Below are 47,638 nucleotides of genomic sequence, written 5' to 3'. Positions count from 1 at the left end.
ACGTGTAACACGTCGTTCGTAGGACTATCCGGTCGTTATAACGACCGGATAGTCCTACGAACAACGTGTTACATGCGGCGATGTTGCGCGCGCCGTGATCCGCTCAGCGGACCGGTGCCCCTGGCCCGAGCGGGATCCCGAGGCCCCACCAGAGGAAGAAGAGCGCGGTCCAGGCCAGGCTCATCGTGATCGCGAGCGGCAGCGTGTACGAGGCGAGGGTGCCGATGCCGGCGTCCTTGCGGTAGCGCTGCAGGAAGCCGAGGGCCATCACGAAGTAGGGGCTCATCGGGGTGATCGCGGTCGAGCCGGAGTCCGCGATCCGGAAGAGTGCCTGGGTGGTCTCGGGCGGGACCGAGAGCAGCATCAGCATGGGCACCAGGACCGGTGCGGCGATCGACCACATCGCAGAACCGCTGGTCACCATGATGTTGACGATGCTGAGCAGCGCCAGCACGAGCAGGAAGATCACCCAGACCGGGATGCTGCTGGTCTGCAGCGCCTCGGCGGAGTTGACCGCGATGACGTCGCCGAGATGGGTCCAGTCGAAGTACGCCAGGAACTGGGCGATCGCGAAGAAGAGCACCAGCACCGGAGCCATCTGCTTGATCCCCTGGCCCATCAGCGTCGGCACGTCACCGGCCTTGGTGATCGCACCCGACAGCGTGCCGTACACGGTGCCGGCGATGCCGAAGAGGATGGCGACGATCGCGGCGATGCCGGTGAGGAACGGCGACTCGGTCAGCGACCCGTCCTCGCCGCGCAGGGGAGAGGACGGCGGGATCACCACGGCGGCGATGACCACGATCGCGGCCAGCAGGGTGAGCAGCGCCCAGCGCAGCGCCCGGCGCTCGCGACCGTCGAGCTCGAGGGTGCCGAAGTCGCCGTCGTCGGCGTCCTCGTCGGGCTCGAGGTCGGGCCGCTTGGAGAGGACGAGCTTGGTCATCAGGGTGATCACCGCGGCCAGCAGCACGGAGGAGGCGATGTTGAAGAACCAGTTGCTGACGGGGGAGACGTACGCGCTCTCGTCGACGATCTGGGCCGCGGCGGTGGTGATGCCGGCGAAGATCGCGTCGTTGGGGGTCGGGACCGGGCTGGCGTCGTACCCGCTCGCGATCGCGGTGTAGGCGACCACGATCCCGAGGATCGGGGACTTCCCCACGGCCCGGAAGGCGAGACCACCGAGCGGGACCAGGATGATGTACGCCGCGGCCGAGGCCACGTGGGCGACGGTGCCGGTGAAAGCCACGGCGAAGACCACCCAACCCACCGGCACCCGCGAGATGCCGACCTTCATCGCGGCGGTGAGGAAGCCGGTGCGCTCGGCGACGGCGACACCCATGATGACCACGACGATGGTCGCCATCGGCGGGAACTCGGCGAAGTTGGAGACCATCGTGGAGACGGCCATCGCCAGGCCGTCGCCGCTGATCAGGTTCTGGACGACGACCTCCTCGCCGTCGCTGGGGGAGATCACCGAGACCCCGGCGGCCGCGCAGATCGCGCTGATCACGGCGAGGATGGCGGCGAGGATCCAGAAGAGCCAGAACGGGTGCGGCAGGGCGTTGCCGACGCGCTCGATCACGCCCATGGCGCGGATGATCCACGGCAGTCTGTCGCTGCCCGTGGGAGTTGCGGTGCTGGTCATCGGGATCACCCTTCGCTGGTGAGTCGGTGGCGGGAGAAGAAGTCCCAGATCACCGTCGCGGACTCGATGGTGCGGGTGACGTGACCGCCACCGGAGTAGATGTCGGCGCCCGGCCAGACGTGGCCGCCGCCGTCGACGGCGACGTGCTGGACGTCGGCGCCCTGGTCGCACCCGGCCCAGCGGGTGGTGGCGACGTCGCGGTTGGTGCGGGTCCTGCTGGTGGTGCAGCCGTTGTGGTCGGCCCAGCCCTGCACCCACTCGGGGATCGAGGGCAGGTCACGGTCGGCGTCGCCGGCGTAGGGGATGGTGGCGTCGGCGACCCCGTGGGTCTCCAGGATCGGCGTCGGGGGTGCGTCGGCGCATCCGGCCCGGGTGCCCGGGTAGAGCGCGGGCGCGACCGGTGCGACGGCGGCGAACGTACCCGGCATCCGGCACGCGAGCAGGGCGGCCAGCCCGCCGCCGTTGGACTTCCCGGTGGCGTAGACGCGGGTCGTGTCGATGCAGTGGTCGGCCTCGATGGCGGCGAGCAGGTCGGCGGTGAAGGCGACGTCATCGACGCCGGGGGCCTCGTACGGTGCGCCCTGCCAGGCCTTGCGGTATCCGGACCCGGTGCCGATCGCGCCGTCGGGATAGGCGACCACGGCGGGCAGGTCGGAGAGCTCGGAGTAGCCCTCGACCTCCACGCCGGTGCTGCCGCGACCGTGGAAGGCGACGATCAACGGCCAGTCGTCGCGGCGGTCGTAGCCCTCGGGAAGGCGGAGCACGTAGCTGCGCTCGAGGTCGCCGCTGGTCAGCTTGTGCTTCTGGCTGCTGTCGGGCTCCTGGTCCGTGGGCTTGGCACACAGTGTCCTGCTCGCGGCGGTCTCGGCTCCGGCTTTGGATGAGGCGGGAGCCAGGGCAGTGACGGCGCTGGGGGCCAAGGACGCTGCGGCAACGGCTGTCACGGCGATGACCGGTGCCAGGAAGCGGAGGTGTCGTGGGGACATGTCGTGCTCCTTTCGGGGCAGCTGATTCGATTTCGGGTGTGCTGGATCGCCCGGCGACGCGGTGTGCGTCCCGGTCGGGTCCCGAGCGTGTGGGTGGTGGGCCGGTGGCCTAGGTGTCGAGCCACTCCTCGATGAAGTCGACGACGCGGTCGGTGGCCTCGGCGAAGATCGCCCGGCCGTCCTCCGCGGTGGCGCGACGAGGATCGCCGAGCACGCCGCTGGGGGAGAGCCGGTCGTAGGGGAGGGCCACGGCGGGATGGCTCACCGAGCGGGCCAGCCGGGCGAACGGGTCGAGCTCGTCGGGCGTGGTGGTGCCCGGGGCGAGCAGATCGCGGCGTACGAGGTGGGGGGCGACGTGCAGCATCTGGGAGGTCTCGGCCTCGCCGCTGTGGCCGCTGACCGGGGTCAGCTCCATGGCGGCCACGGTGTCCTTGGCCAGCACGGTCACCGGCGCCCAGGCGAGCTCGAGGTCGGGCCGGTCGCGCAGCAGGTCCTGGGCCAGGGTGCCGAGGGTGGCGTTGTTGCCGCCGTGCCCGGTGATGACGAGGAATCGGTGCCAGCCGTGGGCGGCCAGCGACTCCACGTACTCACGTACGACGGCGGCGAACAGCGCGGGACGCAGGCTCACCGTGCCGGCGAAGGCCTGATGGTGCGGTGAGACCCCGACCGGTACGCCGGGGCCGATCACCACCTTCCCGGGTAGTGCCTCCGCGATGGCGTCGGCGAGCGCCTCGGCGCGGATCTGGTCGGTGGCCAAGGGCAGGCCGGCACCGTGCTGCTCGAACGCGCCGACGGGGATCACCACGACGGTGCCGCTCTCGGCCGCCTGCGCGGCCTCGAGGGTGGTCATCTCGGCGAGCTTCGCGGTCATCGAGACTGCTCCGTGCCGAGGGTGGCGGCGAGCGCCTCACGGATCGCGAGCAGGTGCTCGCGGGTGAGCGCGGCCGCCGCGTCGGCATCTCCGTCGCGGACGGCCTCGACGATGCGGAGGTGGTCGGCATGGTCTCGGTCGCGGTCGGTGTAGCGGTGCCGGATCTCGATCTGGTCGCGGGCCCTGACCTGCAGCAGCGCCTCGACGGTCTCGCGCAGCAGCAGGTTGCCGGAGGCGCCGGCGAGCGCGACGTGGAAGTGCAGCTCGGGGCGCTCGTCGGCGTACTGCGGCTTGAGCGCGTTGTCGGCCGAGGAGGTCAGCGCGGCCAGGTCGTGGTCGGTACGCTGCGCGGCCGCGGCGGCCGCGACCGGCGGCTCGAGCACGATCCTGGCGTCGAGGAGCTCCAGGACGGACTCGCTGCGCGACTCCGAGACGTGCGGGTTGACCAGCAGCCGCCGGTTCACCCCGCCGCTCACGTAGGTGCCGGAGCCGTGGCGGAAGCGGATCACGTCGGTCGCCTCGAGGCGGCGCAGCGCCTCCCGGATCGTCGGCGTGGTCACCTCGAACCGCTTGGCGAGGTCGCGGGAGGACGCCAGGGCGTCACCAGGCTCGAGGCCGGCGGCCTCGATCATGGCGACGATCCCGTCAGCGATGCGTTCAGAGAGCGAGGGTGTGTTGCTGGTCACAGTAAGTGACTAAATCACTTATTGATCTACTCGTCAAGGGGCGGCTGAGCGGACAGCGCGCGACGGAGGCGGGCGATCGGACCGGGGCTGTCGATGCCGACGGCGCCGACGGCGCTGCCGTCGCGCCGGTAGAGGACGAACCCGTCGCCGTGGTCCTCCTCGTCGGTCGCGGTGGTCTCGCCGACGACCTGGATCCGGTGGCCGTGCCAGGTCGACCACGCGAACGGGACGGAGGCGAAGGCCTCGGCGGCTCCGGCGGCGTTGGCGCCGGCGACCCGGCCCTGCTCGCCGGCGGCGGTCCAGTGCTCGCTGCGTACGCCGTCGACGCAGGCGATGTCGCCCGCGGACCAGACGTCGGGAGCGCTCGTGGCGAGGCGGCTGTCGCAGAGCACGCCGCCGGTGCGCGGGTCCAGGGCGACACCGCTGTCGCGGAGCCAACCGGTGGCCGGGCGCGCGCCGATGCCGAGCACCACGGCATCGGCGGCCAGGGTCTCGCCTGAGCTCAGCTCGACCTTGTCGAGGCCGACGTCGGTCGAGCGGATGCCGGAGACGGTCGTCGAGGTGAGCAGCCGGACGCCGGCGTCGGTGTGGAGCTGCATCAGCCGCGCGGCGGCGCCGGCCCCGATCGCCCGCTCCAGCGGGCGGGCGCCCGCCTCCACGAGGGTGACGTCGATGCCGCGGGCACGGGCGGCCGAGGCGATCTCCGAGCCGATGAACCCGGCGCCGACGATCACCACCTCTCGCGAGCGGGTCAACGCCTCCCGCACGGCGAGCGCGTCGTCGTAGCTGCGTAGCGCGTGCACCCCGCGGACCCCGGACAGGTCGGGCAAGGTCGTCGCGGCGCTGCCGGTGGCGATGATCAGGGCGTCGTAGCCGAGCTCACCGGCGGTGGTGGTCACCGTCCGGTGCTCCGTGTCGAGGGCCTCTGCGCGCACTCCCGACAGGTGGCGTACCTGCAGCGTCTCGAGCACCTCGCCGGACCGCAGTGTCGGCACGGCCGGGGGCTCCTCGGCGGAGAGCACGGCCTTCGACAGCGGCGGCCGGTCGTACGGAGCGTGCGGCTCGTCGCCGACGACCGTGACCGGCCCCGTCCAGCCGGCCGCACGCGCCCCTTCGACGGCTCGGATCCCAGCCAGGCCGGCGCCGACGACGAGGAGATGACGGTGGTGGGGAGATGTCATGGTTCGGTTCCGTCTCGTCGGGCCGGGCTCAGCCGAGGAGGCGGAGCGCGGAGACCGGGCAGGAGTCGATGGCAGCCTTGACGTACCCGTGGTCGGGCTCGGGCACCTCGCCGGTGAGGACCTCGACGAGGCCGTCGTCGCCGACCTGAAAGTAGTCGTCGGCCTGCGCCTCGCACATGCCGATGCCCTCGCACACGGTCTTGTCAGCCTGAATGGCACTCACAGCGTCGACTCCTTGAGCGGGATGAAGTCGACCTTCTCGCGTACGCCGCAGTCCGGGCAGCACCAGTCGTCGGGAATGTCTCGCCAGGCGGTGCCTGCCGCGAAGCCCTCGAGCTCGTTGCCGGCCGCGACCTCGTAGACGTAGCCGCAGCCGGGGCAGCGCCCCGCGGCGATCTCGTCGTCGAAGGTCTGCCGGGTCACGTCGTCGATCTCCTCGAGCGCCGGCTCGGCGGCGGGCGGCGGGAACTTGGCCAGCAGCTTGTCGAGCCGGCCGGGGCGTACGTTGGCCAGCCGGACGTCGCCGTCGAAGTGATCGACCACGCGCTTGTCCATCACCCGGCGCCACAGCGGCGGGACCAGGGCCAGCACGATCATCCCGGCGTACCCGGTCGGGAGGGCGGGGGACTCCCGGTAGTCACGCAGGGTCTGGTAGCGCCGGGTCGGGTTGGCGTGGTGGTCGCTGTGTCGCTGCAGGTGGTAGAGCAGCACGTTGGTGGCGATGTTGTTGGAGTTCCACGAGTGCATCGGCAGCACCCGCTCGTATCGCCCGGAGGTGGTCTTCTGGCGCAGCATCCCGTAGTGCTCGAGGTAGTTGACGACCTCCAGCAGGGAGAAGCCGATGACCGCCTGGAGGACGAGGTAGGGCAGGATCCCGACGCCCAGCCACAGCGTCATGCCGGCCCACAGGACAGCGCTCATCAGCCAGGCGTTGAGGACGTCGTTGCCGAGGTGGAACGGGTGGGTCCCCTTGCGCCGGTAGCGCTTGGCCTCCAGGCCCCAGGCGCTCTTGAGGGAGCCGGACACGGTGCGGAACCAGAACGTGTAGAGGTTCTCGCCCACCCGGGAGGAGGCCGGGTCCTCGGGCGTCGCGACGCGTACGTGGTGACCGCGGTTGTGCTCGATGTAGAAGTGGCCGTAGAAGCTCTGCGCGAGCGCGATCTTGGACAGCCAGCGCTCGTGGCTCTCCTTCTTGTGGCCGAGCTCGTGGGCGGTGTTGATGCCGATGCCGCCGATGAACCCGATGGTGAGGGCGAGGCCGATCTTGTGCGCCAGCGGCCAGTCCTGCGTCGCGATCAGGTACATCGCGAAGACGAACCCGGCGTACTGGATCGGGAGGAACGCGAAGGTGATGTAGCGGTAGTACCTGTCCTCCTCGAGCTCCTCGATGAGGTCGTCGGGCGGGTTCGAGCGGTCCAGACCTGCCACCAGGTCGATGGCCGGGACCAGGCCGAGGACGACGATCGGGCCGACCCACAGGAAGACGCCCCAGCCGGTCAGGGCGTAGCCGCCGACCGCGATGAAGGCGAAGGACGGCACGATGAGGCCGAGGAGCCACAGATAGCGTTTCCGGTCCCGCCATCTCCCGGTGGAGCTCTGGTCGACGGCGCCGCTGGCGTCGAGTGTCATCTGCTGCCTCCTGTGAGGTCGGTTACGTCTCCTGTCAGAATGGACGTACGCAGCAGCGAAGTCTCTGGCCGATCAAGCCGAATCGGTCACGGAAAACTGTGAGGTTTCACAGTCGGCGCGGTGAGGAATGCGTCGTGGTAGTCGAGCGCCAGCAGCAGGTCTCCCGCGCGCTCGCGCAGCGGGCGGCCCAACAGGCCCTCGGCCTGGGTGAGGCGGTAGCGGATGGTGTTCTTGTGGATGCCCAGCCGTTCGGCGATCCTGTCGGCCGTCTCGGCCGAGGTGAGCACCTCGCGGACGGTCTCGCGGAGCCGGCCATGGGGCGGGTCGGCCAGACCCCGCAGCGTCGCCCGGGTGAACCGCTCGGCGGCAGCAGGGTCGTGCCCGATGAGGACCAGTGCGGCCACATCGTCGTAGGCGGTGAGCGGCTCCCGCCGTCCCGGTGCCAGCGCGACCCGCTGGGCGGACTGCGCGTCGAGGTGCGCGGCGACGAAGCCGTCCAGACCGCTCCCGCCGACGCCCAGGGTCACCCGGACGGCGGTGGGGTCGATCCCGGTGTCGGTCACGGTGTCCGGGTGCTCGCCCAGCGCGAGCCAGGCCCACATCTCCCGGCCGCCGGGGCGCACCAGGACCGACCGAGCGGGACCGATCCTGCGGGTGACCGCGGAGAGGGCCGGCTCGAGCTGTTCGATGGAGTCGGCGGTGAGCGCGTGCGCCACCAGGGCGATGTGGCCCGCGATGTTGATCGGGTGGCCGTCGAGGGCGGCGGACAGCTCGGAGGGAGCGACGCTGCGGTCGCGTAGCGCCTCCGAGACGACCTCGAAGCGGCGGGCGTCGCCGCGCTGCCGGATCCGGTTCGACTCCGTCTGGTAGATCAGCACCGACTGCTCGACCGAGGAACCGAACCAGGTGGTGGCCTTCGTCCAGAACCAGACCAGCAGGGCCTCGTGGTCGAGATCGCTGGGCGCCTGCCGGACGACCTGCACGGCGAAGCCCCAGCTCTCCTCCTGGGCCCGCTGGTAGACCTTGAGCAGCAGCGGGAGGCCGAGATGGCGGCGGGCGGCCTCGAGCGCAATGGCCCGTGCGGACGGGACCAACTCGAACTCCGTGTCCGGCAGCGTGATCCGGTCGAGAAAGGCGTACCAGTGCTCTTCGACGGCCCTCAGGAGCATGGGTCTGAGATCGGCCAGATCGATCTCGCCGTCGACCAGGATCGCGTCAGCGGTCGAGGCAGCCCACCGGGCGACCTCGTCCGGCCGGCGCTGCTCGTCGGCAAAAGCCGTCAACCAGGCAGCGAGGTCGGTCATGACGCTCAACCTCTCCATCGTCGGGCGGTGCGTCCCGGCAGTTTAAGACCGCCGGTCCGGCGACCGTCGGATCTGTGGCCCGTCGAGCACTCCAGTCTTGCCGCGAAGGCTGGCGTCGACCTCCGTGCGACGGCATGCTGGCTGCCCAAGCAACGACCAAGCCGTACGGCGCTCGAGAGGCTGATACCGAATGACCCCCGCCGCGCAGAGAGCCACGATCGCAGCCGTTCAGGTCCTCGGGCTCGCCGTGTGGTTCTCGGTCTCGGCGGTGGTCCCGAGCATCCAGGCGGAGTGGGGGACCAGCAGCACCCAGGCGGTGTGGCTCACCGGCACCGTGCAGCTGGGATTCGTCACGGGTGCGCTGACCTCGACCGTCCTGAACCTCGCCGATCGGTGGTCCGCACAGGTCCTCATGGGCGCCAGCTCGTTGCTCGCGGCGGTCTGTACGGCTCTGCTCGCGTGGTTCGCCGACGGTCTCGCCGTCGCGCTGGTCCTGCGGTTCGCCACCGGCTTCTTCCTCGCCGGCGTCTACCCGGTCGGCATCAAGCTGATGGCGTCCTGGGCTCCCCGTACGAACCGCGGCCTGGCGATGGGGCTGCTCATCGGTGCGCTCACCATCGGGTCGACGCTTCCGCATCTCATCGGCGGCCTGGTGACGCTTCCGTGGCGTGACGTGCTGCTGGTGACGTCGGTCGTCGGCGTGCTGGGCGCCGTGCTCGCCATCGCGGTCGTCCGGCCTGGTCCGCACCTGGCTCGCGGGCCGGTCACGCTGCATCCGCGGTATGTGCTCACGATGTTCGCCGAACGTGGGCCGAGACTGGTCAATCTCGGCTACTTCGGCCACATGTGGGAGCTGTATGCGCTGTGGACCTGGATCCCGGCGTACCTGCTGCACTCGCGTGCCTCCGAGCAGCTGGGTGATGTTCGCTCGCTGCTCGTCTTCGTCAGCATGGGACTGTTCGGCCTCGCGGGCTGTCTCCTGGGCGGGTGGGCGGCCGACCGGTACAGCCGGCGCGCCGCTGCCGTCACCGCGCTGTCGGTCAGCGGCGCCTGCTGCGTACTGTCGCCGCTGGCCTTCCTCGCGCCGGCACCTGTGGTCGCGATCTTCTGCGCCGTGTGGGGAGCATCCGTCATCGCCGACTCCGGCGTCTTCTCCACCGCTCTGTCCGAGGTCGTCGACAGCCGCTTCGTCGGCACCGCGCTCAGCGCCCAGACCGCCATCGGCTTCGCCCTCACCGTCGTGAGCATCCAGCTGGTCCCGCTCGTGGCTGCCGCCTCCAGCTGGCAGTACGCCTTCCTGCTCCTGGTGCCTGGTCCTGTCCTCGGGGCGCTTGCCATGTCGAGGCACGGTCGCTGACTGCGTCGTCGCCGGCTCCAGCGGCCCCCGACCGTCTCGGCGCTGTCTTCAGGCGGACGGGAACGGCAGTTTCATCTCATGCTCCCGAGCTACGGTCCGCTAGGCGGAAAGTTCGACGGGATTCCTCGGGAAGCGCGAACTCGCTCACGAGAACGTCAATACGCTTTGAGACGTAGTCACATTCTCGGGAGGCCGCTGTTATGGGTAAGAAGACGTCCAAGCTCGTACGCCGCTATTGGGGCTACCTGCTCCTTGCCGTTGCGGTGCTTCTGCTGTTTGGGTTCGACGTCGGACCGCTCGTGTTGTCCTCGGTGTTCTTGTTGTGCTTCGTATGGTTGCTTTTCAGAGCGCCGACCTCGTGCGGGGCCGCCAACCGGGATGGAACGACCTGTCGTAACAACTCCTACGGCCTCCTTGGTGGCTGCAGTTTCCGGCAACACAAGTGGCAGCGCTTTCGGGCTCTCACCCGACTCGACACCGCTCGTAACGCCTTTCGTGGGTGGTTCAGCGGGCCCCAGCAGCAGGTTGCAACCCTAGGTCTCTTCGTGGCGACGTTCGGCACGATCGCGAGCGCACTCAAATGACTTCCCCTTCGCGCGGCCGTTGAGCGAAGATTGAGCGCAACTACTCCACGACGGGAGCGGCGATTCCGAGGGGAAGCCGCTGGACTCGAACTGGACGGTCGGGCGCGATGGAGAAGATGGCGTCGCCGACCATCTCAATCGCTTCCTCGATCTGTGGAAGGTGCCGGACCAAGGCGTCGGCCAGCACCACTTTGTGAGGTACGAATCCCCGGAGGACCACCACGCTCGGGGAGGATGCCCTTGAGGACGCGAGGAATTTCGTGAGTTTCTTGTCCGCCGTGACCAACACGCGGTCGGTCTCAATACAGTAGCTGAAGATCTCGGGGTCGGTAACCCGCTGAAGGTTGACGTCCTCGGTGTGGATGACGTCCCAGTCGTCGGCGATCGCCTTGGTGATGGAGTACGGCAGATTCTGGTCTAGGAGCAGTCTCACGCAGATTCCTGCAGCGGAAGGTAGAAGTCACGCTGCGCGAGCGCGGCGGCGTAGGCGAAGACCTGCTGGGCGTCCTCGGGCTCGAGGAACGGGAAGTCCTCGCGGATCTCCTCGAAGGTCATCCCTGCTGCGAAGAGCTCGAGGAGCTGGTCGACACCGAACCGGTAGCCGCGAATGCACGGCTGGCCACCGAGCTTGTCGGGCTCTACGGTCAGCCGGTCGAATCCCGGAACTGTCTGCGTCATGCGCCGAAGTCTACGCCTCTGCGCATCTTGACTAATTGCATCGCGCGCGGGCGCTCTGCCCGCTATCGTTGTCTGCGATGGGAACTCTGAAGTAATCGATCGGGACGCTGCGTCGAGGTTTCTCCGCAGCGGGTCCTGAGCGACCGCGTCGTCTGCTCGGCGCGCTCGAGGTCCGTTCCGGTCCCGCATCTGCTGATGCGTATCGCCGCGGCGGTCGACCGTCGCGCAGAGGAGTCCTCTTGTTCCCGTCTGCTTCCATCACCTCCACCGTCCGCAGCCACCGCGTCTGCGAGCTGCGCTCGGCCACGGTCCGCTTCGTCGAGCGGGTCGTGCTCGACCGTGTCGATCTCGTGGTCGGCGCGACCGACCGGCTCGCCGTCGTCGGCGACAACGGCGCTGGCAAGTCCACCCTGCTCGACCTCCTCGCGGGCGTCGTGGCGCCGGTCGCGGGGAGACCCGTGTCGTACTCCCCGGCGGCATCGCACATGCCTCGCAGGCACTCCGGTTCCCGGCCGGGGCGACGGTGCACGATGCCGTCGACCTCCTGCTCGCGGACCTGCGAGCGCTCGAGTCGCGCATCCAGCACTGCTCCGAGCGTCTGTCGGCCGCCGAGGCGTACGAGCAGCGTGCGCTCCTCGAGGAGCTCGGCGAACTGATCGACAGGTTCGAGGCCCGCGACGGCTATGGCGTGGACCGGCGCGTCGATGCCGCACTGGATCAGCTCGGCCTGGGTGGCCTCGACCGGCATCGCCCGGTCGCCGGGCTCTCCGGGGGCGAGCGTGCACGGCTCGCCCTCGCCGTCGCGCTCTCGTCCAACGCCGAGCTGCTGCTGCTCGACGAGCCGACCAACGACCTCGACGACTCGGCGCTCGGCTGGGTCGAGGAGCGGCTGGCCGCGCATCGCGGAGCACTGGTGGTGGTCACCCACGACCGCGCCTTCCTCGAGCGCTTCGCCGATGACATCGTGCAGGTACGCGACGGTGGACTGCGCCGCTACGGCAACGGTTACGCCGGTTTCCTGGTGGCGCGGGCGACGGAGCGACGCCGCCAGGCCGAGCGGCACGAGCAGTGGAAGGCCGAACTGGCCCGCAACGAGGCTCTCGTCGAGTCGAACGCGTTCCGCCTGGAGGCGATCCCGCGCAAGCTCGAGCTCGATGGCTTCGGTCACGGTGCCTTCCGCGCGCGCAGCGGCGACCACGGGGCGATGGGCCGGATCCGGATGGCGAAGGAGCGGGTCGCCCGGCTGCGGGCCGAACCCGTCGCACCGCCGCCTGAGCCGCTCCGGTTCTCCGCCGGGCTCCGATCCGAGGAGCAGCCGCCCGAGGGGCACTACCTCGCCCTTCACGACGTACGCCGCGACGAGGGCGCCCGGCTGCGGATCGCCGGGTGGACGTTGAGCCCAGGGGACCGTTGGCTGGTGACCGGACCGAACGGCGCCGGCAAGACCACGCTCCTGCGTCTGCTGGCCGGCGAGATCGCTCCTGATGCCGGCGTCGTCGAGCGCTCTCCGGGGATGCGGGTCTCGTGGCTGCGGCAGGATGTCGCGGTGCCGCCCACAGGGTCGGTCGTGGCCGTGTTCGCACGCGCCGTCGGGATCCACCGCGACGACGCAGTCGAGCGGCTGCGCCGGTTCGGGCTGCTGCGCGAGGAGGACCTGAGGCGCCAGGTGCGGGCGCTCTCGGTCGGGCAGCGTCGCCGCCTCGACCTCGCGATCGCGCTGGCGGACCCGGGCGACGTACTGCTGCTCGACGAGCCGACCAACCATCTCGACCCCGAGCTCGTCGACCAGCTCGAGGATGCCCTCGACGATCACCCGGGAGCCGTCGTCACGGTCACGCACGACCGCCACTGGATCCGGCGCGCGGGCGCGGCGCGGCGGGTGCACGTGAGTGCCGGTTGGGCAGAGCCGGCTTAGTCGGTTGCGCCCGGGGTGAGCGCGGCCTGGATGGTGCCGTCGATCAGCCCGGCGGCGTCGGCCGCGTCGATCTCGCCGCGGTAGACGGCGCCGGAGGCGGCGTGGAGGACGCTCTGGACCAGGGTGAGCTGCCACGGGAGCGGCTGGTCGTCGCGGAAGCTGCCCTCGCTGCGGCCGCGCTCCATCAGCGGCCTCCAGCGGTCGATCAGCCCGACGTGGATCGCCTGGAACTGCTCGTGGGGCATGCTCTGCTCGGCCGCGACGATCAGCGCTCCGTACTGCTGGGTCAACTGCCACGACGCCTCGAGCAGCCTGCGCAGGGCGGCCCGGGGGTCGCCGTCGAGGTCGACGGCGCCGAGCGCCTCGTCGGACTGCTGGATGGCCCGCTCGACGACCTGGGTGACCAGCGTCGCGCGGGACTCGAAGTGGCCGTAGAGGGTGACCCGGCCGACGCCCGCGGCCTTGGCGATGTCAGCGACGCTGACGTCGGGGTCGCGGGCGAGGCAGGCGGTCGCCGCGTCCATGATCGACTCGATGTTCTTGAGCGCGTCGGCACGTTTCACGGTCGTCATCGACGAGTCCTCCCCTGAGATAGTGAACGTCAACGTACAGGTTAAGGGTCTCCGGGTCCGGTCACCGCCGTCCGGCCGGCCACGCGCACATCACCTTCGCGCGGACGGTGGCGCCGAGGCGACGATAGAACCGGATGGCGGCGTCGTTGTCGGGTTGTACGCCCCAGGTGATCGTGAGGTCACCGGAGCGTTTCGCCAGCTCGGTCATGAGCAGTCGGCCGACGCCGGCGTCGCGGTGCCCGGGGCGGACATAGAGGTCGTCGAGGGCGACGATGTCGCTGCCCGACCACAGGTGCAGGCGGCGTACGGCGGAGACGTAGCCGACCGGCTCGCCGTCGGCCTCGGCGAGCAGCACCGTGATCTCCGGGCGCTCGAGGTAGCCGGCCCACTGCTCGGCGGTCACGGTGACCGAGGCGGACTGGGCCTGGTGGGCCGCGATCTCGCTGATGAGCGCGTGGACGGTCTTGGCGTCGTCGGGGGTGGCGTCGCGTAAGACGATCTCCAATCGTGCCTGCTCGGTCATGCCGGTTCCTGCTCGGTGGCGGTGGCGGTGGCGGTGTGGGTGTTGGCGTGGGCGAGGTGCGCGTGGCTGACGGCGTACTCCTCGGGACGGGCGATCATCGCGACGAGCATGAAGAGCAGCATGAGTACGTGGCCGAGCAGCATCAGGCCGTCCGCGTCGATGACCCCGAGCCAGAGGAACGGGAAGAGGAGCGCGAAGCCTGCGTACATCGCGGCTGACATCTCGACGACCGCCCTCGATCCGTGGCCGCGGAAGCGCATCCACGCTGCCATCGGGACCACCATCGTGGTGGCCATGACCAGCGAGTCGACGTCGGCGCGATGCACCCACGCGCTCGCCGGCTGGTCGCCGACGGCGAGGTGCCAGAGCGGGTAGAGGACCATCATCCCGACGGCCATCGCGATGAGCATCTGGACGTAGTGGACCGCGAACGATCGGACGCGGGATCTCGGGCGTCGTGTCTTCGTCATGACTCCGTCTCCTTGTCGGTTCACTGGTGGATCTCAGGGGATGCCGGGCGACCGGGGATGAGAACGCCGGCGACGACGGCGGCGAGCGCGGCGATCACGGCTGCGACCAGGTAGGCCCGCTCGAAGCCGGCGGTGGTGCCGTCGACGAGGCTGGCCGCGGCGACGCCGGACATCACCGCCGCACCGAGCGAGGCGCCGAGCTCGTGGAAGGTGCTGAGGATGCCGGAGGCGACGCCCGCGAGATGCGGCTCGACCTGGCTCAGGGCGGTCGCGGCGGCGACGACGAACAGGGTGCCGAGACCGGCGGAGCCGACGCTGACCGCGACGACGGTCGTCAGTGTGCTCATGCCGAAGGCGGGTACGACGAGCCCGGCGGCGGCGATCAGCAGCCCGATGACGCCGAGGGTGCGGGCGCCGAGGCGCCCGATGAACCTGCCGCCCATCTGCGCGCCCACCATGGTCGCGGCGGCGACCGGCAGGAACAGCAGCCCGGTCGTGAGCGGCCCGTGTCCGGCGGCGCTCTGCAGATAGAACGTCCCCAGGAAGAAGACCGCCACCATCAGCCCGGTCGCGACGAACAGCACGAAGGTGCCGGACAGGACCGGTCGCCGCGAGAGCAGCGCCGGGTCGATGAGCGGGTGTCGCGTACGCCGCAGCCAACCGCCCAGGACGGCGTACCCGACGATGCCACCGACGAGGAGGAGGGCCGTGCGGCTCGAGGTCCAGCCCTCGTCGCCGGCCTCGATGAAGCCCAGGATCAGCAGCCCGGTGGCGGCGGTGACGACGAGCGCGCCGGCGAGATCGAGACGTGCGTTGCCTCCCCATGCCGGCAGCGCCGGAAGCTGTCGGGCGAGCATGAGTGCCACGACGATGCCTACGGGCACGTTGATCAGGAAGACCCATTCCCAGCCCGGCCCCGCGGTCAGGGCCCCGCCAAGAAGTACGCCGATCGCCGCCCCGCCCGCGCCGAGCGCCGACCAGATCCCGAGCGCCCGGTTGCGCTCATCGCCGTCGAAGAGCCGCACCACGGTCGAGAGGGCAGCGGGGGAGAGCATCGCCGCTCCGACGCCCTGTGCCACCCGGCCGCCGATCGCCAGCTCCGCGCTCGTGGCGAGACCGGTGGCCAGCGACGCCACGGTGAACGTCGCGAGCCCCGCCAGTACCACCGGCTTCGGCCCGAACAGATCAGCCATCCGGCCGCCGAGGAGCATCAACCCGCCGAACGCGAGCGTGTACGCACTCACCACCCAGGTCAGCGCATCCCGCCCCAACCCGAGGTCGGCGCCCATGTGCGGCAGCGCGATCGCCACCACCGTGACGTCGAGGATCAGCATGAACTGCGCCAGCCCAAGTAGACCGAGCAACCGCCATCGGCGTGGATCCGCTGTCTGCTCCATCGCCGCGTTCTCGGCTGTCTTGTCTGTCATGGGGTCTCCTCGGCTCGCTTAACATGAACACTACTGTTCGAGATTAACCTGAACAGCCGTGTTCGACAAGAGAGTTTTCGAGGTCGCCTCGGCTGGCGTGCTCGCGACGCCTCAGGGAGAGCGCGCGAGCCGCCGCAAGAGGGGGCGCCGAGATCGGGCCTGACGCAGCGTTGGTCGAGCCGCCGGAGCCGCTAGGCGAAGGCGTGTCGAGACCAACAGAGTCGCTTCCGCGCCCGAGTCCGAGCGCCGTACGCGGCCTAGGCCGACTGGTTCCTTCCCAGCCGCCAGCCGCCGATCGGCAGCTCGAGCGCCGACTCCGGGCCCCACGATCCCTGCTGGTAAGGCTCCACGGTGGGCCGATGCTCGAGGACGGGCTGGCAGATCTCCCACAGCCGCTCGACCTCGCGCGCGCTGGTGAACAGCGTCCGGTCCCCGTTCATGATGTCGAGGAGAAGCCGCTCGTACGCCTCCAGCGGCCCGGCATCCGGGGTGTCCTCGGCGAGGTCGAGGCGGAAGACTCCCTCGGTCAGCGCCATGCCGGGACCGGGTCGCTTGGCCCGGACCTCGATCTCGATGCGGGCCTCGTCGCTGAGCTCGATCACCAGCTCGTTGGGCTCCGCCCGACCCGGGGCGGCCGGCTGCAGCCACTGGTGCCGCGGGTCGATGAACCGGATTGTGATCGTCCGTCGCCCGGCGGCGAGCGCCTTGCCGGTGCGAAGGTAGAACGGGACCCCGCGCCAACGGTCGTTGTCGATCCACGCCTCGATGGCGACGTACGTCTCCACGTCGGAGTCGGCGGCGACGTCGGGCTCCTCGCGGTAGCCGTCGTACTGCCCGAAGACCACGCGCTCGGGATCCAGTGGTCGAACGGCCGCGAAGGCGGCGGCCTTCGCCGCGCGGATCGCGCCCTCCCGGAAGGCGTGCGGGTCCTCGATCGCCACGAACCCGAGCAGCTGGCACAGGTGGGTGGTGACCATGTCGCGCAGGCAGCCGGTGCCCTCGTAGAAGCTGCCGCGCCCCGTGACGGTGAGCGTCTCCGGGACGTCGATCTGGACGGACTCGATGCTGTGCCTGTTCCAGGCGGGCTCGAAGAGACCGTTGGCGAAGCGCAGCGCCAGCAGGTTCTGCACGGCCTCCTTCCCGATGAAGTGGTCGATCCGGAAGACCTGCTTCTCGTCGAAGGCCTCGCCGAGCACGGCGTCGAGCTCGCGCGCCGAGGCGAGGTCGGTGCCGAACGGCTTCTCAGCGACCAGCCGGCTGCGGACGTTCAGCCCCTCGCGGTCGAGCATCCCGACCATCGGCTCCACCGCCTGCGGCGGTACGGAGAGATAGAGAAGGCGCTGTACGTCGCCCACGGTCTGCTCGCTCTCCAGCGCGAGCCGGTCCTCGGCCTCGTGCACCGCCTCGGCCAGCTCGGCGCCGTCCTCGGCGGAGGAGGCGACGAAGCGGATCCGCTCGAGCAGTGGCCCGGCGACGCTCTCGTCGACCTCCTTGACGAACTCGTTCAGCGCCTGGCGAACCTGGTCGCGAAACTCGTCGTCGGTGCCGGGCGAGCGCCGCCCGCTGCCGATGATGGCGAGGTGGTCAGGAAGGCGCTTGGCGAGGGCGAGTCGGTACAGCCCGGGGAACAGCTTGCGCGCGGCGAGGTCGCCGGTCGCGCCGAAGAGGACGAGTACGTGCGGAGCTGGCTTGGAGGACACCTGCTCAGTCAACCACCCGCGGTCGACGTGTCAGAGACTCCCGCTTCGGCCGTTCAGAAAATCGACCGCGGCGGACAGGATCTCCTGGCGCTGTTGCTCGGGCTTCCCGCGACGGGATCGGCGGCGCATCGTGTCGAGGAGATGACGTACCCGTTCGGGACGGTCCAACAGCACGGTGCTGATCAGGATTCCGTCGCGCTGGAAGCGGCGGGGGAGGATCCGAAATCGGCGGCGCCGGGTCACAGTGAGCGAGGCCGGGTCGGCCTTCGGTCGGACCACCACGTAGGTATAGCGGAACGGGATGATGCCCTGGATACGCACGGTGCGTACGTCCATATCGACGCTGTCCACGTCGTCCCAGTCCAGCGTGATCCTGGCGTTGCCGAGTTCGATGTCCAGGGTCTGGAGTGTGAGGACGAGAGCGCGACGGCAGCGCCACGTGGTGAGCGTCTCGACGATGACCGGCGCGATGGGAACGGCGAGGACGCCGACCAGCGCGGCGAGCAGCGGGTGACCGGCATGGATCGCCGCAGCGGCGGCCTCGACGATGAGGGCGAACAGGCAGAAGATGACGAGCGCGCCGAAGATCTCCGCGACACGTCTGAGACGGACTTCGACCCCGGCGACGTCGCCGAGTCCGCTCGTGCGACGAATCCGTCGAACGGCGGCCGACCTCATCGGACCGATGCTCTTGATCAGAAGCAGGCCGACTCCGCAGACGATGAGGAAGATGGCGAAGGTGATGAAGAAAGCAGGGGAAACGGGGGCGCCCTCACCGGTCGTGAGGACGCCGACGATGAACGCGAGCCCCAGCATGATGCTGACGAGCGCCAGGACCGACCAGCCGAGGCGTCCCAGCGTGCGTCGCCGCCACGATCCTGAAACCTCCTCGCCGAGCATGGGTCGAGCGTAAGGCTGGTCCGCGTCGATCGCGTTTCCATGGACCCTGGGTGACCCGAGCGAGCGACTGCAGGGTCGGTCCGATCAGGCGGAAGTGCCTTTCTCGCCGGCTTGCTACATCGCTCAATTCGGCGGCATCATCCGGTCCGTCGCCGGGCTCGTCGGTGCGGGGCCCGATGAGAAGTGCATCCGGGCTGGCAGACCATGCGTACGACGGCGGAGAGATGGGGAACGTGAACAACACCAACGGTGACTCCGCGCGGAGTCGAGTACAGCGTCGAGTCGCGGACACTCCCACGAGCGATCTCACGGCCTCGAAGCTGGACGAGATCGTACTTCAGGAGACCGGCATCTACGAGAGCGTCAACGACCTTTTCCGCGATGCGGAGAAGACTCACTTCGCCATCCAGGATGGGACCCGATCGGCGCTGAACGCGGGTACATCACTCAACTGTTTCGGGCTTCTGGCCGTAGTCGCCGCCGCGGCTGCGTGGGGCGGTGTCTTCGGTCGGTACGAGTCACCAGGCTGGACGTGGATCCTTCCGGCGCTCGCGCCGGTCGTTGCTGCCGCAGCGGTGATCGTCGCGGTGTTCTCGCTCGGGCGTCCGGCCACGCGGATGGCGTCCGGATCGGTCACGATCGGCTTCGTCCTCATCAGCGTGGCCGGCGGCATCACGTTGTTCGTCTTTGACCTCGAGCCGCGGGAGCAGTGGTCTATCCTGGCCTCGATCGCTGTCGGCGGCGCAGCGGTCGTTTTGCTCGGTGTCACGCGGATCCGCAACACCGACGAGTCCCGCGACCTCGAGCTCGCGCTTCTCCGCGCGCGCCGTGACGCACGGGCTCTCCTCGAAGAGGAACGAGCGAAATTCCTCCCGAGGCTCGACCGAACCATGGAAACCGTACGGGTGGATCTCACAGAGCTCGACGCGCTCTGGGCCTTCGCGGCCGACTGCGCCGCCAAGCGCGGCGTCAAGGACCTCGATCGCGTGAACGGCCCTGTCGGCGCTTCGAAGCTCACGTCGATCTTGAGCATTCCGCGCGATCATCACGACACCGCTGGCGAGAGGGCCGAGGAGGAATGGGAGAAGAGGAGTCGTCCTCAGTAAGGACCGCACTACCTTCACGGACGAACGGTTGCTCGCAACTGCCGTAGCATCGTCGGCAGCGAGAGGAGTTGGTCACTGTGGCCATGCAAACCTCCACGGTGAGACCGTACGCCGAGTCGGACTTCGCGCAACTCGTCGAACTGCTGAGACAGAGGGCGCCGATCCCAGGCCAGCCTCGAGTGTCGTCCGAGATGGTCCAGGCCGCGCTCAATGGCACCAGCCCCATCGACGGCGGTTGGTGGGCAGAGCTCACGAACCTTCGCCACCTGGTCGTCCCCGACAACGGGAACTTGGCCGGCGCAGTTGCGGTCGGTACGTCGAAGGCGGACGGCGCCGGTTATCTGCTCTGGTTGGCGGCAGATGACAATGAGGTAGTCGAGACGTTGGTCGACGCCGCAGTAAGCGCTCTGGAGGGCACAAGCGTGCAGCGTGCCTTCTCCTTCGCCACCGCACTCGACGAGGGCTTGGAGGGATTGCCTGTCCGTCTGCGCCCCGTCGTTCACCAGGCACTTCTGTCGCGTGGTTTCGCCGGCGAGGACATGTGGGTCTACATGCGGCGAGACCTCACTGCGACTGACTCGATGCTCGCCGACGATGATCTCGTCGCCGCGTTCACCGTTTCTGACGGCGAGGATCCTCAGTCGTGGAGGATCACGGCGGATGGCGGGGCGGACGAAGGAGTCGTCGTGATCGGATTGCTGCCGTCGGGCACCGGCATCGTGGAATGGCTTCACGTCGATGATGCACATCGAGGCCGTGGACTGGGCAAAGCAGTTCTCAGCGTCGGCCTGCGCCACCTCGTATCGCTCGGCGCTACCGAAGCGATCCTCTACGTCGACCACGACGCTCCGGAGACCGAGCGGGATCGCGCGGCGGCCTTGGCGCTGTACGAGGCGGCCGGATTCGAGGTCGTGGATCACCTGCACAGCTATGAGCGCCCCGGTTCATAGGTTATGTGGCCATCGATCCGCTCTGCGGTCCGTTCAGCATCTCGGCAGCACGCATCGTCGGCGCATCTCGCGACCATGCTGATACGAGATGGTGAAGGACGCCGTCCTCGGTGTTCGCGCCGATGACGCCGGTGGCGGCGGCGAGGACCTCCGGAGCAGCGTTGGCGACTGCGTACGCCTGATCTGCGGCCCTGAACATGGGCAGATCGTTGAGGTTGTCGCCATAGACGATGACACGGGCGACGTTCAGGTAGTCACGCAGCCAGGCGACGGCGTGGGCCTTGGTGGCGCGCGCGGCGCTCAGTTCGAGGTACGTGTCCTGCGGGTGGTGCGTGTCGATCTGCGCGATGAGGGAGAGCCTGCCGTCGGTGGCAGCCCCGATGTCGATGGTCAGGGCGGCGATCGCCGATGCCTCACCGATGATCGTGGCGTAGAAGCCGCCAGCGCGGGGGAGTTGCGCCCATCCGGGGGTGGGGCGAAAGCGTGAGTCTCCAACCCGGTCGGCGAGAAATCGGCGCATGCCGTCGGACTCTTCGCCTTCCACCCAGGCGGCCCTCTCGGCCGTGGGGATCCCGTTGTAGACGATCGGCGGAACTCGGTGTTCCCGGCAGAGCCGGAGCACGGTGTCCAGGTCGGCGTCCGGGATGCGTTCTTCGTTGAGGATTGCGCCGGTGTGCGGATCGAGCTGGAACGCGCCACCAGAGACCGTGACCGGGATCTGCAGATCGAGGCCGTCTGCGACTCGAGCTGCGGAGACGTACGAGCGTGCGGTTGCGTAGCTGAACTGCAGGCCATTGGCGAGGAGGTCATTGATGCCGTCGCGGGTCGCTGTCGAGAGCGCGGCGCCGGGACCGAGGAGGGTGCCGTCGAGGTCGCTGAGGATCAAGGTGCTCAAGAGGTCCCGTTCTTGTTGGTCATGAAGGTGTCGATAGGGGTGTGTGACCACGATGTTGATGCGTGTCAAAAGTAGGTGTCGACAAGCGTCATTGCTCTGGCGGCCGCGGTTCGATCCAGATCCCCGCAGAGGCGCAGACCGGAGATCGCGATGCTGCGTACGACGTCGTTGTTCACAGGCCGGCCAGCCTGACGCATCGCGATGACCACCTCGGCGAGTTGGAGGAGAAGAGTGCCGATCGGGGTTGCGCCCCAGGCGTCATCTGACCGGGTGGTGCTGCTCGGAACAGTGTTGGCAGCGAAACGCTCGTACGCATCACTGAGGTCGGCACGAGCGTCGGCAAACTCAGCGAATGCCTTCGTTGCCGTCACGTCTGGCAAGCGCTGCAGCAGGCCGCTGTTGTGTCTTGCCTCTGCGAGAGTCCGTACGTCGATGAGGAGCAGCAGGCACAACGCGACGTCCCATCCGAGGTCGGCGGCATCTGCCTCGAGCTGTTTGATCCGCGTCGTGGTGGGTCGGATCGTTCTCGCCAACAGCTCACGAAGAACATCCTCCTTCCCGGCGAAGTGGTAGTAGAGCGAGGCCTGCCGGATCCCGACGGCGTCGGCGATCTCCCGTGTTGACGTGGCGGCGTATCCACGACCGACGAACAACCGGGCTGCGTGATCGATGATCTCGTCGCGTGGTGACAGTCCTTCTGCGGCGGCCCCAGTGTGTCTGGGACGGCCGACCCGCAGGCGCCGGCGGCTGACTGGGCCCGGGTACGCCGATTGTGCGCTCATAGTTCGATAGGTTGGGCGATAGTTGTTGATCTCGGAAGATGCCGCCTGCTGGAATGGCCTGGTTAACCCCGATTGACCTCGGAACACGCTGTCGATCAAAGTCGCGGAGGCGATCCATGACGAGCAAGTTGCGTGATGCGCGACTGCGTCGCGGTTGGTCGCAGATGCGCTTGATCCGCGAGCTCCAGACCGCAGCGGGCAGACGCGGCGCTGTTCTCCCTGACGCCTCTGTGCTGAAGACGCAGATCTCCCGCTGGGAGAACGGGCGCCGTGCGCCCGATGAGTTCTACCGGAGCCTCCTGCAAGACGCATTCGAGCTGACAGCGCCAGAACTCGGGTTCCCCGCACTCGTTGAAGCGCCGGATTGCACCTACGGCCCAGAGCCCTTGAACAAGGCGGCGAGCCCGGAGCTGGTGAACGCGCTTCAGGCCTCACTCATTCAGCTGGCGACACTCGACGCCGCCGCTGGGCCACAGACCGTTCTTGCGCTTGCCCGTGAACAGGCAAGGTTCGCGTCAGGGCTCGTACGCGGAGCCGCGGGACGAGACCGAGCAGACGTCTCGCGCGTCGCGACACGGTTGAGCGAGTTCACCGGCTGGCTCCACCAGGACGCAGGGGATCTCGATGGCGCGGTGAGTTGGACCGATCAGGCATTCGATCTGGCGACCGAAGCCGGTGACCCTGACCTGGTCGCCTACGTTGCGATGCGTCGGAGCAACATCGACTCCGACCGTCGCGACAACCGGGCATCGCTCACCCGTGCGAGCGCTGCCCTTGGCGCCGCGGCGCTCGATGATCCACGACTCAGCGGTGTTCTCCTGCGGCAACGGGCAATGGCGCACGCGCTGATCGGCGACGAGGCTGCCTGTCGTCGAGACCTTGACGACGCGCTCCAGGTCGTCGCGACGAACGGAGCCGGCCACGAGACGACGAGCCTGGTCCCGTACGTCACGTTGTCCTACATCGAGATGGAGGCAGCCAACTGCTACCTCCGCCTTGGCAAACACCAAGACGCGCTCGACATCCTCACCCAGAGCATCCAAGCGTGGCCGACCGGCACCCAGGAACGCGACCGCGGGCTCGCGCTTGCTCGCCTGGCCACTGCGTACGCTGGCGCACATGAGGTTGAGGAAGCCGTGACCACTGGCCACGCTGCACTGAAAGTCCTAACGGTTACCCGATCAGCGCGGATCCTCACCCAGATCCACGACCTACGCCGCGAGCTGGCGCCGGTCTGGGAGACCCCCACGGTGCGCGATTTCAACCACGCCTTCAAAGCAACCACGGCACGGAAGGCGTGAGTGCTCCGATGACCAACCCCGACGTGATCTCCACCGAGACCGGCCCCGATGTCGCCCTTCGCGGCAGCAAGATCGCAGTGCTCCCGATCGGCAGCTTCGAGCAACATGGCGACATCCTTCCGCTGTCGACCGACACCATCGTCGCGACCCAGATCGCCTCGATGGTCGCCCGCGCAAACGATCTGTGGCTACTGCCCCCGATTACCGTGTCTTGCTCTCAGGAGCACGCCGACTGGGCGGGCACTATCAGCATCCCCGCCGCCACGCTGATCAGACTGGTCGAAGACATCGCCGCCTCGGCTCGCTCCCAAGGGGTCGAGCACATCGTGCTCGTCAATGGGCACGGCGGCAACTACGTGCTGCAGAACGTCGTCCAAGAAGCCAGCGACCTCTCCCTCTTCCCTGGTCGCAGCGACTGGGCCGCCGCTCGCGAGGTTGCCGGCCTGGAGACGAACGCTCACGACGACATGCACGCGGGCGAGCTCGAAGTCAGCATTCTTCTCCACTGCGCCCCTGAACTCGTGGGCCAGGACTTCAAGCACCGGGATCATCTGGCTGCCAGCCGTCCCCACCTGCTCACCCACGGCATGCGCCGCTACACGGAATCCGGCATCATCGGCAGTCCGTCGCTGGCGAGCGCGGAGAAGGGTGCGGCCCTTCTGGACGCACTAGCAACACTCTTCAACGACCACCTCAGCGGATGTTCAGGCGTCTAGGTAGCGACCTTTAGCCATACGACTTCGCCTCTCGCAGGTTGGGGAATCGCACGGTCCTGAAGTGGCAGGGTTGTCACTATGGCGACGATCCACGGCATCGAAGCAACCCCCGACGAGCTGAGGGCGCTCGCGCTGATCGGTTATGGCCACTTCACGTCGATGCATGTCGAAGAAGGCGGGTTCGACGGCATGCTGTTCACCGATCCCGTCAGCACAGAGGTCTCCGAGGGACTGCCTGGAAAATCGGCTTCATCAGCGACGAGGGCATGGCGGTCTGGCCCGACGCGGCCGTACTTCCAGACGTGACGATGGTCCTGCTCCGCGGCACGAGCGATCGACACGTCGCGCGGGTGATACTGCTCGACGAGATCCGTCATATGCGCGCAGCGTTCGCCGCCAACGCCATCATCGGGGTACGTCCGGTCAGGGCGGTCGACGACCACCACTTCGATTCCGACCACCCTGCGATCGGCGAGTTACAGCAGGCCTATGCAGCAATCTCGCCTCAGAGGTGAGGGCGGCCGCCCGTTCGGCTGAGACCAGGTAGCTACGCGTCAGTTCGCCCAAAAGTCGCGGCAGCCAACCTGAGCCGGTGATAGCGCGTGGCGTAGCACGTTGGTAGGTCATGGGTCCGGGGTGAAGCCCCGGGATGAGGTAGCTCATATGCTCCGCGCATGGCGCTGCTGCTTGACCCCGACCGAGACGTTACGACCTTTACCTGCGAACACGGCGACCGCCACGAACGGATCTGTGGCTTCATCAACGATGACGAGCGAGGCGCGTTCGCGGTCTACTTCGCCAACTGCGTCCACCACGACGGCGTGCACGAGGCGTACATCGACGCCATACTCGACAACGACTGGGACCCCGACCACCCGACTTCGCCAAGCCCGGATCGAGTCACTTTCGGCTGCCGCTACGGCTGGATCAAGGACCATGGCCTCGCCTGCTCACTCGTTCAGGGTGGGAGTGCTGGCCCAAACATCGACTATTATGGACACAAGCTCTCGCGCGACGAGGCGCTCGCTCATCCTTGGCTCGCAAAGTTCTGGGACGCTGTCGACCTCATCATCGAACATGACTCGACGGTGCGAGGTCACTTCACCGACGACGACGCGGAGTAGCTACCAGGCCAGGTTGTCGAGAACCTTGGACGACCCTGACACGTCGCGATTGCACGGATCAGCCACGATTCAAACACTTCCGACGTGCGTCGTGCCGCCGCTCGGGTGCATCTGCGGATGGAGTCCCAGGACCAGCCCAGGCTGGCTTCTCGTAGGTCTGGCTGGTGCCCCGCAGACGTATTCGGTCACGCCGGGGCGCAGGCGGCAACAGGGTGTGTCACTCCGCCGCGAGTGAGCCACGGTGGGTCGACGTGGTCCGGATCGCTGATCCAGAGGCGAAGGGAGGAGAGCGGGTGACTAGTGCGACCACCCATGGGCGCGGCCGCCATTGCATGAAGCCGCTCGATCAGTTTGGTGGGCTCGACGTGGCCCTAAGAGCATTCGACTAGCGGTGGCATCCCCAATCTGGGGGATCCATACCGGGGTAAAGGAGGCCAACGACATCGCTCCTCACGATGCTCGTTGTGGCATCCAGTTCAAGACGCAGGTGATCGGCCGAGCACGCATTCGGCCAGTGACTGGGCCGATCTCTGGGTTTCCCGCCGCGTCATGGCAGGAACCGCGACAACATAAGGAAACGTCGATGAACTACTCCTACCCGCCTCCGCCGCCCTTGCCGAGCAGCACGCCCCTCGACCTTGAGATCAGGAAGGCCGTCGCCGAGGGTTGGACTCTGGTCGCCCGTGACGCCAGCAGCGCCGTCCTCAACAAGGGTGGCAACGTCCGGCACGTAATGCATGGCATCATCTCTTTGGTCACATGCGGTGTGTGGCTGTGGGGTTGGGCCATCGTCGCGATCCTCGGTGCTCGCCAGGCCATGACGTTGACGATTGACGAGAACGGCTACGTCGATCGTGAGGGACCGAAGTCCCGTGCGCCCTACCTGGCCGGCATGGCCGGGCTCTTCGTTGTCGTCGTGATCATCGGTGCATTGCTACCTGACGACGCTGCGACCATGGCGACAGAAGATCCTTCTCCGGCTGAGTCCAGTGCACCGGTCAAGGCCGCCGAAGAGGAGTCCGAGAAGCCTGAGGCGGAGGAGAAGGAGGTCGCGTCGGCACCGGTGGTCGAGCCAGAGCCCGAGCCAGAGCCCGAGCCAGAGCCGGAGTTCACGGTTGCTCAAGAGCAGGCCATCCGGAAGGCCACCGACTATCTCGACTACACATCGTTCTCGCGCAAGGGGCTGATCGAGCAACTGAAGTTCGACGGCTTCTCGGAAGGCGAGGCCGCGTTCGGGGTCGATCACGTCACTGTCAACTGGATGAAGCAGGCCGAGAAGAAGGCGCAGGATTACCTCGACTACACGTCCTTCTCGCGGGACGGCCTCATCACCCAGCTGGAGTTCGATGGCTTCACCAACAAGCAGGCCGTACATGGAGTGGACTCGGTGGGTTTGTGAGGACTCCGCTCACAGTCGCTGTGCCCTTGGCTGCCGTGCTGCTCACCGCATGCAGCGGCCAAGCGGGGACGTCCTCCAAATCGTCCACGGAGTCGGTCAAGACTGTCAGCCTCAACAAACTGGTACTGACAGCGATCGATACCGAGGACATCATTCACCAGATGTCGGCTGGTGCCGAGGTGACCTCATTCGAGACGCCATGTAAGTCGGTGGCAGGCTTCGTGGCGGCCGGAGATGAGGTGGTCATTCGGGATTCGGATGAGAGGGTCGTTGCTGAGGGGCATCTCGGGCCGGGGCTCTACGGCAATGACGAGGGCGGTAACAGCATCCCGCTGGATGAGGTTCCCTGCGTCTTCGAGTTCACCATCGCCAACGTCCCGCTCGCTGATCATCGTTACGAGGTTCGGATCGGGGACAACACCCCTGTGGAGATGACCCGGATGGAACTCGCGAATTCGGGCGAGGACATCGTCATCGACTGAAACCTCCCCCCGAGCTCAGTTCTCACCCGTGCTTGGGTTAAGGAGACGAGGAGGATGCCTGGGCTTGGCGGCGCCACCGGGGGCAACGGGCGTTTGCGGAACGCAAGGTGTGAGGGCTCTCGGCATGCTTCGCCTGCAGGCTTGGTGGTCGTAGCGGAGTTCGGCAGACGGTGGCCCTCGGCGGGCATCATGCGCGCAACGTCATGTATGCCCGCCAGACGTTTGACCGTCGCGACTCGCGGCGCGTACGACATGAACGTCGCATCAGAGGTCGAAGGGAACTACCTCAAACCAAGTATCGCCCGAAACGGGAGCGTCGAGGTGGTCGTGATCGGGCAATGGTGGATAGATGGATGCATCGCAGCAGACGGCGGATGAAGTTGCGGAGCGGCTCTTCGGGTCGCTCCTCGGCACGGTCGAGATCGTCTCGGTCTTCATGGGAGACCGCCTCGGGTGGTACCGCTCCCTGGCTGATGAGGGGACAGCTAGCGCGGTGGAGCTCGCGGAGCGCACGGGCACACAGGTTCGGTACGCGCGGGAGTGGCTCGAGCAGCAGGCGGTGGTGGGGCTGTTGGTGGTCGATGCAGACGGCGCTCCCGACGAAAGACGCTTCGCCATCCCGGCCAGCACTGCGGAGGTGATGACCGACCCGACCAGCCTGGCCTATCTGGTGCCCATCGCCCGGATGTTCGGGGCGGTGGGGCCGGCGCTTCCTCGGTTGCTCGAGGCGTACCGGAATGGTGGCGGGGTGAGTTGGGACGAGCTCGGGGATGACGCTCGGGAGTCCCAGGCGGATGCCAATCGGCCGTGGTACGAGAAGGAGCTCGGGCCGGCGCTGGCCGGCGTGCCGGCCGTCCACGACGTTCTCGCCGAGCCGGGATGTCGGATTCTCGACGTGGGTTGCGGTGGGGGATGGTCGAGCATCGCCCTGGCTCGCGCCTATCCCGAGGCCACCGTTCTCGGCATCGACATCGACCAGCCGTCGGTCGACATGGCCGTGGCGAACGCCCGCGAGGCAGGGGTCGAGGACCGGGCGCGGTTCGTGTGCCAGGACGCAGCCACGCTCGAGGAGGGAACGGTCGACGTGGCGTTCGCCTTTGAGTGCGTGCATGACATGCCTCGGCCGGTCGACGTGCTCGGCGCGGTCCGGAGGACGCTCGTGCCCGGGGGATCGCTCGTGGTGATGGACGAGGCGGTCGCGGACAGCTTCGCCCCGGTCGGCGACGAGGTGGAGCGGCTGATGTACGGGTTCAGCCTCTTCGTGTGTCTGCCGGACGGGCTCTCGTCGGCCCCGAGCGTCGGCACCGGGACGGTGATGCGGCCTTCGACGTTGCAGGGATACGGCGAGGCCGCGGGGTTCGCCGGGTTCGAGGTCCTGCCGATCGAGGGGTCCGGGTTCTGGCGGTTCTACCGGCTCTCCTGAACTCATCCGGGCAGATAGGGCTTTCGTTGCGGCGTACCGTGGATGGCGAACCAGCAGTTCGCCTGAGGCGGGGCCATGAAGATCACATCATCCCGGGCCGTCGCCACGGTCCTCGGCGTACTCGCGCTCGGTGGGTGCGGCGCTGAGACGCCCTCGGTGAGAACGCCGCCGCCGCCGTCATCGTCGCCGTCGGCAACCGCGTCACCGAGCGCCACAGCGTCACCAACCCCCACTGAGACGGCACCGCTCTCCTCTGAAGGCAGGCCGATGCGTGGGGAGCTGACCATCCCCAGGATTGGTCTCAGCGACCTGGAGGTCGTGCCCTACCGCGGCTGGACCGACGATGCGCCCGGCACCGAGATCCAGAACGGCGGCGTCGCGGCCAGCCCGTACGGCCCTCGCGGCGGCACTGGGCCGGGCGGGATCGGCAATTACCAGGTGACCGCGCACCGGCTCTCCTCAACGCGGGCATTCCTGAGGCTGCCCGAGCTGCGACGAGGCGACCGCGTCTCCGTGCGAACCGAGGAGGCGACGTACGTCTATCGCATCACCGGCACGCGGGAGACGTCGTTCCGGTCGGAGGCGTCGCTGCGGGCGCAGCGGGCGCCTGTCCCCGGCAAGCCCGGCGAGGAGCCCACGCGCGCGATGATCACGCTGTCGACCTGCGCGACTCCTGAGGACCATGCCGTCGACAACTACTGGTCCGACGAGTTCGAGAATCCCGAGCATCGCATCGACAAGATCGGGGTCCTCGTCGGCATCAGCTGACCTGGAGCCGAGCTCGTCGACCGTGCGGCGTACTCGCGTTCTCCCCACCGTGCTCGCGAGGATCTGCTGAGATGTGCAGGTGAGGCATGGGTGGAGGCGGCGGCGACTCGTAAGGCTGCGCAGCAAGCGCCCCAGTGTTCGTGCGGCCTGGGCGGGAGGTCTCGTCGCGGCCGGACTGCTTGCGTTGTATTTGCCTGCGTGGGCCGACGCGATGTGGGGCGAGGAGGTCGAGCGGGCCGAGGTTGTCGGCGTGAAAACTCTTCCCGAGGGGCAGAGCAATTCGTGCACGACCGTCGAGGTCGGTGGATCGGGCCAGCCTGAGGTCGAGCGTCACCCGAAGTACGAGATCACCTGGCGGTCGGTGGACAACCCTGACCGGCAGTCAGAAAGGTTCACCGGGTACTCGTGCGACCGTTACGAGATGGGCGACGAGCGCACCGTCATTCGCGGCCCGGATCATCGCGTAACGATGGTCAACTGGCTGAACGCGAATGTGTACCGCGTCGCGTCTCTCTGCCTTCTGGTCGGCGCGTTGGTCGGCATCGTCTTCTTCGTCGCGCTCCCTCGTGCAGGCAGCGACCAAGGTGCCGTGATCTGAACGCGCCTGGGCTTGGACGTCTCGTCCGTGAGTTCCACGCCATCGGCTGGCTCAACGACGGGACAGCGTAGACCGGTTAGGAACGAGATCTGCGGTCTCGTCGCCGCGCGATGAAGCGGCACGTGACGCTCGACACAACTGGATCCATTGATCTAGAGCATCTGCTCTAATTGCCTGCATGTCCCGGCAGCGACTCCACACCCTCGACGATCTCCTCGACGTCGCGGAGCAGATCGTGACCAGCGGCGACCCTTCGGGACTGACGCTGCGTTCGCTGGCTGCGGCGGCGGGGGCGTCGAACGGGACGATCTACCACGCGTTCGGCTCGAAGGACGTGCTGCTCGCGCGGCTGTGGATCCGGTCCTCGGCCCGCCTGGGCGACCTCATGGCGGAGGCGATGGGGGAGAGCACCGGGTCGACGGAGACCTCCGGGGTGGACGCGGTCGTGGCGGTGGCGTTGGCCCCCGTCGAGTTCGTACGTCGGTTCCCGGCGAGCGCGCGGCTGTTCTTCGCCCAGCGCCGCGATCAGCTCTTCTCCGACGACCTTCCTCCCGAAGTCGAGGCCGAGGTGGTCGCGGTGCAGCAGAAGTTCGTCGAGCTGCTGGTCACGCTGGCGCGTGGCGTGTGGGAACGCGGTGACCGGGCCGCGGTTGAGGCGATCGCGGTCTGTGTCGTCGACGTGCCCGGAGGGATCCTGCGGCGCTGCCTTCTCGAGGGCCGCGAGGCCGACGAGACGACCGCTGCGCGCCTGGAGGCCGCCGCGCGCGGAATCCTCTCCGTCCCGCTCGAGCCACGTCCAGTCAAGGCATCGCCCACCACACCGCCCGTATCGAGGAGCAACCCGTGACCCCTGACCATTCCGTGCTGGCGCAGCCGCTCGAGCTGCCGAACGGGTTCGTGATCCCGAACCGGCTGGCCAAGGCTGCTCTGAGCGAGGGCCTGGGACGCCGCGACTTCACTCCGGGAAGCCGCATCAAGAATCTCTACCGGCGCTGGGCCGGGAGCGGCGTCGGACTCTCGATCACCGGCAACGTGATGGTCGACCGCACCGCGATCGGGGAGCCGGGCAACGTCGTGGTCGAGGACGACCGCCACGCCGAGGACCTGGCGGAGTGGGCGCGGATCGCGAAGTCCGGCGGCTCGAAGGTGTGGGTCCAGATCAACCACCCGGGTCGGCAGACGCCGCGTACGCTCACCGCCCATCCTGTGGCGCCCTCGGCGATCGCCGGGCCCGGCACGGGTGGCCTCTTCGCCGAGCCCCGGGCGCTGACCGCGCGCGAGATCGAGGACCTGATCCGCCGGTACGCCACCACAGCAAGGGTCGTGACCGAAGCGGGCTTCGACGGCGTACAGATCCATGGTGCGCACGGCTATCTGATCAGCCAGTTCCTCTCGCCGCTCTCCAATCAGCGCACCGACGCGTGGGGTGGAACCCCGGAGAAGCGGCGCCGCTTCGTACTCGAGGTCTTCCGGGCCATCCGGGCTGAGGTCGGAGCACAGACCCCTGTCGCCATCAAGCTCAACTCGGCCGACTTCCAGAAGGGCGGCTTCGGTGAGGAGGAGTCGCTCGAGGTCGTGCACGCGCTCGCCGAGGAGGGCCTGGACCTGCTCGAAGTCTCCGGCGGCACCTACACCTCGGCGGCCATGCTCGGCGTGGACCCGTCGCTGAAGGCGAGCACACGGCGGCGGGAGGCGTACTTCCTCTCTTACGCCGAACGGGTCCGGGCCGAGCTGCCGAACCTGCCACTGATGCTCACCGGTGGGTTCCGCACCGTCGGCGGGATGGTTGACGCCGTCGAGTCCGGGGCCGTCGACCTTGTCGGCCTCGGTCGGCCGCTCACCGTGCAGCCGGACTTCCCGGCCGAGCTGCTGGCCGGCCGAGCCGACGAAAGCGTCGTCAACCCACGGCGCAGCGGGATCCGGCTGCTCGACAACCTCACCGAGCTGACCTACTACAGCGTCCAGATGTGGCGGATGGCCAAGGGCAAGGAGCCGGCACCCGACCGGCACGCCGCCATCAACGTCACCCAGTACCTCCTCAACAACGGCCTCGAGAGCCTGCGCTCCCCGCGCGGCTGACCGGAAGGAACCAACATGGCAGTGACACCGAAGATCCCCGAAACACGGCCGGTCGGGTTCCCTCCGACCCGCGCCGAGAGCCGCCCGGAGCTGCTCGCACCGGGTGCGCCGGCTCTCCGGGTGCTCGCGGAGCCGCTGACCGCGCTCTACGGCCTACCCGGGTTCCTGCTGCCCCTCATGCATCCCGCCACCGCCGCGGCGACGCTGAAGCGCGACCGGGTCTTCGCCGACCCCGACGCCGACATCCTCGACTTCGCCCGAAGGCTCCGCGACACGATCGAGATGATCGCCGGCGTCGCGCACGCAGGGGACGAGGCCGACCACATCGCCTACGCCATGCGGGAGCTGCACCGGCCCATGCGCGGCGAGGACACTCGCGGGGCGACGTACCACGCCTGGACCCGCGACATCTGGACATGGAACTGGGCCGCGATCACGGCCGGCTTCATGCGCGGCTACGAGGTGCTCCGCGGCTGGCCCGACCGGGAGTTCCGCGACGACGCCTATCTCGGGCTCATCGAGGTCGGCCGACGGTTCGGCGTGCTCGGTATGCCCGCGACGTACGACGAGTTCCTGGCGGTCTGGCCGATGGAGCGTGACCGTGTGGCGGACCCGCGCAACGAGGGGGTCCGGACCCTGGTCGGACTGATCCATGCCCGCGGTCTACCGGCACCTCGAGCGCTGCGCCCGATGCCGCTGCCGGTGTGGGCGCTGGTCACCGCGCCCATCCGGCACTTCCTGCGGGTCGCCATCATGGTCGGGCTGCTGCCCGAGGAGCGCGAGATGATCGGCTTCCCGGAGCGCGCCATGGATCGTGCCGGCCTCCGCATCCACGTGGCGTTCTGGCGGGTCATCCTCCCGCGGAAGATCTCCTACCGCGTCGGGCTCGCCTGGATGTCGGCGCGCGCCCGGTGGTCGACCCCGGTGTGGCGTACGCACTTCTCGGCCGAGGCACTCGCCGCCAGGGCGGAGTCGGCATGACCACGGTGACCACCAGCGACGGGTTCGAGCTCGCGGTCTACAGCGCCGGCGACGATGCCACCAAGCCGACCGTCGTCCTCGTCCACGGTTTCCCGGACGACCACACCGCCTGGGACGGGATCGTCGAGCATCTCGCAGACGGCCATCGCGTGGTCACCTACGACACCCGCGGCACCGGCGCCTCCGGCAAGCCGGGCAGGATCGCCGACTACCGCCTCGACCAGCTCGCCGCAGACCTTCGGGACGTCCTGGACCACGTCGACACCGGCGCCGGGGTTCACCTGGTCGGCCACGACTGGGGATCCGTGCAGGCCTGGCACCTGGTCACCGGCCCACAACGCGACGGCATCCTCAGCTTCACCTCCATCTCCGGCCCGTGCATCGACCACATCCCTGGCTGGGTACGCCGCAAGGCGAGGGCGCGCCGGTTCCGCGACATCGTGGCGATGTGGAAGTCCCCGCTCTACATGGGTTTCTTCTCGATCCCTTTTGTGGCCCCGGTGCTGGCCCGGATCGGGCTGATCGACCCGGTCATCAGGCTCTCGCTGAAGGCATTCGAGCAGCCCGAGCCGCTCGACCCGCAACCTCACGGCCCCAGCGCCCGCCGGAACGCAGCATCGATCCGGATCTACGCCGCCAACGTGCTCCCGCGCCTGCTCGAGCCGGCCCGCGGCGGCACCGACGTACCTGTCCAGGTCCTCACTCCCCGGCGAGACATCTTCATCCCGCCGGTCACCCAGGGCGACCCGCACCCCGACATCACGACCATCGAGATCCGTGAGGTGCCGGGCGGGCACTGGGCGCCGACGTACAACCCCGGTGTCGTCGGCGACCTTGTGGCGAGCTGGATCGCACGCCACGGACAGGAGCCGGCCTCATGTACGTGATGTGTGACCGGCCCGCCCGGACATCTGCGCGCCTGGTCGACGCGGTTCGCTCGGTTGATACGTCGGCTGATCGACTTGCGACGCGCGGGCGATAGGCTGGGGAGGAGGTTCGAGACCGACGGTCCGGGCATGGCGAGGATCGGTCAGGGGAGTGGTGGACATGGTGGCGAGTCGTTCGGCGCGGGAGCGGAAGGCCGCTGTCGAGGCCGGTCCGCTGGCGAAGGTGAAGATCGACGTCGGCGAGGACGACCAGTTCGTCTACAAGGTGGCCTGCACCGTCTGCACGACGAAGGGCGACCGGCCGTGGTCCACCTATCGCGCCGGCGAGGACAACGGCTACATGGCTGCGATGGACCGCTGGATCTTCCACCTCAAGGAGAAGCACCCGGACGCCGACGCGCCGTGCCTGGTCTACCTGCCTGCCGCTCAGCAGCGCCTGCACGAGCGCCGGGCCGCGGCCGATTCACGAGGCTGACCGCCCCATAGCTGGGTCCTTGCGCGGCCTCTACCTGGCGCCCATGGTGGGTACAGAGCTGGTTCAGCTCGGCCTGTACGACAACCACCACGAGAAGGGGCGGCATCATGTCTGCACACACCTACCGCGTCACCGAGATCGTCGGAACCTCCGAGGTCGGACTCGACGACGCCATCCGCAACGGTCTCAGCCGCGCCTCCCAGACGCTGCGGCACCTGGACTGGTTCGAGGTCACCCAGATCCGCGGTCACGTCGACGAGGGCGACATCCAGCACTTCCAGGTCGGGCTCAAGGTCGGGTTCCGCATGGAGGACAACGACTGACGGGACCGCGTACGTCCAAGATCTACGCCGGGTCGCGCGGCAGCACGCCCGGCCCCTCGCGGAGCTCGAAGACGAGCAGCGTCTCGGTCTGCCGTACGACGCGGTGGACGGTGACGTGCTGGAGGACGAAGTCGCGCAGGGCCTCGGCGTCCTCGACGGCGACGTAGAGGTGGAAGTCGTCGGCGCCGGCGACGTGGAAGGCCTGGATCACGCCCGGGGTCCGGACCAGGTCGTCGTAGAGCTTCTCGACGTGCTCCTTGCTGTGGCTGCCGAGCCGGACCTTGATCACGGCCTGCAGCGGGTAGCCGAGGGTGCGGGTGTCGACGTCGAGGCGGCGGCCGGTGATGACGCCGTTGTCGCGCAGCGCCCGCAGCCGGTAGGCGCAGGTCGACTCGGCGATCCCGAGACGGGTCGCGAGGGCCTTGTTGGTGAGCTCGGGGTTGTCGCCGAGCTCGCGCAGGATTCCGCGGTCGACGGAGTCGAGAGCGGCTGCGGGGGGTTGTATTTTCGCCAACTGGGACACCCTCGGTTGTCGGTCGGATTGCTCGAAAACGGCAAGATCGGGGAACTGTCGGGATCTTCAGCAATCAATATGGTCAGATCTTGGGATTCTCGCCACCATCTTGGCATGACGCTTGCGAACTCCCACCTCGACTCACTCGCCGTCCACGCCGGACGGGAGGACCTGGCGATGCTCGGCGTCCACGCCCTCCCGCTCGATCTCTCCTCGACCAACCCGCTCCCCGACATCGAGCGGGGCGGGGCCTCGTACGAGGCGATGGCGACCGGCGGTGAGCCGCTCGCCGACGGCGGGTTCGTCTACCAGCGGCTGTGGAACCCCACGGTCGCGCGCTTCGAGTCGGCGCTGGCGCGGCTCGAGCAGGCCGAGACGGCGGTCGCGTACGCCTCGGGGATGGCCGCGATGACCGCAGCGATCATCGCGAGCACCTCGTTCAGCGGCAAGCGGCACATCGTCGCGGTCCGCCCGCTGTACGGCGGCACCGACCACCTGCTCGCCTCGGGTCTGCTCGGCGTCGAGGTGACGTTCTGCGCCGAGGACGAGGTCGCCGCATCGGTCCGACCGGACACGGCGCTGGTCGTGCTGGAGACCCCGGCCAACCCGACCCTCGACCTCGTCGACATCGCCACCGTGGTCACGGCCGCCGGCGACGTCCCGGTGCTCGTCGACAACACCTTCGCCACCCCGGTGCTGCAGAACCCGCTCGCACTGGGGGCGACGATGTCGCTGCACAGCGCCACCAAGTACATCGGCGGGCACGGCGACGTGGTCGGTGGCGTGATCGCCTGCGACGAGGAGACGGCTTCGCGGCTGCGCCAGGTCCGGGCCGTCACCGGTGGCCTCCTGCACCCGCTCGGCGCCTACCTCCTGCACCGCGGCCTCTCGACCCTGCCGACCCGCGTGCGTGCCCAGCAGGCCGGTGCGATCGAGATCGCGACCTGGCTGCAGTCGCACCGGGAGGTCGAGCGCGTCTACTTCCCGGGCGAGGACGACGACCGCGGCCTGGTCGGCAAGCAGATGCACGGCCCCGGCGCCATGGTCACGATCGCGCTCCGCGGCGGGTACGACGCAGCCGCCCGTCTGACCTCGTCGGTCGAACTCTTCACCCACGCGGTCTCGCTCGGCGGCGTCGACTCGCTCATCCAGCACCCCGCCGGCCTCACCCACCGCCCGGTCGCGGCCCACGCCAAGCCGTCAGCGAACCTCGTACGCCTCTCGGTCGGCCTCGAGAGCCCGGAGGACCTGATGGCCGACCTCGACTCCGCCCTCTCGCCTCAGTTCACCTGAGCCGACTGAGTGGCCTAGGTGACCACCGAGGCGGGATTGGTGCTCAGCACCCGCTGCGCCAGCGACGTGGTCGCCTCGATACCGAGGAAGCCGACGACGCGCGCGACCCGGTCCAGGTCGAGGGGGAGGAGGCCGGGAGTGCCGGGGATGTCCGGGGTGAGCCGGAGGTCGAGGTCCTCGTGGCAGGCCATCATGCGGAGGTTGAAGTCGTAGCGCTCTCGCGCGCCGGGAGCGGAGAGTGCGCGGACGACGCGTGCCGAGATGCGGCGTACGCCGGCGCCGGCGGCCCAGGTGTCGAGCACAGCCGTCACCTCACGACCAGAGTTGTCGTCGATGTCGGACCAGACCCGCTCCATCGGGCCGACCTGGTCGAGGAGGGCGGCTGCGGTCTTCTCGCCGATGCCGCTCACCCCGGGCAGGTTGTCGCTGGCGTCACCGCGGAGCGCGGCGTACTCGAGATAGCGCGTGGCCGGCACGCCGTACATCGCATACAGCCGGGCGGGGTTGAGCAGCGGTGAGCCGTTGATGCCGCCGTTGATCAGCCGCAGGACCTGGGTGTGGTCGCTGATCAGCGCGAACGCGTCGCGGTCGGAGGTGATGACGACGCAGTTCCAGCCGTTGCGGACCGCCCAGGCCGCGGCGGAGGCGTTCACGTCGTCGGCCTCGAGGCCCGGGGGAGTGACGGTTGCGAGCCCGAGGGCGTCGAGCATCGCACCGGCCCGGTCGAGCTGCTCGACCAGCATCGGGTCCTTCTCGGCGCGCCCGGCCTTGTAGTCGGGATAGGCGTCCCTGCGTACGGAGGAGGTGCGGTCGTCGAGGCCGAAGAGCACCGCGTCGGGCGCGAATGCGTCGATCGAGTCGAGGATCTGCCGCAGCATCCCGTGCAGCGCCCAGGCGGGCCGCCCGGCACGGTCGATCATCCGGGTGTGCGCCCGGGCATGGTGGTTGCGGTGCAGGAGGGACGGGGCGTCGACGACCAGCAGGAGACGGCGCGGCGAGCTGTTCATCGACATCGCGCCCATCGTAGAGGTGGAGGTCACCGCCGGCCGGAATCGATGCGGGCCATCACCGGGGTGGCGAGGATCCCGTGGATGAGCACGGAGGCGACGACGGTGAAGGCGACCGTCGACCACAACCAGTCCTGGGCCAGCGCCTGGTCCTCGCCGGCGGCGTACGCGAGGTAGTAGATGGACCCGATGCCGCGGACTCCGAAGAACGCCACGGTCCAGCGTTCAGGCCGGGTGAGCGGGACCGTGCCCCTTCCCCGGGTCGGCCACGGGGCCAGCGCCACGATCCCCGCAGCCGGTCGGACCACCAGGATCAGCGCCAGCCCGATGGCGACTCCCCGCCAGTCGAGGGCATCGAGCAGGCCACGGGTGAGCGCGATGCCGAGGATGAGGAGTACGAAGAGCGTCAGCAGCCGCTCGAGCCGCTCGGCCACCTCGTGCATCGCGGCGTGGTAGTCGTGGGACCGCTCGGCCGAGCGGAAGGAGATCGCGCAGACAAAGACGGCGAGGAAGCCGTAGCCGCCGAGAACCTCGCCGACGCCGTACGAGGCGACCAGTGCCGCGAGCGCGAGCAGCGACTCGCCCCGTTCCGCCACCCGCAGGGCACGGTTGCTGGAGCGGAACGCGACGTAGGCGAGCACCTTCCCGACCACGACTCCGGCGAGGACGCCGATCGCCACCTTCGCCACCAGGTAGAACCCCACCCACTCCAGAGCCCAGTTCGACACGGCGCCCTCGGTCGCGAGCAGGATCGCGGCGTAGACGAACGGGAAGGCGAGACCGTCGTTCAGACCGGCCTCCGAGGTGAGCGTGAACCGGAGCTCGTCGCTCTCGTCGACCTCGTGGCCACCGGTCTGCGGACCGGCGACCTGCACGTCGGAGGCAAGCACCGGATCGGTAGGCGCCAGCGCCGCGCCCAGCAGCAGCGCGACCGCCGGCGGCAGACCCGCGGCCCAGCCGAGCGTCGCGACCGCGGCGATGGTGAGCGGCATCCCGATCACCAGCAGCCGCCACGTCGGAGACCACTGTCGCCAGCTCCTCCAGCTGCGGACCTGGAGCGGGCGGTCGATCGCCAGCCCCACGCCCATCAGCGCCACGATGACGACCAGCTCGGTGGTGTGCTCGATCACGGCCCGGTTGTCCTGCGGGTCCAGCGGCAAGCCGTCGGGCAGCGGTGTGAGCCCGATCAGCATCCCGACCCCGACCAGCACCATGGGAGCCGAGATCGCCCACCGACTGAGCAGATCGGGGAGCACGATCGCCAGCAGCAGGCTGGCGCCGGCCACCACGTAGGCAAGGTCCGCAGTCATGACTACTCGCCCCGTTTCGTCGCGTAGGGAGGGTGCGCTCGGACGGTCATCTGGCACCTAGATTACGTACGAAGCAGCCGGACCGAGCCTGACCGACTCGCCGAACGGGTACCTGGGGCACATGCGAGCGATGTGGCAGGACCATCCCGAGACCCCGAGCCCGGACCCGTTCCCCGACGACGACCGGTTCGACGACGTCGTGGTGGGCGCAGGCATCACCGGACTGACCGTCGGCCTGATGCTGGCACGTGCCGGGCGCCGGGTCGGCGTCGTCGAGGCACGCCGGGTGGGTTCGGGCACCACGGGTCGTACGACGGGGAAGCTCTCGCTGCTTCAGGGGACGAGGCTCTCCCAGATCCTGTCCGCGCAGTCACGCGGGGTCGCCGAGGCATACGTCGAGGCCAACCGCGAGGGCATGGCGTGGCTGCTGGGCTTCTGCGCCGAGCACGACGTCCCCGTCCAGACCCGCGACGCGGTGACCTATGCGAGCGCCGACGACGAGCTGACCAGCGTCCGCGAAGAGCATGAGGCGGCCGGCTCGCTCGGTCTGGACGTACGCTGGGCCGACGATCTCGACGTTCCGTTCCCGCACGTGGGTTCCACCGTGCTGGCGGACCAGGCGCAGTTCGACCCGATGGACGTGCTCGGTGCTCTCGCCACCCAGCTCCGCGGCCACGGCGGGACGGTGCACGAGGGCCATCGGGTGATGGGCGTGTCCGGGCGGGGAACGCCCGAGATCACCCTCGACGACGGACGCGTGCTCCGCGCCGAGAACGTCGTGCTCGCGACCGGGGTGCCGACCCTGGACCGCGGGCTCTACTTCGCCAAGGTCGAGCCCAAGCGCTCCTATATTCTCGCCTTCGAGGGAGTCGAGCCGCCGCCGGCGATGTACATCTCGGTGGCCTCATCGAGCAGGTCGATCCGCGGGGTACCCGGGGATGCCACCACTGGTCCGCGGCTCCTCGTCGGCGGCGCCGGGCACGTCGTCGGCCGCACCGAGTCCGAGCTGAGCCGCGTCCACGAGCTGCGGGAATGGACGGCGCGCCACTTCGACGGGGCCGTCGAGACGCACGCGTGGTCCGCCCAGGACTACGCCTCCCACGACGGGATCCCGTTCGTCGGAACGCTGCCCCGCGGCGGCGGACACATCTACCTGGCCACGGGCTACGACAAGTGGGGACTGACCAACGGCGTGGCCGCGGCGCGAGCCATCGCCGGCCAGATCCTGGGTTCGACACCCAGCTGGGCGAAGGTGCTGGGCCGGCGGATCACCCGCCCGCGCGGCGCCGCCCGCATCGCGTCGCTCAACGTCGGTGTCGGTCTGGCCGCGACCCGTTCGCTCGTGCGGGCCGAGTTTGCGACGGCGCACACGCCCACCGCCGACGGAGCCGGGGCCGTCGGCCGTGACGGCGTCCTCCCGGTCGGGACCTCCAACCTGGAAGGCCGTACGTGTAGCGTCGTCGCGCTCTGCACCCACTTGGGCGGCACGCTGCGCTGGAACGACGCGGAGAAGAGCTGGGACTGCCCCCTGCACGGGTCACGATTCTCGGCCGACGGGGAGGTCCTGGAGGGGCCCGCCACCAAGGCACTCCTCAAGCGTGACGCGTCGCCCGAGGCATGAGGGAGCGGCTCACCGAAGCGCCTCTTCCTCGCCGACCGGTCGCGGCGTCTCCAGGCACCGCCGGATGTTGGTGACGATGCTGCCGGCGGTGAAGAGCTCGTCGTCCGAGGACTCGCCCACGCGTACGGCATGGATCTCGTCGACGAGACCGGCCAAGGTCTCGCGCGCGGCCGCCATCGCTGCGATGTCCACGGTGCGCCCGTCTCCCGAATCGACCAGGTCCGCCAGCGCGAGCAGCGCTCGCGCCGTAGGTGGCCGCAGCTGTGGGCCGAGTCCGACGTGTTCGTTCTCCGCGCGCTCCTCCTCCTCCAGGAGCTGGGTGAGGCTCTCGACGAGGATGCACACCCGCTCGAGAGTTCCAGCTTGTTCGACCTGACTCTCCAGGAGCCTCTGGTGGTGTGCCCGACGCCGGTTGGCCCGCGACGCCTCGAGGACGAGCTCTCTCGCCTCGCGCATACGCTGCAGAGCGGGCTCCAGCCGTGTTCGGTGCTCACGCCACTCGGTGTCAGTCGGTGGCCGGTCGCCTTGGAGAGCGTGTGCCAGTTGGCGGAGCTGGACGATCACCTCTGCGCGGACGTCGCGCATCGCATCTTCCGCGGGGCCGAGAGGCAGCTGGGGGAAGAGCAGGATCGCCACGACGCCGATCGCGGCGCCGATCAAGGTGAGCCCGCCGTAGGCGCTCACGAACGCGACGGGCTCCTTGGCTCCGATGATCAGCACGAACAGGGCTGCCGTGGGGACCCATTGGCCCATACCACCGAGCAGACGCCAGTTCACCGCCATCGTCCCCAGGCCGATCACCAGCGCCACCGTCCACGCAGTGGGCGCCATGACCGTCGTCGTGACCAACGCGATCGCCGAGCCCAGCCAGATGCTGGCGATGCTCTGGACAGCGTTGCGAACCGAGCCCATCACAGTGGACGACATGGCCACCACCGCTCCCAGCGGCGCGTAGTAGGGGAACTCGCCGGCCGGCCCCGGAAAGACGGCACCGACCCAGAAGGCGACGGCCCCCGCGCCTGCCGCTCTCAGGGCCAGGCCCACGGGCAGCCTGCGTATGCGGGCGCTGAGGTGAGTCGATCGTTCTGCGAGTGACATGGACATCCGTATCAGCGGGCGCACGGCGGTCGAGGAGGAATGGACATGAATCGACAGGTACCCCGGGCCGTACGGGGTCATGACCTCATGCCAGGACCTGCAAGCCGCCGGGTCGGTTACTCTGTGGGTCGTCTCGAGGGGGTTGGTCCGTTGGCAGTGCAGGCGCAGCGAAGAACCGGTCGGCCGCCGTCGATGGTGGACGGCAAGACCGTGCCGCAGCGGATCCTCGCCGCCGCCCTGGAGCTGTTCGCGGAGAAGGGCTTCGAGAGCACGTCGGTCCAGGACGTGGTGGTGGCCGCCGGTGTCACCAAAGGCGCGATGTACCACTACTTCGATTCCAAGGAAGACCTGCTCTACGAGATCTACGGCCGGGTGCTTCGGATGCAGATGGAGCGGCTGAACGAGGTCGTCGTGCAGGAGGGCCCGGTCGAGGACCGGTTGCGAGCAGCCTGCGCGGACGTGGTCGTCACCACGGCGAACAACCTCGAGGGCACCACGATCTTCTTCCGCTCGCTGCATCAGATGAGTACGGAGAAGCAGCATGGGGTACGCCGCGAGCGTCGCCGCTACCACGAGACCTTCCGTGGACTGATCGTCGAAGGTCAGGAGAGCGGCGTCTTCCGTGGCGACGTGAGCGCGGAACTGTGCGTCGACTACTTCTTCGGGTCCGTGCACCACCTCCCGATGTGGCTGAAGCCGACCGGTCGCCTCACGGCCGAGGAGGTGGGCAGATCGTTCGCGGAGCTGTTCATCGCCGGCCTGGTCAGTCGTTGAGCGCCGTCACGAGTCCTGCCTGATCGCCGATCGCGGAGAGATCGCGATCCGGCGGGATGGTTGACGTGATCGGGATCACTGCGGCAGGCTATGCGAATCCGTACTAAGCAACTGCTTAGTTTGTAATAGGAGATCTCATGCCTGAAGCAGTCATCGTCGCCATTGCTCGCTCGCCGATCGGTCGGGCGGTGAAGGGATCGCTCAAGGACATGCGCCCCGACGACCTCGCCGTCCAGATGGTGCAGGCAGCCCTGGCAAAGGTGCCCGATCTCGACCCGAGCGAGATCGACGACCTCATGCTGGGCGTCGGCCAGCCCGCCGGTGAGGCCGGCAACAACCTCGGTCGCGCGGTCTCCGTGCTGGCGGGGATGGACCACCTGCCCGGCACCACCGTGAACCGCTACTGCTCCTCGAGCCTGCAGACCACCCGGATGGCGCTGCACGCGATCAAGGCGGGGGAGGGCGATGCCTTCCTCTCCGTCGGTGTCGAGACGGTCAGCCGCTACTTCAAGGGCAACGCCGACGGTCTGCCCGACACCCAGAACCCGCTGTTCGACGACGCCCAGGCGCGTACGGAGAAGCTCGCCGCCGGCGGCGAGGCCTGGCAGGACCCGCGAGACGGGGGAGCGCTCCCCGACCTCTACATCGCGATGGGCCAGACCGCCGAGAACGTCGCTCAGGTCAACGGGGTCACCCGGGCGGACCAGGATGCATTCGGCGTACGCAGCCAGAACCGCGCCGAGCGGGCCATCGCCGAGGGCTTCTGGGCCAAGGACATCACCCCGGTCACCCTTCCGGACGGCACGGTGGTCAGCTCCGACGACGGCCCCCGTGCGGGCGTCACCCTGGAGGCCGTCTCGGCGCTCAAACCGGTCTTCCGCCCTGACGGAACCGTCACCGCGGGCAACTGCTGCCCGCTCAACGACGGCGCCGCGGCGGTCGTGATCATGTCTGACACCAAGGCGAAGAAGCTGGGCCTGACCCCGCTCGCCCGGGTCGTGAGCACCGGCGTCAGCGGCCTCTCGCCCGAGGTCATGGGCCTCGGCCCGGTCGATGCGTCCCGGCAGGCGCTGGCGCGTGCCGGCCTCTCCATCGACGACATCGACCTGGTGGAGATCAACGAGGCCTTCGCCGCCCAGGTGCTCGCCTCGGCACGAGAGCTGGGGATCGCCGAGGACCGCCTCAACGTCAACGGCGGGGCGATCGCGATCGGCCACCCCTTCGGCATGACCGGTGCGCGCATCACCAGCACCCTGATCAACTCCCTGCAGCACCACGACAAGCAGTTCGGCCTCGAGACCATGTGCGTCGGTGGTGGCCAGGGCATGGCGATGGTGCTGGAGCGGCTCTCTTGAGCCGGACTCGTCCCTTCCTTTCCCCTACATCTCCAGGAGTGAACTCATGACCCGAACCGCCATCGTCACCGGAGCCGCTCGTGGCATCGGAGCTGGCGTCGCCAAGCGGCTCGCCGCCGACGGAATGTCCGTCGCCGTGCTCGACCTCGACGAGACCGCCTGCAAGCGCGTGGCCGACGAGATCGAGGCCGCCGGTGGGCGGGCGATCGCCGTCGGCGCCGACGTCGCCGACGAGGAGCAGGTCGCCGGTGCCGTCGAGCGCGTAGTGAGTGACCTCGGCGCTCCGACCGTCCTGGTCAACAACGCCGGGATCATCCGCGACAACCTGCTCTTCAAGATGAGCGTCGAGGACTGGGACTCGGTGATGAGCGTGCACCTGCGCGGCTCGTTCCTGCTGACGCGCGCCGTCGAGAGCCACATGCGCGAGGCCGCCTGGGGCCGGATCGTCAACCTGTCGAGCACCTCGGCGCTCGGCAACCGTGGTCAGGCCAACTACGCCGCCGCGAAGGCCGGCGTCCAGGGCTTCACCAAGACGCTCGCCCTCGAGCTCGGCCGCTATGGCGTGACTGCCAACGCCATCGCCCCTGGCTTCATCGAGACGGAGATGACCGCGGCCACGGCCGAGCGGGTCGGCGTACCGTTCGAGGACTTCAAGAAGGGCGCGGCCGCACAGATCCCGGTGGCGCGCACCGGCAAGCCGGAGGACATCGCCCACGCGGTCTCGTTCTTCGCCAGCGAGGGTGCCGGGTTCGTATCGGGCCAGGTGCTCTACGTCGCCGGAGGGCCGAAGGCATGAGGACCTTCAACGGCATCGAGGAGCTCGAGGCTGCGGTCGGTACGCACCTGGGCCACTCCGAGTGGCACACCGTCGACCAGAAGCAGATCGACCTGTTCGCTGACGCGACCGGTGACCACCAGTGGATCCACATCGACACCGAGAAGGCGCAGTCGGGCCCGTTCGGGACGACCGTCGCGCACGGCTTCCTGACCCTCTCGCTGGTGCCGATGCTCGCCTCCCAGGTCTACCGGGTCGAGGGCGTGAAGATGGGCGTCAACTACGGCGCCAACAAGCTGCGCTTCCCGTCCCCGGTGCCGGTCGACTCCCGCGTACGCGCCGGCGTGGAGCTGCTCGCCGTCACGCCGAGCTCGCTCGGCTACCAGGTCGCCACCCGAGTGACCGTCGAGCGCGACGGCGGCGACAAGCCCGCCTGCGTGGTCGAGTCGCTCGCCGTCGTGGTGCCCTGAGCCCGTCCTCACAACGAAGGAGCAACAGAACCGATGTCGTTCAACCTCGCCACCATGCTGCGGGAGTCGGCGGCCGCGCGGCCTGACAAGCCACTGATGCACGCCGGCGACGCGGCGTTCACCTACGCCGAGGTCGACGTTCTCTCGGGGAGGGTCGCGGCATCGCTGCGTGCCCTCGGCCTGGAGCCGGGTGACAAGGTCGCCGTGCAGCTGCCGAACCTGCCGCAGTTCGTCTTCTGCTACTTCGGCATCCTCAAGGCCGGCCTGACGATGGTCCCGCTCAACCCGCTCCTTACCGGCCCCGAGGTGGGCTACCACCTCGATGACAGCGACGCCCGGCTGCTGGTCACCTTAGAGTCGTTGGCCGCGACGGGCATGGCCGGAGCACGATCGGCGGGCGGCGTACCGACGTACGTGGTCAGTCTCGGCGGCGCGGTGCCGGAGGGTGCGCGCCCGTTCGACGAGCTGCTGGCCGCCGAGGACGACGGCGACATCCACGCGACCTCCTCCGACGACACCGCGGTGCTGCTCTACACCAGTGGCACCACGGGCAAGCCGAAGGGCGCCGAGCTCACCCACTTCCAGCTCTACATGAACTGCACCGTCGCGGGCGAGCTCTTCCAGGTCAGCGCCGACGACGTCACGTTGGCGGTGCTGCCTTTCTTCCACGTGTTCGGGCTCTCCAGCGTCCTCAACAACGCCGTCCGGTTCGGTGCCAGCCTGGTGCTCCAGCCTCGTTTCGAGGCGAAGGTCGCGCTCGACGCTCTCGAGGCGCATCGGTGCACGATCTTCGCCGGCGTACCGACGATGTACGTCGCGCTGCTCCAGGGGGACCTCGGCGCCCGTGGCCTCCCCGCGCTGCGGGCGTGCATCTCGGGCGGCGCCTCGATCCCCGGCGAGGTGATCCGCGAGTTCGAGGCGCAGGTCCCCGGCGTCGTGATCCTCGAGGGCTACGGGCTGTCGGAGACCGCGAGCACGACGACCTTCAACGTCAGCGCCGAACAGCGCAAGGTGCTCTCGGTCGGCAAGCAGATCTGGGGTGTCGAGGTACGCGTCGTCGACACCGAGGGCAACCCGCTGCCGCCCGGCGAGGACAACGTCGGCGAGATCGTCGTGCGTGGTCACAACGTGATGAAGGGCTACTACAACCGCCCGGACGCCACCGCGGCGGCGATCAAGAACGGCTGGTTCCACACCGGCGACCTCGGCTACCACGACGACGAGGGCTACTTCTTCGTCGTCGACCGGCTCAAGGACCTCGTCATCCGCGGTGGTTACAACGTCTATCCGCGCGAGGTGGAAGAGGTTCTCTACGAGCATCCCGACGTTGTCGAGGCCGCCGTCATCGGCCGCCCCGACGACCGCTTGGGGGAGGAGGTCGTCGCCTTCGTCGCTCTCAAGCCCGGGGCGAGCGTCGGCCCGATGGAGCTGACCGCTCACTGCAAGGAGCGGCTCGCGGCGTACAAGTATCCCCGCGACCTGCAGGTGCTCGAGACGCTCCCGAAGGGCGCGACCGGCAAGATCCTCAAGCGTGAGCTGAGGCGCTGAGCCGGACGAGTTCTGGATCGCAGGAATCACGGTCGTCAAATGCGAGAAACCCCAGGTTTCCCTGGGGTTTCTCTCTGTGCGCGAGGGGGGCGGCAGAGGACGGGGCCAGCCCAGAGGCGGGTTTCGCCGACGGGGGAGGGGGCGGCAACCCGGGCGGGTGTGTCGAACGGCAACGGCGCGGTTGCCCAAGTCAAGGTCGAGGGGCTCATTGCGGCGGCGTTCGACCATTGGGACTCCCGCGTCGGTGACCCGCGGCTGCACATTCACTTGGTGATCTCGAACAAGGTCAATGCCGTGCTGGCGAGCTCGCTCGTCTGAGCAAGCGCGTCAGGGAATGATTCGCCCTGGCTGGTGCTTGTCCTGCGTACGGCCAAAGTTCATAACGACCGAAGGAATGCGCAGATGAAGGTACTTCTCGTCGGAGCGAACGGGACCGTCGGGTCCGCCGCCGCGGCAGCGCTCGAGGACCAGGGTCACGAGGTCGTCCGAGCCAGCCGAAGCGGCCAGGTCGCCGTCGACATCAGTGACCCGCACTCGATCAGGTCGCTCTACCAGCAGGTCGGTCAGGTCGATGCGGTGGCCTGCGCCGCCGGTGCGACGCCGTTCAAGTCGATCACCGAGGCGACGCGGGACGACGTGATCGCGGGTCTGCACAACAAGCTGCTCGACCAGATCGAGCTCGTGCGGCAAGGTCTCGACCACGTTGCCGACGGCGGCAGCTTCACCCTCATCAGCGGCATCCTGTCGGAGGACCCCATCCCGGCCGGGAGCATCGCCGGCACCGTCAACGGTGGGCTCGACGCGTTCGTCCGTGCAACCGCCATCGAGCTGCCTCGCGGGCTCCGCATCAATTCGGTCAGCCCCACGGTGCTCAGCGAGTCGTGGGAGAAGTACGGCCCCTCCTTCCCGGGATTCCGTCCGGTGCCGGCGACCGAGGTCGGTCGCGCCTACGTGAAGTCGGTCGACGGGGCACAGACCGGGCAGACGTATCGCGTGGGCTGGTAGCTCGGACCCTGCTGAACGCGCCGCGGTCGATGTGCGCGAACAGGCTGAAATGAGTTGTGGCCCTGACCTGGTCTCCCAGGTCAGGGCCGGCGCAAGGACGGGCAGCTGTCGGTGCGGGTCATGGCGGCCGACATCCTCGTGCTGGCCGGGC

Annotated in this window: 51 protein-coding genes and 1 pseudogene; 30 read left to right on the top strand and 22 right to left on the bottom strand. The window is 68.6% G+C overall.

The features are described from left to right. Positions 1 to 103 precede the first annotated feature (103 nt). The 8 genes from H5T77_RS14455 to H5T77_RS14420 form a co-directional block, all read right to left on the bottom strand. Complete coding sequence (locus H5T77_RS14455) at positions 104 to 1,645, bottom strand: AbgT family transporter (RefSeq protein WP_292650349.1); 1,542 nt, start codon at positions 1,643 to 1,645, stop codon at positions 104 to 106. Positions 1,646 to 1,650: 5 nt separating this feature from the next. Continuing rightward, positions 1,651 to 2,631 carry a CE1 family esterase gene (locus H5T77_RS14450; protein WP_292650347.1) on the bottom strand — a complete coding sequence of 327 codons (981 nt, stop codon included), beginning with the start codon at positions 2,629 to 2,631 and terminating at the stop codon, positions 1,651 to 1,653. Positions 2,632 to 2,740: 109 nt separating this feature from the next. After that, positions 2,741 to 3,502, bottom strand: coding sequence for a creatininase family protein (locus tag H5T77_RS14445; protein ID WP_292650345.1), 762 nt, complete (start codon positions 3,500 to 3,502; stop codon positions 2,741 to 2,743). Next, positions 3,499 to 4,188, bottom strand: a complete 690-nt coding sequence (locus tag H5T77_RS14440; protein ID WP_292650343.1) for a FadR/GntR family transcriptional regulator — start codon at positions 4,186 to 4,188, stop codon at positions 3,499 to 3,501. Before H5T77_RS14440 ends, H5T77_RS14445 begins: the two co-directional genes overlap by 4 nt. Positions 4,189 to 4,214: 26 nt before the next feature. Further along, positions 4,215 to 5,369 (bottom strand): NAD(P)/FAD-dependent oxidoreductase, encoded by a 1,155-nt coding sequence (locus H5T77_RS14435; protein ID WP_292650341.1) that lies wholly within the window; start codon positions 5,367 to 5,369, stop codon positions 4,215 to 4,217. A gap of 28 nt (positions 5,370 to 5,397) precedes the next feature. After that, positions 5,398 to 5,592 carry a ferredoxin gene (locus tag H5T77_RS14430; protein WP_292650340.1) on the bottom strand — a complete coding sequence of 65 codons (195 nt, stop codon included), beginning with the start codon at positions 5,590 to 5,592 and terminating at the stop codon, positions 5,398 to 5,400. Further along, positions 5,589 to 6,998, bottom strand: a complete 1,410-nt coding sequence (locus H5T77_RS14425; protein WP_292650339.1) for a fatty acid desaturase — start codon at positions 6,996 to 6,998, stop codon at positions 5,589 to 5,591. The genes H5T77_RS14430 and H5T77_RS14425 overlap by 4 nt, the downstream gene beginning before the upstream one ends. 86 nt (positions 6,999 to 7,084) lie before the next feature. Beyond that, on the bottom strand, positions 7,085 to 8,302 hold the full coding sequence (locus H5T77_RS14420; RefSeq protein ID WP_292650337.1) for a PucR family transcriptional regulator: 1,218 nt from the start codon (positions 8,300 to 8,302) through the stop codon (positions 7,085 to 7,087). A gap of 190 nt (positions 8,303 to 8,492) precedes the next feature. Between H5T77_RS14420 and H5T77_RS14415 the strand changes: the two genes are divergently transcribed. Both H5T77_RS14415 and H5T77_RS14410 read left to right on the top strand, forming a co-directional pair. Continuing rightward, positions 8,493 to 9,659 carry an MFS transporter gene (locus tag H5T77_RS14415; RefSeq protein WP_292650335.1) on the top strand — a complete coding sequence of 389 codons (1,167 nt, stop codon included), beginning with the start codon at positions 8,493 to 8,495 and terminating at the stop codon, positions 9,657 to 9,659. A gap of 200 nt (positions 9,660 to 9,859) precedes the next feature. Next, positions 9,860 to 10,243, top strand: coding sequence for a hypothetical protein (locus H5T77_RS14410; protein ID WP_292650333.1), 384 nt, complete (start codon positions 9,860 to 9,862; stop codon positions 10,241 to 10,243). Positions 10,244 to 10,283: 40 nt separating this feature from the next. Here the strand turns inward: H5T77_RS14410 and H5T77_RS14405 are convergent, their stop codons facing one another. Beyond that, positions 10,284 to 10,676 (bottom strand): DUF5615 family PIN-like protein, encoded by a 393-nt coding sequence (locus tag H5T77_RS14405; RefSeq protein WP_292650331.1) that lies wholly within the window; start codon positions 10,674 to 10,676, stop codon positions 10,284 to 10,286. Further along, positions 10,673 to 10,921, bottom strand: a complete 249-nt coding sequence (locus H5T77_RS14400) for a DUF433 domain-containing protein (RefSeq protein WP_292650330.1) — start codon at positions 10,919 to 10,921, stop codon at positions 10,673 to 10,675. The genes H5T77_RS14405 and H5T77_RS14400 overlap by 4 nt, the downstream gene beginning before the upstream one ends. Positions 10,922 to 11,214: 293 nt before the next feature. Here H5T77_RS14400 and H5T77_RS14395 point away from each other — a divergent pair. Beyond that, positions 11,215 to 12,836 (top strand): annotated as a pseudogene (locus tag H5T77_RS14395) (ABC-F family ATP-binding cassette domain-containing protein). On the opposite strand, the gene H5T77_RS14390 reads toward H5T77_RS14395, so the two are convergent. The 6 genes from H5T77_RS14390 to H5T77_RS14365 all read right to left on the bottom strand — a co-directional run bounded on the left by H5T77_RS14390 (position 12,833) and on the right by H5T77_RS14365 (position 18,428). After that, complete coding sequence (locus H5T77_RS14390) at positions 12,833 to 13,408, bottom strand: TetR/AcrR family transcriptional regulator (RefSeq protein ID WP_292650327.1); 576 nt, start codon at positions 13,406 to 13,408, stop codon at positions 12,833 to 12,835. The pseudogene H5T77_RS14395 and the gene H5T77_RS14390 overlap by 4 nt on opposite strands. Positions 13,409 to 13,469: 61 nt before the next feature. After that, positions 13,470 to 13,931 carry a GNAT family N-acetyltransferase gene (locus H5T77_RS14385; RefSeq protein WP_292650326.1) on the bottom strand — a complete coding sequence of 154 codons (462 nt, stop codon included), beginning with the start codon at positions 13,929 to 13,931 and terminating at the stop codon, positions 13,470 to 13,472. After that, a complete protein-coding gene (locus H5T77_RS14380; protein ID WP_292650324.1) occupies positions 13,928 to 14,401 on the bottom strand; it encodes a hypothetical protein in 474 nt (157 codons plus the stop codon). Before H5T77_RS14380 ends, H5T77_RS14385 begins: the two co-directional genes overlap by 4 nt. Before the next feature lie 20 nt (positions 14,402 to 14,421). Continuing rightward, positions 14,422 to 15,828 (bottom strand): MFS transporter, encoded by a 1,407-nt coding sequence (locus H5T77_RS14375; protein WP_292650322.1) that lies wholly within the window; start codon positions 15,826 to 15,828, stop codon positions 14,422 to 14,424. A 257-nt stretch (positions 15,829 to 16,085) separates the two neighbouring features. After that, positions 16,086 to 17,528 (bottom strand): glucose-6-phosphate dehydrogenase, encoded by a 1,443-nt coding sequence (gene zwf / locus H5T77_RS14370; RefSeq protein WP_292650320.1) that lies wholly within the window; start codon positions 17,526 to 17,528, stop codon positions 16,086 to 16,088. Between the two features lie 30 nt (positions 17,529 to 17,558). After that, positions 17,559 to 18,428, bottom strand: a complete 870-nt coding sequence (locus H5T77_RS14365; protein WP_292650318.1) for a hypothetical protein — start codon at positions 18,426 to 18,428, stop codon at positions 17,559 to 17,561. 50 nt (positions 18,429 to 18,478) lie between these two features. Here H5T77_RS14365 and H5T77_RS14360 point away from each other — a divergent pair, with 50 nt between their 5' ends. Together H5T77_RS14360 and H5T77_RS14355 are read left to right on the top strand one after the other, a co-directional pair. Next, positions 18,479 to 19,534 carry a hypothetical protein gene (locus tag H5T77_RS14360; RefSeq protein ID WP_292650317.1) on the top strand — a complete coding sequence of 352 codons (1,056 nt, stop codon included), beginning with the start codon at positions 18,479 to 18,481 and terminating at the stop codon, positions 19,532 to 19,534. A gap of 83 nt (positions 19,535 to 19,617) precedes the next feature. Continuing rightward, the gene (locus tag H5T77_RS14355; protein WP_292650351.1) at positions 19,618 to 20,484 is read left to right on the top strand and encodes a GNAT family N-acetyltransferase; all 867 of its coding nucleotides are present in this window, start codon (positions 19,618 to 19,620) and stop codon (positions 20,482 to 20,484) included. A gap of 1 nt (position 20,485) precedes the next feature. On the opposite strand, the gene H5T77_RS14350 is transcribed toward H5T77_RS14355, so the two are convergent. Together H5T77_RS14350 and H5T77_RS14345 are read right to left on the bottom strand one after the other, a co-directional pair. After that, a complete protein-coding gene (locus H5T77_RS14350; protein ID WP_292650315.1) occupies positions 20,486 to 21,379 on the bottom strand; it encodes an HAD family hydrolase in 894 nt (297 codons plus the stop codon). A gap of 65 nt (positions 21,380 to 21,444) precedes the next feature. Beyond that, a complete protein-coding gene (locus H5T77_RS14345; protein WP_292650313.1) occupies positions 21,445 to 22,260 on the bottom strand; it encodes a TetR/AcrR family transcriptional regulator in 816 nt (271 codons plus the stop codon). A gap of 17 nt (positions 22,261 to 22,277) precedes the next feature. On the opposite strand from H5T77_RS14345, the gene H5T77_RS14340 reads away from it, so the two are divergent. The 16 genes from H5T77_RS14340 to H5T77_RS14265 all read left to right on the top strand — a co-directional run bounded on the left by H5T77_RS14340 (position 22,278) and on the right by H5T77_RS14265 (position 34,717). After that, positions 22,278 to 23,462, top strand: a complete 1,185-nt coding sequence (locus H5T77_RS14340; protein WP_292650311.1) for a helix-turn-helix domain-containing protein — start codon at positions 22,278 to 22,280, stop codon at positions 23,460 to 23,462. 8 nt (positions 23,463 to 23,470) lie between these two features. Next, positions 23,471 to 24,178, top strand: coding sequence for a creatininase family protein (locus H5T77_RS14335; protein ID WP_292650309.1), 708 nt, complete (start codon positions 23,471 to 23,473; stop codon positions 24,176 to 24,178). Positions 24,179 to 24,256: 78 nt separating this feature from the next. Beyond that, positions 24,257 to 24,484 (top strand): aminotransferase class IV, encoded by a 228-nt coding sequence (locus H5T77_RS14330; protein WP_292650308.1) that lies wholly within the window; start codon positions 24,257 to 24,259, stop codon positions 24,482 to 24,484. After that, positions 24,481 to 24,693 (top strand): aminotransferase class IV, encoded by a 213-nt coding sequence (locus H5T77_RS14325; RefSeq protein WP_292650306.1) that lies wholly within the window; start codon positions 24,481 to 24,483, stop codon positions 24,691 to 24,693. Before H5T77_RS14330 ends, H5T77_RS14325 begins: the two co-directional genes overlap by 4 nt. Before the next feature lie 159 nt (positions 24,694 to 24,852). After that, a complete protein-coding gene (locus H5T77_RS14320; protein ID WP_292650305.1) occupies positions 24,853 to 25,302 on the top strand; it encodes a hypothetical protein in 450 nt (149 codons plus the stop codon). Between the two features lie 583 nt (positions 25,303 to 25,885). Then, on the top strand, positions 25,886 to 26,701 hold the full coding sequence (locus H5T77_RS14315; RefSeq protein ID WP_292650303.1) for an Ltp family lipoprotein: 816 nt from the start codon (positions 25,886 to 25,888) through the stop codon (positions 26,699 to 26,701). A 35-nt stretch (positions 26,702 to 26,736) separates the two neighbouring features. Continuing rightward, positions 26,737 to 27,183, top strand: coding sequence for a hypothetical protein (locus H5T77_RS14310; protein WP_292650301.1), 447 nt, complete (start codon positions 26,737 to 26,739; stop codon positions 27,181 to 27,183). A gap of 349 nt (positions 27,184 to 27,532) precedes the next feature. Beyond that, entirely contained in the window at positions 27,533 to 28,606 is a 1,074-nt protein-coding gene (locus H5T77_RS14305) for a class I SAM-dependent methyltransferase (RefSeq protein WP_292650299.1), read from the top strand. Between the two features lie 267 nt (positions 28,607 to 28,873). After that, on the top strand, positions 28,874 to 29,374 hold the full coding sequence (locus H5T77_RS14300; RefSeq protein WP_292650297.1) for a class E sortase: 501 nt from the start codon (positions 28,874 to 28,876) through the stop codon (positions 29,372 to 29,374). A gap of 211 nt (positions 29,375 to 29,585) precedes the next feature. Beyond that, positions 29,586 to 29,972: a hypothetical protein gene (locus tag H5T77_RS14295; RefSeq protein ID WP_292650295.1), complete on the top strand. Its 387-nt coding sequence runs from the start codon at positions 29,586 to 29,588 to the stop codon at positions 29,970 to 29,972. Between the two features lie 178 nt (positions 29,973 to 30,150). Continuing rightward, the gene (locus H5T77_RS14290; protein ID WP_292650294.1) at positions 30,151 to 30,819 is read left to right on the top strand and encodes a TetR/AcrR family transcriptional regulator; all 669 of its coding nucleotides are present in this window, start codon (positions 30,151 to 30,153) and stop codon (positions 30,817 to 30,819) included. Further along, positions 30,816 to 32,051, top strand: a complete 1,236-nt coding sequence (locus H5T77_RS14285; RefSeq protein ID WP_292650292.1) for an NADH:flavin oxidoreductase/NADH oxidase family protein — start codon at positions 30,816 to 30,818, stop codon at positions 32,049 to 32,051. The genes H5T77_RS14290 and H5T77_RS14285 overlap by 4 nt, the downstream gene beginning before the upstream one ends. Before the next feature lie 15 nt (positions 32,052 to 32,066). Next, complete coding sequence (locus H5T77_RS14280) at positions 32,067 to 33,032, top strand: oxygenase MpaB family protein (RefSeq protein WP_292650290.1); 966 nt, start codon at positions 32,067 to 32,069, stop codon at positions 33,030 to 33,032. After that, the gene (locus tag H5T77_RS14275; RefSeq protein WP_292650289.1) at positions 33,029 to 33,919 is read left to right on the top strand and encodes an alpha/beta fold hydrolase; all 891 of its coding nucleotides are present in this window, start codon (positions 33,029 to 33,031) and stop codon (positions 33,917 to 33,919) included. The genes H5T77_RS14280 and H5T77_RS14275 overlap by 4 nt, the downstream gene beginning before the upstream one ends. A 160-nt stretch (positions 33,920 to 34,079) precedes the next feature. After that, positions 34,080 to 34,394: a hypothetical protein gene (locus H5T77_RS14270; protein ID WP_292650287.1), complete on the top strand. Its 315-nt coding sequence runs from the start codon at positions 34,080 to 34,082 to the stop codon at positions 34,392 to 34,394. 107 nt (positions 34,395 to 34,501) lie between these two features. Further along, positions 34,502 to 34,717, top strand: a complete 216-nt coding sequence (locus tag H5T77_RS14265; protein WP_292650285.1) for a dodecin — start codon at positions 34,502 to 34,504, stop codon at positions 34,715 to 34,717. A gap of 22 nt (positions 34,718 to 34,739) precedes the next feature. Here H5T77_RS14265 and H5T77_RS14260 read toward each other — a convergent pair whose 3' ends face one another. Beyond that, a complete protein-coding gene (locus tag H5T77_RS14260; RefSeq protein WP_292650283.1) occupies positions 34,740 to 35,240 on the bottom strand; it encodes an Lrp/AsnC family transcriptional regulator in 501 nt (166 codons plus the stop codon). Between the two features lie 105 nt (positions 35,241 to 35,345). Here H5T77_RS14260 and H5T77_RS14255 point away from each other — a divergent pair, with 105 nt between their 5' ends. Beyond that, positions 35,346 to 36,524: a trans-sulfuration enzyme family protein gene (locus tag H5T77_RS14255; RefSeq protein WP_292650281.1), complete on the top strand. Its 1,179-nt coding sequence runs from the start codon at positions 35,346 to 35,348 to the stop codon at positions 36,522 to 36,524. Positions 36,525 to 36,538: 14 nt separating this feature from the next. Here the strand turns inward: H5T77_RS14255 and H5T77_RS14250 are convergent, their stop codons facing one another. After that, the gene (locus tag H5T77_RS14250; protein WP_292650279.1) at positions 36,539 to 37,537 is read right to left on the bottom strand and encodes a 5'-3' exonuclease; all 999 of its coding nucleotides are present in this window, start codon (positions 37,535 to 37,537) and stop codon (positions 36,539 to 36,541) included. Between the two features lie 23 nt (positions 37,538 to 37,560). Next, entirely contained in the window at positions 37,561 to 38,841 is a 1,281-nt protein-coding gene (locus tag H5T77_RS14245) for a cation:proton antiporter (protein WP_292650277.1), read from the bottom strand. Between the two features lie 130 nt (positions 38,842 to 38,971). On the opposite strand from H5T77_RS14245, the gene H5T77_RS14240 reads away from it, so the two are divergent. Then, positions 38,972 to 40,462 carry an FAD-dependent oxidoreductase gene (locus H5T77_RS14240; protein WP_292650275.1) on the top strand — a complete coding sequence of 497 codons (1,491 nt, stop codon included), beginning with the start codon at positions 38,972 to 38,974 and terminating at the stop codon, positions 40,460 to 40,462. A gap of 9 nt (positions 40,463 to 40,471) precedes the next feature. On the opposite strand, the gene H5T77_RS14235 is transcribed toward H5T77_RS14240, so the two are convergent. Next, positions 40,472 to 41,560, bottom strand: coding sequence for an FUSC family protein (locus tag H5T77_RS14235; protein WP_292650273.1), 1,089 nt, complete (start codon positions 41,558 to 41,560; stop codon positions 40,472 to 40,474). 192 nt (positions 41,561 to 41,752) lie between these two features. Here H5T77_RS14235 and H5T77_RS14230 point away from each other — a divergent pair, with 192 nt between their 5' ends. From H5T77_RS14230 to H5T77_RS14200, 7 genes are all read left to right on the top strand, one after another. Further along, positions 41,753 to 42,334: a TetR/AcrR family transcriptional regulator gene (locus H5T77_RS14230; protein ID WP_292650271.1), complete on the top strand. Its 582-nt coding sequence runs from the start codon at positions 41,753 to 41,755 to the stop codon at positions 42,332 to 42,334. Between the two features lie 137 nt (positions 42,335 to 42,471). Then, a complete protein-coding gene (locus H5T77_RS14225; protein WP_292650270.1) occupies positions 42,472 to 43,689 on the top strand; it encodes an acetyl-CoA C-acetyltransferase in 1,218 nt (405 codons plus the stop codon). A 46-nt stretch (positions 43,690 to 43,735) separates the two neighbouring features. Further along, positions 43,736 to 44,485, top strand: coding sequence for a 3-oxoacyl-ACP reductase FabG (fabG, locus tag H5T77_RS14220; protein WP_292650268.1), 750 nt, complete (start codon positions 43,736 to 43,738; stop codon positions 44,483 to 44,485). Beyond that, entirely contained in the window at positions 44,482 to 44,934 is a 453-nt protein-coding gene (locus tag H5T77_RS14215) for a MaoC family dehydratase (RefSeq protein ID WP_292650267.1), read from the top strand. Before fabG ends, H5T77_RS14215 begins: the two co-directional genes overlap by 4 nt. A gap of 33 nt (positions 44,935 to 44,967) precedes the next feature. After that, positions 44,968 to 46,482: a long-chain-fatty-acid--CoA ligase gene (locus tag H5T77_RS14210; RefSeq protein ID WP_292650265.1), complete on the top strand. Its 1,515-nt coding sequence runs from the start codon at positions 44,968 to 44,970 to the stop codon at positions 46,480 to 46,482. Between the two features lie 39 nt (positions 46,483 to 46,521). After that, positions 46,522 to 46,800, top strand: a complete 279-nt coding sequence (locus tag H5T77_RS14205) for a relaxase domain-containing protein (RefSeq protein ID WP_292650263.1) — start codon at positions 46,522 to 46,524, stop codon at positions 46,798 to 46,800. 84 nt (positions 46,801 to 46,884) lie between these two features. After that, on the top strand, positions 46,885 to 47,487 hold the full coding sequence (locus H5T77_RS14200) for a short chain dehydrogenase (RefSeq protein ID WP_292650261.1): 603 nt from the start codon (positions 46,885 to 46,887) through the stop codon (positions 47,485 to 47,487). The last annotated feature ends 151 nt before the right edge of the window (positions 47,488 to 47,638 follow it).

Origin of the sequence: Nocardioides sp. (assembly GCF_014360585.1) — a bacterium.
Taxonomy (GTDB): domain Bacteria; phylum Actinomycetota; class Actinomycetes; order Propionibacteriales; family Nocardioidaceae; genus Nocardioides.
This window is presented reverse-complemented; position numbering and strand designations above follow the sequence as displayed.

Coding starts and splice junctions, on each gene's coding strand:
- H5T77_RS14415 (WP_292650335.1), top strand. CDS start 8,493: ATGACCCCCGCCGCGCAGAGAGCCACGATCGCAGCCGTTCAGGTCCTC.
- H5T77_RS14340 (WP_292650311.1), top strand. CDS start 22,278: ATGACGAGCAAGTTGCGTGATGCGCGACTGCGTCGCGGTTGGTCGCAG.
- H5T77_RS14365 (WP_292650318.1), bottom strand. CDS start 18,428: ATGCTCGGCGAGGAGGTTTCAGGATCGTGGCGGCGACGCACGCTGGGA.
- H5T77_RS14280 (WP_292650290.1), top strand. CDS start 32,067: ATGGCAGTGACACCGAAGATCCCCGAAACACGGCCGGTCGGGTTCCCT.
- H5T77_RS14230 (WP_292650271.1), top strand. CDS start 41,753: ATGGTGGACGGCAAGACCGTGCCGCAGCGGATCCTCGCCGCCGCCCTG.
- H5T77_RS14205 (WP_292650263.1), top strand. CDS start 46,522: ATGCGAGAAACCCCAGGTTTCCCTGGGGTTTCTCTCTGTGCGCGAGGG.
- H5T77_RS14425 (WP_292650339.1), bottom strand. CDS start 6,998: ATGACACTCGACGCCAGCGGCGCCGTCGACCAGAGCTCCACCGGGAGA.
- H5T77_RS14210 (WP_292650265.1), top strand. CDS start 44,968: ATGTCGTTCAACCTCGCCACCATGCTGCGGGAGTCGGCGGCCGCGCGG.
- H5T77_RS14445 (WP_292650345.1), bottom strand. CDS start 3,502: ATGACCGCGAAGCTCGCCGAGATGACCACCCTCGAGGCCGCGCAGGCG.
- H5T77_RS14455 (WP_292650349.1), bottom strand. CDS start 1,645: ATGACCAGCACCGCAACTCCCACGGGCAGCGACAGACTGCCGTGGATC.
- H5T77_RS14420 (WP_292650337.1), bottom strand. CDS start 8,302: ATGACCGACCTCGCTGCCTGGTTGACGGCTTTTGCCGACGAGCAGCGC.
- H5T77_RS14390 (WP_292650327.1), bottom strand. CDS start 13,408: ATGACGACCGTGAAACGTGCCGACGCGCTCAAGAACATCGAGTCGATC.
- H5T77_RS14435 (WP_292650341.1), bottom strand. CDS start 5,369: ATGACATCTCCCCACCACCGTCATCTCCTCGTCGTCGGCGCCGGCCTG.
- H5T77_RS14270 (WP_292650287.1), top strand. CDS start 34,080: ATGGTGGCGAGTCGTTCGGCGCGGGAGCGGAAGGCCGCTGTCGAGGCC.
- H5T77_RS14290 (WP_292650294.1), top strand. CDS start 30,151: ATGTCCCGGCAGCGACTCCACACCCTCGACGATCTCCTCGACGTCGCG.
- H5T77_RS14295 (WP_292650295.1), top strand. CDS start 29,586: ATGTGGGGCGAGGAGGTCGAGCGGGCCGAGGTTGTCGGCGTGAAAACT.
- H5T77_RS14245 (WP_292650277.1), bottom strand. CDS start 38,841: ATGACTGCGGACCTTGCCTACGTGGTGGCCGGCGCCAGCCTGCTGCTG.
- H5T77_RS14355 (WP_292650351.1), top strand. CDS start 19,618: ATGCAAACCTCCACGGTGAGACCGTACGCCGAGTCGGACTTCGCGCAA.
- H5T77_RS14200 (WP_292650261.1), top strand. CDS start 46,885: ATGAAGGTACTTCTCGTCGGAGCGAACGGGACCGTCGGGTCCGCCGCC.
- H5T77_RS14305 (WP_292650299.1), top strand. CDS start 27,533: ATGGATGCATCGCAGCAGACGGCGGATGAAGTTGCGGAGCGGCTCTTC.
- H5T77_RS14400 (WP_292650330.1), bottom strand. CDS start 10,921: ATGACGCAGACAGTTCCGGGATTCGACCGGCTGACCGTAGAGCCCGAC.
- H5T77_RS14410 (WP_292650333.1), top strand. CDS start 9,860: ATGGGTAAGAAGACGTCCAAGCTCGTACGCCGCTATTGGGGCTACCTG.
- H5T77_RS14240 (WP_292650275.1), top strand. CDS start 38,972: ATGTGGCAGGACCATCCCGAGACCCCGAGCCCGGACCCGTTCCCCGAC.
- H5T77_RS14385 (WP_292650326.1), bottom strand. CDS start 13,931: ATGACCGAGCAGGCACGATTGGAGATCGTCTTACGCGACGCCACCCCC.
- H5T77_RS14335 (WP_292650309.1), top strand. CDS start 23,471: ATGACCAACCCCGACGTGATCTCCACCGAGACCGGCCCCGATGTCGCC.
- H5T77_RS14300 (WP_292650297.1), top strand. CDS start 28,874: ATGCGTGGGGAGCTGACCATCCCCAGGATTGGTCTCAGCGACCTGGAG.
- H5T77_RS14375 (WP_292650322.1), bottom strand. CDS start 15,828: ATGACAGACAAGACAGCCGAGAACGCGGCGATGGAGCAGACAGCGGAT.
- H5T77_RS14330 (WP_292650308.1), top strand. CDS start 24,257: ATGGCGACGATCCACGGCATCGAAGCAACCCCCGACGAGCTGAGGGCG.
- H5T77_RS14320 (WP_292650305.1), top strand. CDS start 24,853: ATGGCGCTGCTGCTTGACCCCGACCGAGACGTTACGACCTTTACCTGC.
- H5T77_RS14380 (WP_292650324.1), bottom strand. CDS start 14,401: ATGACGAAGACACGACGCCCGAGATCCCGCGTCCGATCGTTCGCGGTC.
- H5T77_RS14265 (WP_292650285.1), top strand. CDS start 34,502: ATGTCTGCACACACCTACCGCGTCACCGAGATCGTCGGAACCTCCGAG.
- H5T77_RS14225 (WP_292650270.1), top strand. CDS start 42,472: ATGCCTGAAGCAGTCATCGTCGCCATTGCTCGCTCGCCGATCGGTCGG.
- H5T77_RS14315 (WP_292650303.1), top strand. CDS start 25,886: ATGAACTACTCCTACCCGCCTCCGCCGCCCTTGCCGAGCAGCACGCCC.
- H5T77_RS14235 (WP_292650273.1), bottom strand. CDS start 41,560: ATGTCACTCGCAGAACGATCGACTCACCTCAGCGCCCGCATACGCAGG.
- H5T77_RS14275 (WP_292650289.1), top strand. CDS start 33,029: ATGACCACGGTGACCACCAGCGACGGGTTCGAGCTCGCGGTCTACAGC.
- H5T77_RS14215 (WP_292650267.1), top strand. CDS start 44,482: ATGAGGACCTTCAACGGCATCGAGGAGCTCGAGGCTGCGGTCGGTACG.
- H5T77_RS14450 (WP_292650347.1), bottom strand. CDS start 2,631: ATGTCCCCACGACACCTCCGCTTCCTGGCACCGGTCATCGCCGTGACA.
- fabG (WP_292650268.1), top strand. CDS start 43,736: ATGACCCGAACCGCCATCGTCACCGGAGCCGCTCGTGGCATCGGAGCT.
- H5T77_RS14250 (WP_292650279.1), bottom strand. CDS start 37,537: ATGTCGATGAACAGCTCGCCGCGCCGTCTCCTGCTGGTCGTCGACGCC.
- H5T77_RS14255 (WP_292650281.1), top strand. CDS start 35,346: ATGACGCTTGCGAACTCCCACCTCGACTCACTCGCCGTCCACGCCGGA.